Annotated in this window: 51 protein-coding genes, 1 pseudogene and 1 riboswitch (2 of these 53 only partly in view); of the genes and pseudogenes, 14 read left to right on the forward strand and 38 right to left on the reverse strand. The window is 38.7% G+C overall.

The features are described from left to right. A protein-coding gene (locus MKZ14_RS13565; RefSeq protein ID WP_339280107.1) for a S8 family serine peptidase crosses the window boundary here: on the forward strand, window positions 1-1,894 show its 3' portion. Its footprint begins 1,604 nt before the window's first position; the window shows 1,894 of its 3,498 coding nt (coding positions 1,605-3,498); its start codon lies off the left edge, out of view; the stop codon is at window positions 1,892-1,894. Window positions 1,895-1,991: 97 nt separating this feature from the next. Here MKZ14_RS13565 and MKZ14_RS13570 read toward each other — a convergent pair whose 3' ends face one another. Together MKZ14_RS13570 and MKZ14_RS13575 are read right to left on the reverse strand one after the other, a co-directional pair. Then, the gene (locus tag MKZ14_RS13570) at window positions 1,992-2,432 is read right to left on the reverse strand and encodes a GNAT family N-acetyltransferase (RefSeq protein WP_339280108.1); all 441 of its coding nucleotides are present in this window, start codon (window positions 2,430-2,432) and stop codon (window positions 1,992-1,994) included. 118 nt (window positions 2,433-2,550) lie between these two features. Continuing rightward, window positions 2,551-3,639: a glycosyltransferase family 4 protein gene (locus tag MKZ14_RS13575; RefSeq protein ID WP_339280109.1), complete on the reverse strand. Its 1,089-nt coding sequence runs from the start codon at window positions 3,637-3,639 to the stop codon at window positions 2,551-2,553. Between the two features lie 256 nt (window positions 3,640-3,895). Here MKZ14_RS13575 and MKZ14_RS13580 point away from each other — a divergent pair, with 256 nt between their 5' ends. The 3 genes from MKZ14_RS13580 to MKZ14_RS13590 are packed head-to-tail and all read left to right on the forward strand — an operon-like array spanning window position 3,896 to window position 6,405. After that, on the forward strand, window positions 3,896-4,495 hold the full coding sequence (locus MKZ14_RS13580) for a glycosyltransferase family A protein (RefSeq protein ID WP_016993848.1): 600 nt from the start codon (window positions 3,896-3,898) through the stop codon (window positions 4,493-4,495). 30 nt (window positions 4,496-4,525) lie between these two features. Continuing rightward, the gene (locus tag MKZ14_RS13585) at window positions 4,526-5,554 is read left to right on the forward strand and encodes a polysaccharide biosynthesis protein (RefSeq protein ID WP_339280111.1); all 1,029 of its coding nucleotides are present in this window, start codon (window positions 4,526-4,528) and stop codon (window positions 5,552-5,554) included. Further along, window positions 5,551-6,405, forward strand: coding sequence for a sugar nucleotide-binding protein (locus MKZ14_RS13590; RefSeq protein WP_339280112.1), 855 nt, complete (start codon window positions 5,551-5,553; stop codon window positions 6,403-6,405). The genes MKZ14_RS13585 and MKZ14_RS13590 overlap by 4 nt, the downstream gene beginning before the upstream one ends. Before the next feature lie 47 nt (window positions 6,406-6,452). Here MKZ14_RS13590 and MKZ14_RS13595 read toward each other — a convergent pair whose 3' ends face one another. Genes MKZ14_RS13595 through MKZ14_RS13605 form a run of 3 tightly spaced genes read right to left on the reverse strand, consistent with a single transcriptional unit; the run spans window position 6,453 to window position 9,914 of the window. After that, window positions 6,453-7,205: an alpha/beta hydrolase gene (locus tag MKZ14_RS13595; RefSeq protein ID WP_036076626.1), complete on the reverse strand. Its 753-nt coding sequence runs from the start codon at window positions 7,203-7,205 to the stop codon at window positions 6,453-6,455. A gap of 24 nt (window positions 7,206-7,229) precedes the next feature. Continuing rightward, entirely contained in the window at window positions 7,230-8,468 is a 1,239-nt protein-coding gene (locus MKZ14_RS13600; RefSeq protein ID WP_312125387.1) for a DNA polymerase IV, read from the reverse strand. Window positions 8,469-8,516: 48 nt separating this feature from the next. After that, entirely contained in the window at window positions 8,517-9,914 is a 1,398-nt protein-coding gene (locus MKZ14_RS13605) for a PLP-dependent aminotransferase family protein (RefSeq protein WP_339280113.1), read from the reverse strand. 128 nt (window positions 9,915-10,042) lie between these two features. Between MKZ14_RS13605 and MKZ14_RS13610 the strand changes: the two genes are divergently transcribed. Continuing rightward, window positions 10,043-11,206, forward strand: a complete 1,164-nt coding sequence (locus MKZ14_RS13610; RefSeq protein ID WP_004231267.1) for a PLP-dependent aminotransferase family protein — start codon at window positions 10,043-10,045, stop codon at window positions 11,204-11,206. Between the two features lie 42 nt (window positions 11,207-11,248). Here the strand turns inward: MKZ14_RS13610 and MKZ14_RS13615 are convergent. The 7 genes and pseudogenes from MKZ14_RS13615 to MKZ14_RS13645 all read right to left on the reverse strand — a co-directional run. After that, window positions 11,249-11,455, reverse strand: a pseudogene (locus MKZ14_RS13615) (cupin domain-containing protein); the annotation flags it as partial. Between the two features lie 181 nt (window positions 11,456-11,636). Further along, window positions 11,637-11,759, reverse strand: coding sequence for a hypothetical protein (locus MKZ14_RS13620; protein ID WP_004231260.1), 123 nt, complete (start codon window positions 11,757-11,759; stop codon window positions 11,637-11,639). A gap of 360 nt (window positions 11,760-12,119) precedes the next feature. Beyond that, on the reverse strand, window positions 12,120-13,115 hold the full coding sequence (gene bioB / locus MKZ14_RS13625; RefSeq protein WP_339280114.1) for a biotin synthase BioB: 996 nt from the start codon (window positions 13,113-13,115) through the stop codon (window positions 12,120-12,122). Further along, window positions 13,112-13,705, reverse strand: a complete 594-nt coding sequence (locus tag MKZ14_RS13630) for a biotin transporter BioY (RefSeq protein WP_339280115.1) — start codon at window positions 13,703-13,705, stop codon at window positions 13,112-13,114. The genes bioB and MKZ14_RS13630 overlap by 4 nt, the downstream gene beginning before the upstream one ends. Beyond that, complete coding sequence (bioA, locus tag MKZ14_RS13635) at window positions 13,698-15,074, reverse strand: adenosylmethionine--8-amino-7-oxononanoate transaminase (RefSeq protein WP_258859927.1); 1,377 nt, start codon at window positions 15,072-15,074, stop codon at window positions 13,698-13,700. Before bioA ends, MKZ14_RS13630 begins: the two co-directional genes overlap by 8 nt. Beyond that, a complete protein-coding gene (gene bioD, locus MKZ14_RS13640) occupies window positions 15,055-15,759 on the reverse strand; it encodes a dethiobiotin synthase (RefSeq protein WP_258859926.1) in 705 nt (234 codons plus the stop codon). The genes bioA and bioD overlap by 20 nt, the downstream gene beginning before the upstream one ends. Window positions 15,760-15,950: 191 nt before the next feature. Next, a complete protein-coding gene (locus tag MKZ14_RS13645) occupies window positions 15,951-16,133 on the reverse strand; it encodes a DUF4177 domain-containing protein (protein ID WP_339280116.1) in 183 nt (60 codons plus the stop codon). Window positions 16,134-16,272: 139 nt separating this feature from the next. Between MKZ14_RS13645 and MKZ14_RS13650 the strand changes: the two genes are divergently transcribed. Both MKZ14_RS13650 and MKZ14_RS13655 read left to right on the forward strand, forming a co-directional pair. Further along, the gene (locus MKZ14_RS13650; RefSeq protein ID WP_016993858.1) at window positions 16,273-16,737 is read left to right on the forward strand and encodes a hypothetical protein; all 465 of its coding nucleotides are present in this window, start codon (window positions 16,273-16,275) and stop codon (window positions 16,735-16,737) included. Between the two features lie 172 nt (window positions 16,738-16,909). Continuing rightward, window positions 16,910-17,611, forward strand: coding sequence for a response regulator transcription factor (locus MKZ14_RS13655; protein WP_016993859.1), 702 nt, complete (start codon window positions 16,910-16,912; stop codon window positions 17,609-17,611). A gap of 21 nt (window positions 17,612-17,632) precedes the next feature. Here MKZ14_RS13655 and MKZ14_RS13660 read toward each other — a convergent pair whose 3' ends face one another. The 4 genes from MKZ14_RS13660 to MKZ14_RS13675 form a co-directional block, all read right to left on the reverse strand. Next, a complete protein-coding gene (locus MKZ14_RS13660) occupies window positions 17,633-22,765 on the reverse strand; it encodes an ATP-binding protein (protein WP_339280117.1) in 5,133 nt (1,710 codons plus the stop codon). Window positions 22,766-22,787: 22 nt separating this feature from the next. After that, on the reverse strand, window positions 22,788-24,455 hold the full coding sequence (locus MKZ14_RS13665; RefSeq protein ID WP_339280118.1) for an HD domain-containing phosphohydrolase: 1,668 nt from the start codon (window positions 24,453-24,455) through the stop codon (window positions 22,788-22,790). A 685-nt stretch (window positions 24,456-25,140) separates the two neighbouring features. After that, window positions 25,141-26,184 (reverse strand): beta-carotene 15,15'-monooxygenase, encoded by a 1,044-nt coding sequence (locus MKZ14_RS13670; protein ID WP_339280119.1) that lies wholly within the window; start codon window positions 26,182-26,184, stop codon window positions 25,141-25,143. Between the two features lie 98 nt (window positions 26,185-26,282). Then, window positions 26,283-27,176 carry an AraC family transcriptional regulator gene (locus MKZ14_RS13675; RefSeq protein WP_339280120.1) on the reverse strand — a complete coding sequence of 298 codons (894 nt, stop codon included), beginning with the start codon at window positions 27,174-27,176 and terminating at the stop codon, window positions 26,283-26,285. A 106-nt stretch (window positions 27,177-27,282) separates the two neighbouring features. On the opposite strand from MKZ14_RS13675, the gene MKZ14_RS13680 reads away from it, so the two are divergent. Next, complete coding sequence (locus MKZ14_RS13680) at window positions 27,283-28,200, forward strand: DMT family transporter (protein ID WP_339280121.1); 918 nt, start codon at window positions 27,283-27,285, stop codon at window positions 28,198-28,200. Between the two features lie 159 nt (window positions 28,201-28,359). Continuing rightward, window positions 28,360-29,409, forward strand: a complete 1,050-nt coding sequence (locus tag MKZ14_RS13685; protein ID WP_339280122.1) for a Cj0069 family protein — start codon at window positions 28,360-28,362, stop codon at window positions 29,407-29,409. A 30-nt stretch (window positions 29,410-29,439) separates the two neighbouring features. Here the strand turns inward: MKZ14_RS13685 and MKZ14_RS13690 are convergent, their stop codons facing one another. The 4 genes from MKZ14_RS13690 to MKZ14_RS13705 all read right to left on the reverse strand — a co-directional run bounded on the left by MKZ14_RS13690 (window position 29,440) and on the right by MKZ14_RS13705 (window position 32,732). Then, entirely contained in the window at window positions 29,440-30,072 is a 633-nt protein-coding gene (locus tag MKZ14_RS13690) for a LysE family transporter (RefSeq protein WP_016993869.1), read from the reverse strand. A gap of 114 nt (window positions 30,073-30,186) precedes the next feature. After that, window positions 30,187-30,930, reverse strand: coding sequence for a hypothetical protein (locus MKZ14_RS13695; protein WP_016993870.1), 744 nt, complete (start codon window positions 30,928-30,930; stop codon window positions 30,187-30,189). A 90-nt stretch (window positions 30,931-31,020) separates the two neighbouring features. After that, entirely contained in the window at window positions 31,021-31,473 is a 453-nt protein-coding gene (locus tag MKZ14_RS13700) for a methyl-accepting chemotaxis protein (protein ID WP_339281018.1), read from the reverse strand. Then, window positions 31,392-32,732: a methyl-accepting chemotaxis protein gene (locus MKZ14_RS13705; protein ID WP_339280123.1), complete on the reverse strand. Its 1,341-nt coding sequence runs from the start codon at window positions 32,730-32,732 to the stop codon at window positions 31,392-31,394. Before MKZ14_RS13705 ends, MKZ14_RS13700 begins: the two co-directional genes overlap by 82 nt. A 202-nt stretch (window positions 32,733-32,934) precedes the next feature. Here MKZ14_RS13705 and MKZ14_RS13710 point away from each other — a divergent pair, with 202 nt between their 5' ends. The 3 genes from MKZ14_RS13710 to nspC all read left to right on the forward strand — a co-directional run bounded on the left by MKZ14_RS13710 (window position 32,935) and on the right by nspC (window position 35,901). Continuing rightward, a complete protein-coding gene (locus MKZ14_RS13710) occupies window positions 32,935-33,141 on the forward strand; it encodes a hypothetical protein (protein WP_016993871.1) in 207 nt (68 codons plus the stop codon). Window positions 33,142-33,535: 394 nt separating this feature from the next. Then, complete coding sequence (locus MKZ14_RS13715; RefSeq protein WP_036076596.1) at window positions 33,536-34,765, forward strand: saccharopine dehydrogenase family protein; 1,230 nt, start codon at window positions 33,536-33,538, stop codon at window positions 34,763-34,765. Continuing rightward, window positions 34,762-35,901 (forward strand): carboxynorspermidine decarboxylase, encoded by a 1,140-nt coding sequence (gene nspC, locus MKZ14_RS13720; protein ID WP_016993872.1) that lies wholly within the window; start codon window positions 34,762-34,764, stop codon window positions 35,899-35,901. The genes MKZ14_RS13715 and nspC overlap by 4 nt, the downstream gene beginning before the upstream one ends. 45 nt (window positions 35,902-35,946) lie before the next feature. Here nspC and MKZ14_RS13725 read toward each other — a convergent pair whose 3' ends face one another. The 6 genes from MKZ14_RS13725 to mce all read right to left on the reverse strand — a co-directional run bounded on the left by MKZ14_RS13725 (window position 35,947) and on the right by mce (window position 41,890). Then, complete coding sequence (locus tag MKZ14_RS13725; protein ID WP_339280124.1) at window positions 35,947-36,828, reverse strand: amidase; 882 nt, start codon at window positions 36,826-36,828, stop codon at window positions 35,947-35,949. A 43-nt stretch (window positions 36,829-36,871) separates the two neighbouring features. Then, window positions 36,872-36,963: riboswitch (cyclic di-GMP riboswitch) on the reverse strand. 137 nt (window positions 36,964-37,100) lie between these two features. Then, the gene (locus MKZ14_RS13730; RefSeq protein WP_016993874.1) at window positions 37,101-37,589 is read right to left on the reverse strand and encodes a CheW domain-containing protein; all 489 of its coding nucleotides are present in this window, start codon (window positions 37,587-37,589) and stop codon (window positions 37,101-37,103) included. A gap of 25 nt (window positions 37,590-37,614) precedes the next feature. Then, the gene (locus tag MKZ14_RS13735) at window positions 37,615-38,730 is read right to left on the reverse strand and encodes a M20/M25/M40 family metallo-hydrolase (protein ID WP_016993875.1); all 1,116 of its coding nucleotides are present in this window, start codon (window positions 38,728-38,730) and stop codon (window positions 37,615-37,617) included. Window positions 38,731-38,863: 133 nt separating this feature from the next. Next, window positions 38,864-39,817, reverse strand: coding sequence for a hypothetical protein (locus MKZ14_RS13740; RefSeq protein ID WP_333005218.1), 954 nt, complete (start codon window positions 39,815-39,817; stop codon window positions 38,864-38,866). A gap of 106 nt (window positions 39,818-39,923) precedes the next feature. Beyond that, window positions 39,924-41,471, reverse strand: a complete 1,548-nt coding sequence (locus tag MKZ14_RS13745) for an acyl-CoA carboxylase subunit beta (RefSeq protein WP_016993877.1) — start codon at window positions 41,469-41,471, stop codon at window positions 39,924-39,926. Window positions 41,472-41,476: 5 nt separating this feature from the next. Further along, window positions 41,477-41,890: a methylmalonyl-CoA epimerase gene (gene mce, locus MKZ14_RS13750; protein ID WP_004231207.1), complete on the reverse strand. Its 414-nt coding sequence runs from the start codon at window positions 41,888-41,890 to the stop codon at window positions 41,477-41,479. A gap of 125 nt (window positions 41,891-42,015) precedes the next feature. Between mce and prli42 the strand changes: the two genes are divergently transcribed. Continuing rightward, entirely contained in the window at window positions 42,016-42,111 is a 96-nt protein-coding gene (prli42, locus tag MKZ14_RS13755) for a stressosome-associated protein Prli42 (RefSeq protein ID WP_009370219.1), read from the forward strand. Between the two features lie 22 nt (window positions 42,112-42,133). Here the strand turns inward: prli42 and MKZ14_RS13760 are convergent, their stop codons facing one another. The 10 genes from MKZ14_RS13760 to MKZ14_RS13805 form a co-directional block, all read right to left on the reverse strand. Continuing rightward, window positions 42,134-43,144: an aromatic acid exporter family protein gene (locus tag MKZ14_RS13760; protein ID WP_333005223.1), complete on the reverse strand. Its 1,011-nt coding sequence runs from the start codon at window positions 43,142-43,144 to the stop codon at window positions 42,134-42,136. A 153-nt stretch (window positions 43,145-43,297) separates the two neighbouring features. Continuing rightward, complete coding sequence (locus tag MKZ14_RS13765) at window positions 43,298-43,738, reverse strand: BrxA/BrxB family bacilliredoxin (RefSeq protein WP_004231203.1); 441 nt, start codon at window positions 43,736-43,738, stop codon at window positions 43,298-43,300. A gap of 161 nt (window positions 43,739-43,899) precedes the next feature. Beyond that, the gene (gene meaB / locus MKZ14_RS13770) at window positions 43,900-44,997 is read right to left on the reverse strand and encodes a methylmalonyl Co-A mutase-associated GTPase MeaB (RefSeq protein WP_333005225.1); all 1,098 of its coding nucleotides are present in this window, start codon (window positions 44,995-44,997) and stop codon (window positions 43,900-43,902) included. Beyond that, window positions 44,997-47,150 (reverse strand): methylmalonyl-CoA mutase, encoded by a 2,154-nt coding sequence (scpA, locus tag MKZ14_RS13775; RefSeq protein WP_333005226.1) that lies wholly within the window; start codon window positions 47,148-47,150, stop codon window positions 44,997-44,999. Before scpA ends, meaB begins: the two co-directional genes overlap by 1 nt. Then, window positions 47,147-48,850 (reverse strand): methylmalonyl-CoA mutase family protein, encoded by a 1,704-nt coding sequence (locus tag MKZ14_RS13780; protein ID WP_333005227.1) that lies wholly within the window; start codon window positions 48,848-48,850, stop codon window positions 47,147-47,149. The genes scpA and MKZ14_RS13780 overlap by 4 nt, the downstream gene beginning before the upstream one ends. Window positions 48,851-48,971: 121 nt before the next feature. Then, window positions 48,972-50,315: a dihydrolipoamide acetyltransferase family protein gene (locus MKZ14_RS13785; protein WP_339280125.1), complete on the reverse strand. Its 1,344-nt coding sequence runs from the start codon at window positions 50,313-50,315 to the stop codon at window positions 48,972-48,974. Window positions 50,316-50,484: 169 nt separating this feature from the next. Next, window positions 50,485-51,468 carry an alpha-ketoacid dehydrogenase subunit beta gene (locus tag MKZ14_RS13790; RefSeq protein ID WP_016993882.1) on the reverse strand — a complete coding sequence of 328 codons (984 nt, stop codon included), beginning with the start codon at window positions 51,466-51,468 and terminating at the stop codon, window positions 50,485-50,487. Continuing rightward, on the reverse strand, window positions 51,468-52,484 hold the full coding sequence (locus MKZ14_RS13795) for a thiamine pyrophosphate-dependent dehydrogenase E1 component subunit alpha (protein WP_016993883.1): 1,017 nt from the start codon (window positions 52,482-52,484) through the stop codon (window positions 51,468-51,470). The genes MKZ14_RS13790 and MKZ14_RS13795 overlap by 1 nt, the downstream gene beginning before the upstream one ends. 86 nt (window positions 52,485-52,570) lie before the next feature. Further along, window positions 52,571-53,998: a dihydrolipoyl dehydrogenase gene (gene lpdA / locus MKZ14_RS13800; protein WP_339280126.1), complete on the reverse strand. Its 1,428-nt coding sequence runs from the start codon at window positions 53,996-53,998 to the stop codon at window positions 52,571-52,573. Between the two features lie 177 nt (window positions 53,999-54,175). Beyond that, complete coding sequence (locus tag MKZ14_RS13805) at window positions 54,176-55,270, reverse strand: Glu/Leu/Phe/Val dehydrogenase (RefSeq protein ID WP_036076580.1); 1,095 nt, start codon at window positions 55,268-55,270, stop codon at window positions 54,176-54,178. Between the two features lie 387 nt (window positions 55,271-55,657). On the opposite strand from MKZ14_RS13805, the gene MKZ14_RS13810 reads away from it, so the two are divergent. After that, window positions 55,658-55,894 (forward strand): DUF2627 domain-containing protein, encoded by a 237-nt coding sequence (locus tag MKZ14_RS13810; RefSeq protein WP_016993886.1) that lies wholly within the window; start codon window positions 55,658-55,660, stop codon window positions 55,892-55,894. A gap of 47 nt (window positions 55,895-55,941) precedes the next feature. On the opposite strand, the gene MKZ14_RS13815 is transcribed toward MKZ14_RS13810, so the two are convergent. Next, window positions 55,942-56,670 (reverse strand): glycerophosphodiester phosphodiesterase, encoded by a 729-nt coding sequence (locus MKZ14_RS13815; protein WP_036076577.1) that lies wholly within the window; start codon window positions 56,668-56,670, stop codon window positions 55,942-55,944. Continuing rightward, on the reverse strand, window positions 56,663-57,671 hold the 3' portion of the coding sequence (locus MKZ14_RS13820; protein ID WP_312124230.1) for a FapA family protein. The gene runs 563 nt beyond the window's last position; the window shows 1,009 of its 1,572 coding nt (coding positions 564-1,572); its start codon lies off the right edge, out of view — the gene reads right to left on this strand; it ends in the stop codon at window positions 56,663-56,665. Before MKZ14_RS13820 ends, MKZ14_RS13815 begins: the two co-directional genes overlap by 8 nt.

Raw genomic sequence — 57,671 nt, forward strand, 5'->3', positions numbered from 1 at the left:
AGCACAAACGACGAAGGACTTGCCAATTGATACAATAGACAAGTCTACGATGGAGCCTATTAAAAAGTTCCCATATAGTACAGCAGGTAAAAACTATACATTACTGTCAAAAGATCAACAACAAGATCAAGATTACTTCACGTTCTCTGTCAAAAAACCGACGACGTTACAATTTGATCTATCGGGAATTCCTGGTGTCACTGCCTCTATGGAGCTTTATCTAAAAGATGACTTTAATCCTGTGCCACCAGAAGAAATCGATCAAGCTGAAAATGATGAAGGTGAAGAAGAAGCCTATCCAATGCAGACCGCTTATGGTACAGCAAAAGGTGAACCGGTTCGTATGATTATCGACGCTGTTCCAGATCAAGAGTACGTTTTAAGTGTATCTAATGAAAGTAATAGCGAGTTTTCTATGGAGATGTTCTTTAGTGGCGGCATCGAAAAAGAAGAAACGATCAGTGAATCGATGATCCCTTACACATTAAAAGGTGAAGTAGTTTCCCTCCCACCTGATGAGGATGGTCTACCTGTAGATGAAGCCATGATCGAAGAAAATGTTCCAGAGAGCCCATTACCGCTTATAGAAAACAACATAAAAAAACGTAATGAAATTGACAGCCTGATGAGTATGTTATTGAATCCTACGGCTTCAGGCAATCTAGAAAATGTTGACCCTATCATTAAGCAAGCAATCCGCTTTGAAATAGGTGACGATCAAAAAGCTTATTTCCAAACAGATTATGATGAGGATTATTTCTTATTTAAAGCGAAGGAAGACGCCCTTTATAGCTTCAGCTTTTTGAAAGGCATGAACCAAATGCCGACAGGTACAGTGTTTGAATATGATGAAGAAACAAAAGAATTAATTCCCGTTTCTTCCTTAACTAATGACCTTGGTATACTGGCACTACTACTTGGTTCAGCTGGTAACGAAGACGATGCAAAGGTCATACCATTGAAAAAGGACAAAACATACGTGGTAGCCGTTGTCAATGCTGGAGAACGATCTGCTGAGCCTTATACATTGAAAACAAAGAAAATAGGCGATATTCCAGCAGAGTACAATCCAAACAATCATGAGGAAGCAAAAGCGCTAAAAATTCAACTAGGTACTACTTATAGAGACCACCTGATTTATCAAGATGATGTAGATTATTACTACTATAAGCAACAAGGCAATGATGAGGTCATGAGTCTGCTTCTTTCTTCAGTTCCTTTTACTAATGAACAATTGGCTCAGCTACCTAAAGAACTGCAAAAAGACTTGAAATTTGCAGGAGCTATTATCGAAGATACGAACGGCAATATGAAGATTGATGCCAAAGAAATGGAGACAGAAATTCCATTTGGCTTAGGTGATAATATTCTTGAAATGTTACTTGGAATGATGGGTACAAACGATGTAAATACATCGTTTAAGGCGAAGAAGGATCGAGGCTATTTTATTCTAGTCAACAGCATGGGGCTTGGCCAAGTATCGATTCAGCCTTATACATTAACATTGTTTGATCATAAGCATGTGGATGAAGATGCGGATTCAAAATTAGTAAATGGAGTACCTAGCAAGCCATCTGTTCTTGTGAAAAAGGATGAGAAATGGGTTGCAACGCAATATTTAAATGCAGGTATACCATTTGGTGATAAAGACTATTTTGAATGGAATAACGATCAGAAACGCGAAGTCTTCTTCTCACTCCAAACAGAAAAAGCGTTGGATGGTGTTATTCGAGTGTTAGATGCAAACGGAAAAACCGTCAAAACATTCGATCTTTACGGTGTTGGTGATGCCGAGGTTGGTACGGTGGAGCTGGATGCAGGCAAATACTATATTGAAGTAAGTGAGTTTGATGGCAAAGCTAGCACACAACCCTATACGCTTGAAATAAAATAGTTAGAATTAAAAATATCCCCTAGATCAAAACGATCTAGGGGATATTTATGATCTGAAAGAAGCATTTTCATCCAACGATGAGATTCACCACTTCGGCTTACATAAAATATTTAACATAATTACAATATTCATCTTGCTTCATTTGTAGCTTTTCATAAAGCTTACGTGCATTTACATTATCAGCCGCCGTTTGTAACGTGACATAGCGAGCATACTGTTGCTCACAATAATGAAATACCTTTTCCATCAATGCCTTGCCCACCCCTAGGCCTCTAGCATCTTCTGTTACATAAATATCATTTAAAATATAGGCACGCTGTAAAGCAATGGACGAAAATGTTGGATATAATTGTGTAAATCCAATCATCTTGTTATCCACCAGTGCGATAAAAATGACGGATTCTTTCAAGGCTAATCGTAATTGTAAAAATGCCTTGGCACTGCTTATATCTGACTCAATTCCATAAAATTGACGATATTCATCAAACAGTTTTGATAAATCCTCTAGTTCATTCATTGTTGCTTGTCGTATTTCCATTCTAGTCTCCCCTTGTGTCTACCCATGATTGTCTAACTTTATAAAACTAGTTTTTATTATATAGGAAATACTGGTATAAAGAAAAGAATACTCCTCTCCATCCAGAAAAGATTGATTTTTATTCACCTAAATAAGTGGCAATCTTCTTGACGATCTGCCTCCAATTTAATTCATTGCGGGCAAATGCTTGGAGCTGGACACAAGTATCTTCCAACAATGGTTCCTGTGCTGCAACTTGTTGCAATGTCCGACCCATTGCCTCCCAATCATGTGTAGGATGGATTGTTCCAAAACGCTGTTGTTGTGTAATATCAGCAGCACCATCCACATCTGTTGTCACGATATAGCAACCATTTTTAGCTGCCTCCGCAAAGACATGAGCATAGCATTCGACTAAAGACGTTAAGCAAAAAATTTTAGCCTTTCGATACTCCTCTTCTAGCTGGACCTTATCAAAAATAGGTCCTACCATCGTCACTTGAGCGGCAAACGGCTGACTATCTAGTAATAGTCTCAGCTCTTCTTGAAATGAGACTGACATCGGCCCTACTAAACGAAGCTCCCAATCTGGCAATTGTGCTGCTAGAAATGCCTTGACTGTCAAAATTGTTTGCTTCTCTGGTGCATCCAATCGCCCAACTGTTAGAATGCTATTTTTTTTCTCGTGAAACGGCACTGACTCTGTGGGAAAATGTTCATAAAAACCATTGGGTATATGTTTCACATCCAATTGTGAAAAGTCTTTGATTGCTGTTTGAATAGATATACATTCAGAGGTTAGGAGATCACAAAGCTGCAACAACTCTAAAAAATAGGGATAGGTTTTTAATCGATTTAACCAAAATCGATTAACATCTAATTTCATATAAATTTTGCCATTTGGATTAAAGTGCTTATAGGCTTTCAAAATAGCTAAATAGGATGGATAGGGTCCAATAGCAAAGGCAATGTCGATGTCCTTTGCATGCTGGGCTAAATAGGCATTCATATTCGCCACATAATCATCTGCAAATGGTACAGACTCAAATTTTACAGTGGGAAAGACTTGTTGAAGTAGAGCTTCATTCATTTCTGTCGTGACAATAGTGACCTCATAGCCTAAATGTTCCCCCAACAAAATAGGCACTAGACACAAATCTTTGAAAATATGGGCATCCGAAAGTTTGTAAGATTCTACGCTACAAATAAATGCTATCCTTTTTGTCATCGTATCCCTCTTTCTAAAAAAAGCGCTCTCGCTAGTTTATGACCTCTCTTGCTAAATGTGCTTATGTTAGTAAATTTTCTTCTTTCTTATGCCATATCTCTAGTAAACATAAAAATTCTATCTAAAAACACTCTCTTAAAAACATCCTAAAATAAGCAATTGCCTACAGTAGCACTACGTCTACGCATATTGTATTAAAGGATCTACTCAGTCACATGGAACAACTCTACTAATGAACATAGAATGGAGGGATCAGATGAAGATTAGTTTTTTATCACCTGCATTTAATAGCGAAGAATGGATCGTAACGATGCTTGATAGTATTCCAAAAGAATATGCCTATGAAATTATTGTGGTAGATGATGGTTCTACAGACAATACGCTAGCCATTTTACAGGATTATCAGAAAAACTGTGCAGCTTTAAAAATCATCGTTCATCCAACGAATTTAGGTGCGAGTGTTGCCTACAATCGCTGCATTGCAGAAGCAACAGGAGATTATATAGCCATCATCGATAGTGATGACCACTATTTACCTGCTATTCGCAATGTACTTGCACAAGTGGATGGCACATTTGATATTTACTATTACAACATGATTATTAAGAATGGCTTTGCTTTTATTAAAGATGAGTCCAACCGCTATTCCTTACCTGGGCAATTTAAGATTATCAGGAGAAGTTTAATTGGAGATGCGAAATTTACGATACGCAAAGATATTGCAGGAGATTGGGATTTTAATTGTGCCCTGATGGATAAAAATCCGACAAGTAAATATACTAACGAATTTGCTTATTGGTACAACTACCCTAGAGAAAACTCAGAATGTGACCTACATCAAAGAGGATTGAAATAATAGCATGCAGGAGGTGTAACGAACTATACAATGTTTACAGATAAAATATTATTGATTACTGGAGGCACGGGCTCTTTCGGGAACGCCGTATTAAAGCGATTCTTAAATACAGATATCAAGGAAATTCGGATTTTTTCAAGGGATGAAAAAAAGCAAGATGATATGCGAAAACACTATCAGCATACAAAAATTAAATTTTATATCGGGGATGTCCGCGATATTCAAAGCATTCACAATGCAATGTATAATGTTGACTATGTATTTCATGCCGCCGCTCTCAAGCAAGTTCCCTCCTGCGAATTTTTTCCCTTAGAAGCTGTGAAAACCAATATTTTAGGAACAGATCACGTACTAACAGCCGCCATTCAAGCTGGCGTCAAGAAAATCATTTGCCTGTCAACAGATAAGGCAGCGTACCCTGTCAATGCGATGGGTATATCCAAGGCAATGATGGAAAAAACGTTTATTGCAAAGTCACGAATGGTTGACCCTCACCATACCCTAATTTGTGGCACTCGATACGGTAATGTCATGGCTTCACGAGGCTCGGTTATCCCATTATTCATTGAACAAATAAAGGCTGGGAAACCTTTAACGATTACGGACCCTCATATGACACGTTTTATGATGAGCCTTGAGGAAGCGGTAGAATTGGTATTGTACGCATTCTCACATGCTCAAAACGGGGATATTATGGTGCAAAAATCACCTGCTGCCACAATAGCAAATTTAGCACAGGCTTTACTTGAGATCTTTCAAGCGAACAACGCCATGCAAATTATCGGAACACGGCACGGAGAAAAAATGTATGAAGTATTATGTACGAAGGAAGAGGCAGCAAAAGCTATTGATATGGGCCATTTCTATCGAATCCCCGTGGATAATCGGGATTTAAATTATGGAAAATACCTCGATGAGGGCTCTCCAAAAATTACATTAACGGATGAATATAACTCGAACAATACCCAACAATTAAGTGTGGCTGACATTAAAGTAAAGCTATTAACATTGCCTCTTATACAAGAAGAGCTCCTTCATTGGACAGGAGGAAAACCATGAAATTTTTAGTGCTCGGTGCTACAGGCATGGCTGGTCATACCATTGCCATTTATTTATGTGAACAAGGGCATGATGTAACAACATACTCTCGAACCCCTTTTCCCTATGGCAATAATAGAACAGGTGATGTGACAGACTCCCATTTTTTAAGGTCGCTACTACTAGACAATGAGGTAGATGTCGTCATTAATTGTATTGGTGTTTTAAACAATGCTTGTGAGGCTCATCCTGCCCAAAGTGTTTTACTGAATAGCTATTTACCGCATGCCATTGTATCTCTCCTTGAAAATCGTCACACAAAGCTTATTCATCTAAGTACCGACTGCGTATTTTCAGGCAAAAATGCTCCCTACTATGAAAATAGTGTACTAGACGGGGAAACCTTTTATGACCGCACAAAAGGTATAGGGGAAGTGAATAACGACAAGCACATAACATTTCGTAATTCCATAATTGGTCCTGATTTGAAAAAGGATGGCATCGGACTCTTCAATTGGTTTATGCAACAAAAAAGTCCCGTCTATGGCTATTCGGGTGCTATTTGGACGGGAGTGACAACACTTACTTTGGCTAAAGCCATTGAACGTGCTGCACAACAAGATTTAACAGGACTCTATCATCTCGTAAATACGACAAGTATTTCTAAACACGATCTATTGCATCTATTTAATAAACACTTCCTCAACAACAGCATTAAAATTCTTCCTCATCAGCTTGTTCATGTCAATAAAACATTAATAAATACAAGAAATGACTTCTCATTTAGTGTCCCTAGCTACGAGGAAATGATCATAGAAATGAAGGAATGGGTATTGCAGCATAAAGATTTATATCCTCACTATTTTCAATGATCCATACATCAGCTCCATTATGGATGACGATTCGTAATGGAGTTTCATTACCGAATAGCTGTCCCCTCTGGTAATTGACCATCCTTAATCCAATTCTCAACAAAGCGATTAAAAAATGCAGGCTGGGCTAATGATACGCCATGACCGATGTTCTTTAATAGCACGCCCTCACTATTTGGATGACTTCGCACAAGTGCTTTAGCGGACTTTTTCATGTTATTTTTCTCTTTGTCTCCCACTGTTATTAAAATCTTTCCTTGGGCTTTGTGAAAATCAGGGGGAATGGAAAACAACATATTTTCTCGCAAAATTTGAAGCAATGTATCTACTTTCATCGTGGCACTCTCTTGATAGTAACGCTCAAAATAATCTTCTTGGATATATAGAGCTTTTGCTTGAAGTTTCGCAAATGTTTTATTTTTTATAAGCGGAAATGACAGCCGAATAAACGGTTGAAGCATCCTTTCTACAGTAGGAGAGGGTATCACGAGCGCACTATTGATAATCGTAAAATCGATTAAACTAGGCTGTAGACTTAGCATTTGAATAGCGATTTGCGCTCCTAAAGAGAAACCAATTACTATAACAGGCTTTCCATTTGCTTTTTTCTCAATAAGCAGAAGAAGCTCTTTAGCACTTTGTTCAATGGAAAATGGATTGTGTGACATTAGCTCAGGTATAACACAGTGATAATGGGAAAAATGGTGAACTTGCTGATCCCACATCCACCCTCCAACGCCCCCTCCGTGAATAAACATCATGAAAGGATTGTTAGCATCCCCATACTCCTTGTATTGCATAGATACACCTACTTTCATTCTGTCTCATTCATGGTCATCTAAAAAATCTTTACTAAAGCTTGTTTGTGATTGATAGGAGGAACGTTTCCCTAAATCTACACCACGTTTGATAATCCCCTTGCCAAACCGTCCCTCAATTTCATCGACAAGCTTGAGAATCGGTTCATCTTTCGCATGCTCCTGAAAATCAAATATCGATAATTGCTGTGAATAATCTTTTCGATCCACCACATTGGAAACCGTTACACCAAGTAATCTTACAGGAGATTCATCCCAATGCTTATCAAATAAAGTACATGCAATGTCGTAAATGTCTTCATACCGATACAGGACATTGGACATTGTTTTTGAACGCGTATGATTATGCCAATCAGCATCACGAATTTGAATGCTCACAGTGGAACCTGCTAAGCGCTTGGCATCAAGTCGCTCCCCCACTTTCTTACATAGACCTTCGATTGTTTTATGAAGTGTACGAACATCTGTTACATCTTCTGGTAATGTTGTTGAATTCCCAACGCTTTTCGTATCAAAGATTGCCTCAGGATCGACCATGCGCTGATCCACCCCATTGGCTCTTGCTCGAAGCCGTACCCCATTCTTCCCTAAAATTTGCTTCATTTTAAATTCTTCTGTCTTAGCTAAATCACCGATTGTAAAAATGCCTTGTGCATTTAATTTTTTAGCTGTACTTGCGCCAATCCCATGCATGTTGACAACCTCACGATGCCATAACTGCTGTTCAATATCCCGTTTTCGTAGTACAGTAATCCCCATTGGTTTCTTCATATCAGAGGCTGTTTTTGCTAAAAATTTATTCGGTGCAATACCGATGGAACAAGGTAAATCCAGCTCTGTTAAAATGCGCGCTTGTATTTCCTGGGCAATACTTAAGGCATGTCGTTCCTTGCTTAGCTCAGTCACATCCAAGTAGCCCTCATCAATCGAAACAGGCTCTACTAATGGTGTATAGCTGCGAAGAATGGTGAACATCTCTTTAGATGCTTGACGATACTTTTGAAAATCTGGAGGTAATAACAATAGCTCAGGACATTTACGCTTCGCTTCATGAACAGTCATCGTTGTATAAATGCCTAGCGCCCTTGCTTCATATGAACATGTTACTAAAATGCCACGCCGCTCCTTTGGGTTTCCTGCAATCGCGAGAGGCTTCCCCTTTAAACTTGGATCATGTGCTTGCTCCACTGAAGCATAGAAACTGTTCATATCCACATGCAAAATAACGCGCCCTTTATGCGCCATGTTCATCACCTCGTTTCTTTCTTAGCCTTATTATACGCCCCATAACCTCTAATCAACAAATGCATAATCACCATTACTTTCGAGGAGGTCCTTTAAAATAATTAACGCTTGCTCAAGTTGAGATTCTGGCGCTGCAATGGCTAAACGAACGGCATTGACAGGCTTTGTATTCCCTACGGCAAAGCGTTCCGCTGCATAGACTTGTACACCAGCTTTCGAAGCTAACAATTCAAATTGAACACCCGTAAATTTGTCAGGCAATTGGAGCCACCTAAAAATACATTCCTCATCCCCTAATATGTGATAATCCCCTAAATACTGATCGACAAGCGCATTTTGCTGCTTGGCATATGCTCGGTGTTTTTCTAATATCGTTTGGGCAACACCTTCATGGATTAATCGTGCTGCAAGCTCCAGCATGATAGGAGAAACAGAAATGTTGATATTATAGAGTGTCTCCATTATTTTTTTACGTAGCGCAGGCGGTGTCACAAGGAAGGATAATCGTAAACCAGGTGATAGTGTTTTAGATAGGCTAGCAATGTAAATAACCTTATCAGGTGCATAAGAAGCAATCGGAGCAAGCGGTTGCTCCTTGAGAAAGCTATAGATAGCATCCTCGATTACAAGCAAATCCTTCTGTCTTGCCACGTCTGCAATCATTTTTCTTGTTTTTACTGACATCGTATGGGTCGTTGGGTTATGAAAATCAGGGATCACATAGATTCCTTTGATATGCTCATTTTTACAAGCATATAGTAATCCTTCTTTTGTCATTTCACCCTGACATTGTTGGATAGCCACAAGCTGGATACCAAGCATATTTGCAGCTGTTTTAATGCCTGCATAGGTAATTGGATCTGTACCAATGCGGTCGCCTGGCTGAAATAAAGCTGCAAGGGTTCCCACAATGGCATTTTGTCCGCCTGCTCCTAGAAGAATAGGCTGGTCTGTTTGAAAATTTACTAGTTCGAGTAGCTTCATCACGGCTTCGTTTTGCCATGCATTGCCCTCAGGTCGTCCATATTGAAATAGCATGCTAAAACTAGGTTCGTTTATCATTTTCTTCATAAAGCGTGTAATATCATCATTAACAAAATTATCTGGTAAAACAGAGCCCATTTCAATGATAGGTGTGGCATGGTTGGTTGGCAGTAACATTTTATTGCTAGCCGCATCTGTTGAAACGAATGTACCGCTGCCAATTGAGGCATAAATTAATCCTTTTTGGCCACAGAGCTTAAAGGCTCTTGTAATCGTACTCAAATTCACATCTAAAAAATCAGCTAATTCGCGCTGCGGTGGCAATTTTGTGCCTGGTACTAGCTTTCCATCCTTAATATCTTGTTCTAACTGATGTGCGATGGCTATATATAACGGAGCAGATATATTGCTAATATCCGGCTTCCAACTCATGGGATACTCGTCAAATGAATTAATAGGCATTCACTAGGCCCTTCTTTCTCTTAATTTGCATACAATAGTTTAATTGTCTTGCATACAATGATAATATTGTATGCACACGATGACAATGATATAATTTTTAAAAAATCAGAAAAAAAGGACCGATAATTATGCAATATTCTGAAAGAATCTTAAAAACACCATCCTCATTTATTCGAAATATTTTAAAAGTGACAGATGCAGAGGACGTTATTTCCTTTGCAGGTGGGCTTCCAAACCCTATCTCTTTCCCGATTGATGCATTGAGAGCATCGGTAGACCATGCTATTACAGTAAATGGCAGCAGGTTATTCCAATATTCATCCACACAGGGTTATGCACCATTGCGCGAATATATTGCCGCGAAATATCAACGTCTCCATGGACTTGATGTACATGCTGACGATGTCTTTATTACTACAGGTTCACAGCAAGCGCTTGAACTTATTGGTAAAGTACTTATTAATAAAGGCGATGGCATTATCATCGAAGAGCCGGGTTACCTAGGAGCCATCCAAGCCTTTACTTTAACAGAGCCAACTTTCCATGGTGTTACACTAGAAAATGATGGTCTTAACTTAGAAGAGTTAGAGCGTGCTCTACAACAACCAAATGTAAAATTCATTTATACGGTGCCGAACTTCCAAAACCCAACAGGACTCACATATTCGAAGGAAAAGCGTGAGCAAATTTGCGAAATAGTGGCAAAATACGATGTTGCTTTAATTGAGGATGATCCGTACGGGGAGCTACGTTTCCAAGGGGAGCCACTTCCATATATCGGTGCTGGTAAATTAGAAAATAGTATTTTACTAGGTTCTTTCTCTAAAACGGTCACACCAGGCATGCGTCTTGGCTTTATTATCACAAAAAACAAAGAGCTTTTACAGCATATTGAAACAGCGAAGCAAGCATCTGATCTTCATACGAATATTTTTTCACAATATGTTATCTACGATTACTTAGCAAGTAATGATTATACAGAACATGTAAAGAAAATTATTGCTTTATATAAAAATCAATCGGATGCGATGCTTGATGCGATGCAGGAGTTTTTCCCTGCCCATGTTGAATACACACGACCTGAGGGTGGCATGTTCATTTGGGCGACAATGAAGGACGGTACACCGGCCCTTGATGTATTCAATAAAGCGATGGAACAAAAGGTAGCCTTCGTGCCTGGCGATCCATTCTATACATCAAAAACGAATGTGAATACAATGCGCCTTAACTATACAAATGCAACACCTGAAGTCATCCGTGAGGGAATTAAACGGTTAGCTAGTATTTTATAAAACGAAAACGTATAAACGCTGTGAAAAGCGTTTATACGTTTTTTAATGTGGATAGTAAATAGTCATACTAAGTCGTGTTATTGTACTACCTGGATTGCTGTATGTGTGTGGATGGTCAGCCTTAAATCGTATAGCATCACCCTTTGTTAATCGATAATCCGGATCCTGTATATGGATGATTAATTCCCCATCAAAAACGGTTATATATTCCTCCGTTCCTTCTCTATGGGCCTCAGCGTCTAACGTTCCATTTGGTGTAATCAGTACATTTAGTTGGGCGTTATGTGGCTCCGTTTTTCAAAAGGTTCTACAGCAATATCGAAAGCCGTATAACATCATCATGGCACTATTATTACTGTACAGTGCTGTTTCCATTGTTGTACATTAAAAAAACAGCCCTCTGTCGGTAGAGGGCTGCTTTAGCAGCAACTTATTTTGTATACGTTAAAACGGCATTTTTCTTGAATTTTGCTAAAGCTTCTGTTGCCTCATTCTTGCTTGCATACTCAAAAATTCGAACGTCCTTTTTATCAAAAACTGTAATAACCCACATGTGAAAAGCTCCCTTCACTCATTATTTTTGTAATATAACAACCACTAAAATTTGTGATACGACTCATCAACTGTTTTATAACAATTCCTTACTTGATTCTTATTTTACGCTGATTTTTTCAAAAAGAAAGCTTTATGTGAAGGTCTTCACAAACTGTTCAATTTCAAAACGCTTTCATTGAACAATTTGTGAAAACCTTGATTTTATAGGTATATCAACAGCCAGTGATGTCAGGTCTATCCATCACTTTTCAATTTTTATCCACTACCTTTCACAGCCTATCCGTCTCTTTTCATCTACAGCAAAAAACCGTACAAAAGTACGGTTTTTGCTGTAGTAGTAGATTTCTATTTCATAAGATTAACAAAATACTTCTTCTTGCTTACGTGTTAATTCAATTTCGAAGCCCAAATCCTCAAGCATGCGATAATCATTATTCGCTTCTTGTCCAGCTGTTGTTAAATAATCCCCTACAAAAATGCTATTAGCTGCATAGAGACCAAGTGGCTGAAGTGAGCCTAAATTGATTTCACGACCACCCGAAATACGGATTTCCTTTGTCGGATTGATGTAGCGGAACAACGCTAAAACCTTTAAACAATAGCGTGGGTTTAAATCCTTTGTCCCTTCTAGCTTTGTGCCATCAATTGCATTTAAAAAGTTTACAGGAATAGAATCAGCGTCCAATTGATGGAGGGCGCGTGCAATATTGACGACATCCTCTTTTGTTTCCTTCATCCCAATAATGGCACCCGAGCAAGGTGAAATTCCATGCTTTTTCACAATCTCTACCGTATTGACACGATCCTCATATGTATGTGAGGTCGTGATGAAGGAATGATGACGTTCCGATGTATTTAAATTATGATTGTAGCGATCCACCCCCGCTTCCTTTAGTTGCTGTGCCTGTTCTTCTTTTAGTAAGCCAAGACAGGCACAAACCTTCAAGCCATACTTTTCTTTTATTTCAGCAACCGCCTCACTCACGACATTGACATCCTTACGTGTTGGCCCACGACCACTGGCTACAATACAATACGTCCCAATCTTATTGTCAAACGCTCGTTTTGCACCTGCTAAAATTTCCTCTTTTGTAATAAATGGGTATTTCTCAATAGGAGCCGTTGATTTAGAGGACTGGGAGCAATAGCCACAATCCTCGGGGCAATATCCGCTTTTGGCGTTCATAATCATATTCAATTTAACTTTTTTACCATAATAATGACGACGAATCGTAAAAGCACCATCCATAAGCTGTAATAGCTCATCATCCTCACTATTTAATATGGCAAGTGCCTCTTCATTGCTAATGATCTTTCCAGCAATAACTTCTTGTGCTAATTGGTAATAATTCATATTACATTCTCCCCCTCTACGTGTGAAAATTTCACATTTCTTGCTGACTGAAATACTTTATACAAGCGCTCAGCTAATAGCGCTGATGTAATAGCTAAGCAAAAATCAGCGACAATACTACTTAAAAAGCCGACAACAAACACATGTGACCAGCTTGACTTCATATCTAACCAGAAATTCAATGCTACATACAAATAAGGAACAGCCACAGCATAAATAATAACCAGCCCAATAATGGTTGCTGCGATAAAATGCTTTTTCGTTGGCGTCTCAATCCTTTCAATGATGAACCCAATCACATAGGCGGCTAGGGCAAAGCCAATCAAATAACCAAAAGTTGGCTGTAAGACATATGTGATACCACCACCCTGTGTAAAAACAGGTAAGCCTACTAAGCCCACACCGATATAGACAAGTTGACTATAAAAACCATTCCGACTACCCAATAAACAGCCTGCTAAAAATACAAAAACAATTTGTAATGTAAAGGGTACGACAGGCAATGGAATTTTAACAAAAGCGCCGATTGCTGTTAGAGCAGCAAACATGGCAATCATAACAAGCGCTAATGTTTGATGTCGCTTACCCAACCTTAGCCCCCCTGTCCTGGAAAAATTGTTCGATTGTCTCTTTCGTTGTATGAATCATAAATGACATTTCCTCTTCAGAAATAATATAAGGTGGCATAAAATACAGAACATTGCCGAGCGGCCTGATGAGTAAGCCTTTCGTTAAAGCCCGTTGATAAATTTGATAGCCGATACGCTCCTCACTGGCGAACGCTTCCTTTGTCCGCCGGCTTTTCACTAGTTCAATCGCCCCCACTAAACCAACTTGTCGGTATTCACCCACATAAGGCATATCACAAAAAGCCTCCATGGCTAACGCTCGCATGTATTGTCCCTTGTGCTGAATCATCTCCATCACTTGTTCCTCTTGAAACATTGTTAACACTTCCAGTGCCACACGACAGGCCAATGTATTGCCTGAATAGCTATGCGAATGTAAAAAAGCCTTCATTGTTCCGTAATCATCATAAAAAGCGTCATAGATTTGCTGCGTCGTTAAGACAACAGATAAAGGTAAGTAACCACCAGTTAGCCCCTTTGATAAACACATAAAATCTGGCATGATATCCGCCTGTTCACAGGCAAACAATGTACCTGTCCGACCGAACCCTACAGCAATTTCATCTGCTATGAAGTGCACATCATAGTGTGAGCACAATGCCCGTAAGCGCTGTAAATAGACAGGCGGGTACATTTTCATACCTGCTGCAGCCTGAATTAATGGTTCAATAATAACTGCCGTGATTTCCTCATGATGAGCTTGAAGTTGTTCCTCGACAAATTGACTACATGGTGCCTTACAGCTTGCTGGGTCTTCCTGAAATGGACAGCGGAAGCAATCTGGCCCTTTGGCACGCACCGTATCTAATAACAGAGGCTGGTAAACTTCATTGTAAAGCCCTACCCCTCCCACAGATAAAGCACCAATGGTTTCTCCGTGATAGGCATCCGTCAAGGCAAGAAAGCGCTTTTTTGTTGGTTTCCCTGTCTGCATATGGTATTGAAAGCTCATTTTCAATGCGACTTCAATAGCAGATGAGCCATTATCGGCAAAAAAGACTTTATGTAATCCCTGTGGTGCTAGCGCGGTTAATTTTTCAGCCAATTGTATAGCTGGTTCATGTGTAAAATTAGCAAAGATCGTATGCTCCAATGTAAATGCTTGCTCACTTAAAGCCTGGCTAATACGCGGATTGGCATGTCCAAATAAATTAACCCACCAAGATGATACAGCATCCAAATAACGCTGATCATGTTCGTCATAAAGCCACACACCTTGCCCCTTTTTTATGACGATTGGTGGAAATGCTTCATAGTCCTTCATTTGCGAGCATGGATGCCAAACATGACGTAAATCTCTTACCTGTAAATCAGTTAATGCTTGTTTCATAGTTAAATAGCCTTTCAAACAGTGTGGTGTGTGTGATGGCATAATCCATTAGCTGTGACAAATTTTGTAGCTGTGGAATAATTGCATAGGGCAAGGGATGGTACTGTAAAATCGTTTGTATATTATCTTGCTCCATACTGCTGCCCGTGTCCCCATTAAACACCATACCAAGAACGTCAACTTGACGAGAGCGCAATGCCTCTATTGTTAATAATGTGTGATTGATCGTCCCTAGGGATGTCCTTGTAACAAGCACTACTGGCAGCTTGCTACTCACGATGACATCAAGCAGCGTCATTCCATTGGGGGCAGTAAGCGGAACAAAAAGCCCACCCGCTCCCTCACATATCACAACATCATAGGATGCTTGTAATAATTGAATACGCAATAATAGCTCATTGGCATCAATTTGCTGCCCCTCCAGTTGCGCAGCAAAATGTGGCGATGCAGCTTCTCTAAATGAATAGCTATTAAGGTGCTCTTGTTGAAGCTTTTGTAAGGAATACTTTTCATACATGGCTGTATCATAATAATAGCCACGACCATTTTCGTATACCTCTCCTGTTTGCACAGGCTTGTATGGTGAAACTTTCAAGCCTTGTTTTTGTAAATGACACATCAACATGGTGGTGACAATTGTTTTCCCAACATCCGTATCTGTACCGACAACCCAAAAATGTTGCATTGTTAACCTCCCTCTTTTAAGTTAACCATTAACACTATTTAAGTTAACACATATATTTTTGTTTTGTAAATGCTATTTCTATATTTTTCTGAATACACTATTTTTGTTGATAAAAACAGCAAATTTTGTATTAAAATAAGAAAACGCTACACTCCCACCATTTAAGGCAAGAATCTAGCGTTCATTGATAGTTATGATAATAATCTCTCAAAAATGATTTCATAGTCTGTTGGTTTCCCCTGTCCTTTATAAGCAATCGGCAATACTTGCACTAAACGCCAACCTTGCTTAGCGTATTCTTCGATTGTTTTCCGATAGGTAGATTCCTGAAAAAAGCTACCTAATTGTGTTTGTACAAATTTATACGCATACATTGACTCACCCCCTGTACATCTTTACGTAACTGCTGAGTCAAGGTTTCAATAATTAGTAGGTTCTCGCTTTTGAATATTATGATTATTTTAAAGGATTTTAATCTTCACTCGTAGTATTAAACTACATGGGGGTGGTAGTATGTTTGGCATTTTTAAAGAACCAGCGAAGATCATCGATACATATGAACAAGTGCATTCAATTTTAAAATCATTACTTACCTATGAACTAAGAGAATTACCAAATCGTTATGAATTTTGGTATCGTGTGGCCATTCGTCAGGAGGAGTTTCGAACATTACAGGCAGAGCATCGTGCAAAAATTTCAATGACTTCTGCCGTAGGACGTTTTCATCAAACACAATATGAAGTGTTGTCACAGAAATTAGCAAAGTTTGAACGCCTATCCGATATTTATAAACTATTTTGTATTGAAGAAGAACGAGAGCTATTAAACCATCGTCTCTCTTTTCATCAAGAAACGATTGCTGCTATCTATGACCATGTTCAACATAAAGAGCTTTATATGTACAGTGATAGTGTTCAACAGCAATTTTGGGAGGCCATCCGTGATGATCTACTCCATGCTATCGCATACCTAGATTAATTTTTTAGAGACTTCATTTTCTCATCGGAAATAGAAGTCTCTATTTATTTTGTAAACTCGCATGATTATTTTGACTAGGGCTATGAGGGATTCTAAAATCATTCGACTTCTAAGTCTTCTAATTCCCAACCTAGACAAAAGTTGGTATATTTGAAATAGGAAGGTGATAGATATGTCGAACGAGAAAATTTTAATAGTGGAAGATGATATAGATATTATGGAGGTTTTATCACTCACACTAGCAAATGCTAACTATAGTGTATTAAAGGCATCATCTCTATCCAGTGGCTGGCACCTCGCTGTCACGCAACAGCCAGATTTAATCTTGTTAGATGTTAATCTACCAGATGGAACAGGCTTCGAGTTAGCCAAAAGAATCCGGGATGTGTCGGATGTCATTATCATTTTTGTGACCGTCAATCATCTAATTGAACAGAAGCTTGAGGGCTTTGAGGTGGGGGCAGATGATTATTTGACAAAGCCATTTATTCCAAAAGAATTATTGGCCCGTATCCAAGCAAATTTAAAACGGAGAAACCCATCAAAGAAAAGTAATATTGTACATATTGATAATTTGTCCATACATTTAGATGAGAAAAATGTTTATAAGGATGGACAGCTTTTAAATTTATTTACGAAGGAGAAGCTGCTCCTCTTTTTTCTAATTGAGCATGCGAATCAAGTGATTAGTGTTGATCAACTCATTGATCATGTTTGGGGCTATGACGGTGTCACTGATTTGAAAACTGTATCTGTCCATATTAGTACGCTTCGTCGTAAAATTGAAGATATTCCCTCAAAGCCGAAATGGATTCAAACAGTGAGAGGTTTTGGCTACCAATTCGTCTATAAAAAAGAGAGTGGTGAGAAGTAAGAAAACACTCACCACCCCTTCTTAATTTTTTACCAATACCTTAACTAGTGGTAATGTAAAGCTAAATATGCTTCCTTCATTTTCAAGACTTTCAACAAAAATCTCACCATTATGCTGGTGAACAATATGTTTACAGATCGCTAAGCCAATGCCGTGCGAATGTGCTTCATGGATGTTAGTTGCACGATAATAGCTATCAAAAATAAAGGGAAGTTCACTCTCAGCAATTCCAATGCCACTATCTGCTATCGAACAAATCAAGTGCTTGTCCTCTACATGGATGGACACTTGAATTCCACCATTTGATGTATATTTCATTGCATTGGTCATGATATTTTCAATCACTTGATTGATTCGCGTTTTATCAATCAGTAACTGGGCTTCTTCATGACCAAAAAAGTGCGCACTGTATGTTAATCCTGATTGTTTTACTTCATCCTCATAACGGGTTGCCATTTGTAAAAATTCCTTCGCCTTTACCTCTGTAAAAGAAAATTCTGCTCTACCAGCTTCTAGATTTGCTAAATCAAACAAATCTTGTATTAAGCTATTTAATGATAGTAGCCTTTCTTTGCTTCGTATTAAATATTTCTTTCTGGCTACTGGGTCAACTATCACGCCCTCTAGCATTAGTTCTATATACCCTAATGTAGAGGTTAGCGGTGAGCGTAATTCATGGGAAATACTATGCAAAAGTTTTTTACGTTCCAGTTCATTTTTTTCTAAACGTTCATTCATTTTTATCAAATGCCGATTCGTCTCATCTAGCTCCCTAGTACGCAACTGAACACGTTTTTCTAAATCTCCATATATTTTTGCATTTTCAAAAGAAACGGCAATTTGAGCAGCGATCACTTTCAATAGCTGAACATGAGATGGATGGAAGGCATTCGTCATTAAGGTATTTTCAAAATACAATATCGAAATAATTTCATTTTGATGGATAATTGGTAGGCAAAGAATAGATTTAGCCGTTGAATAGGAGAAAAAAGGATGCTGTGGTTTTTGTGCATTGTCGATAATCACATGCTCTTTACTATTATAAACATAGCGTATAATCGATTGCATATTCGCATTAAAATTCTCCATACTTTGTTGATCATACATCGTAAATGTTTTTTCCGCAGCTTCTGCCTTTGCTAACACCAATAATTCCTGCTGCTGTTTATGAATGAAATAGCCACTATTTGCCCCCACGTGCTTTAACAGGGAAAACAATATTTTATACAGTAATTCTTCCATACGGATGGCTGTTGCAAAAGATTGAGTCGTCTCAAAAACCGTCATCATATCAAACGAGAGTGATTCTCTGCTCTGATTTTCCAGTTTGCGATGCACTTGATAATCTCTTGCCCATCTTCTAGCAACTGTTTCTGCTCCCCAAGTTTCAATATTTTGAATACCATTCAGTATATAATGCCTTGCCGTTTTCTTTTGCTGTTTTGCGAGATAATAGTTTGCAGCTCGTTCATATGCTAGAGCTGTATCCTGGACAAAACCATTCATACTTGCTAATCGTATTGCTCGGTCATAATAGAGTTCTGCCTCATTGTCGTTGTTGTGTAAACGGTAATTCTCTGCCATTAATAAAGCATAGAGATGCTCATAGTTTTCTGGAGAATAAGCAGCCCATTTCTTAAATTTTTTGAGGCTTTGACGTATATCCGTTAAAAACAACCTCTGCTCTTGTACCTGACAATTTTGACTATGCAGAAAGTGAAATTGCCACATGGCTCGATAAAAATAATAGACCGTGGTGATTGGTAATGTATAAGTCTCCTTACTTAGCTTCTTTAATTCAACCAGAATCGCTTTCCCTTGTTTTTCATCAGCTAATAAAAAGGACATTTGTAAACGTACTGAATAATGCATGATTTTAATAGCAGGCTGATCCTGTATTGTGATAGGACAAGCCCAATGTACAGGATGGTGAGGATAGCGTAGGATATTCATCCATCTCCCCATTTCGGCTAAAAAGTCAATCGAAAGGGTACTTGCATGAATAGAAAATTCCTCTTGTTGTCGTCTAATTTCTTGTTGTAAATCCTCTAGGGCACCCCCCTGAATAAGTCGTATCGCGACAATAAAACATGAAGCTGAGGATACTAAATGATATAAGCCGAGCTCCTGGCTTTTTGCTTGAGCCTCGTTAATATATTGAATACTGGTTTCATAGGGTTCTGTCCAATGGCTGATAAACACGCCATACACATAATAAGTATGGCCCTTGATATATATGCTTTCTTGGTTATCTGCAACAATGATAGCAAGTTTGCCAAAGCGAGTGGCTTCTTTTATATTGGTAAAGCCTGCATTTAAAAGCAAAGCATAGTTAATCAATACCATGCCGCTTTTCGATGTAGTGCCATACTTCAACTGTAAACGCAGCCCTTTCATTAAAAGAATGCCTGTTAAGTTAGGATTTAATAGGAAAGCACTTGCCGTCATATTAATAATTAAATGAATCAAAATATCAATTTCTTTACTATTCGTTGGTGGATGCTGCAACAAGTCTTCGTCAGACATATGTCGCAATGCCCATTTCAACAATAGATACTCTTTTAGAAGCTGTGACTTTTTAGGATAAGCTGAAATTTTAAGATTCGCAACTTGAAAACCTGCCAAGCCTGCTTCTAGACCAATAATAGGGTTATCGGACTCAATGTATAATACCGTTTTCAAATTGTTAATCATCAGTTTTTCTAATTTTGTCTCTGCATGCTGCAAAGCCTCTGTTAAATGCCTTTCCGATTGTTCGTAGTGGCCGGTTAAATATTCACATTCACCTAAATTTGCATATAATTTAACCGACTGCTCTCTCCTAGTCTCCCAATGATCAGGCGTCAATAGTTCTTTACTAGTTGTAAAAAATTTTAGCGCATTATCAAAGAGCCCTATTCTTTTAGCCTCAATACCGAGTTGATAATTCCAGATAGCCAACTTTTGCTTTTCTTCCCCAGTCAATAAGTGACGACTGTAATTGAAATGCATGACGATTTCGCTTAATCGATCATGATCTGCAGCTATTTGAAAGTCATCTGTTAAAAGCTGGCCAATTTGATAATGAAATTTTGCACGCAATTGCCCTGATAATTCCTGATAAGCTACTTGTTGAATACGATCATGGACAAATCGAAATTTGGTAGAAAATGTATGCAAAATACCTTCATGCTCTAATGTGCTTGCCCATTTATAATGGGCATCTAATGGAATAATAAAGCCATTTTCAACAAGTGTTTCCAGGTGTTTTAATAACGCTTGAGCTGATAAGGACACCAGCTTTAAGACATCTGTAAATTCAAAGCGCTGACCAAAGCATGCAGCAATTCGTAAAATCTCATGGGCTTCTGTTGTTAAATTAGCCATTCTAGTTTCAATAAAGGCAAGTAGCTCGTTATTTAAACGCGATAAATTAAATTGCTTACGATTAAACTCCCATTCTTTTGTTGTTGCATTAAAATAAATCGTGTTATCTTGCTGGAGTGAACGAAACACTTCTTTCACAAATAACGGATTTCCTTTGGTCAAATTAAATAATTGCTTGGCAATGATCTGTATGGTATGTGGCTTTGCATGGAAAGACGCCTCTAACCATTGTTGAACATGTTGCTCCTGAAGCAAGGGTAAATGGATATGATGACCGTTCGAAAAACTAGGAGTTCTTTGCGGATTTTCTTCCTCAGCGCTGTCCTTATTCACTCGGAATGTACCAATCATCATAAAGTATCCTGCTCGGTGCTGCTCAAAAATTTGGGTCATAATTTCAATCGTACTTTGATTCGCCCAATGCAAATCATCTACAAACCATATAACTGGTTTCTTCTGCATAGCAAATGTTAATAAAATTTTTTGAATCGATATAAACGTATAGGAATGGAGCTGTTTTGTATTTTGGCGCACTTCTTTTTGAAAGTGTATTTCCTCCTTCACAAACCATTTGAGTTCAGGTAATAGATGGATAAGTTCATCTGTCACAACTAATTTAACCTCTTGAAATAATTTTTTCCATAAATGGACAGACCTTTCCCCTTCCATATAAATAAATTTCAATAAGCTCCTTAAAGGATGGATGACAATGGAATAATCATTTTCTAGTTGCAATTGCTCATACTTAGTCGTAATAAAATAGCCCTTTGCGGCCGCAATTTCACCCTTTAGTTCTTGAACTAACTTGGATTTTCCATACCCTGCTTGTCCTGATATAGTAACCATCTTTTTGTCACCTTTTGCAACCTGACGAAAAATAGAGGAAAGCTCTGCGAATTGCGATTCTCTCCCATACAGCTTAGTAGACAGTCCCATATTCAGATGCAAATCCTGTTCACCAAGCAGGAAATTTTCAAGCGGTTCGTTTACTAAAAGTTTCTGTTGGATATGTAGTAAATCCTCTCTCAAACCAATGGCACTTTGATAACGATCAGCTGGATTTTTAGCTAATAGCTTTTCAATAATTTCCCAAAGCAAAGAGTGATAGCGACTGTCTATACTCACCAATGCTTCTGGTTTTTTGGTGATGATTTCATAAATCAAATCGACGGCATCGTTTGCTTGAAAAGGCAATTGCCCCCCCAATATTTCGTAAAAAATGACGCCCAGTGCATATAAATCTGTCCGATAGTCTACCTCTAAATGAAGTCTGCCCGTTTGCTCAGGTGCATAATAGGGTAGCTGTTCTAGTCGTTCATAGGGATTTTCAATCACAACTGGAGATTCTACATCATATTTTGTACTAAATTCAGAGCTTAATAGTTTTATTTTTAAAGAATTAGGATTGATTAAGATTTGATTAGGATGTAGGTGTAGGTAAAGTAAACCACTTTGTTGCATTTTCATACATATATTGACAAGGTCAATCGCAATCTGTAGAAATTGATGCAAAGAAATCAAGTTATTACTGAATTGCTTTAAGGGGACTCCATTAAAATTTTCATAGATGATGGCATATTGATCATCTATATAATCAATAGCAATTGGCTTTAATAACCAAGGATTTTGCTCATTCGAAAACAAAGAAAATTCATATTGTAGTTTGGCTCTTGTCTCTGCTGAATTATGATGAACACTTTTTACCAGTACCAGATTGTTAAATTTCTTCATATACATTCTTTGTAGATGCCAATCTTGACTAGACTGTAAAAGAATACAATCATTCACACACAAACCCTCCTCTTCAATGCTAGTTGTTTATTATCTTTGTAACCGCTTTATATTTTTGCAACGCTACCTTTATATTTATTTGTTTAATTGATTGTCCAGCAAAGCTAAAAACGAGACTCTCTAACTTCTTTGGTGTAATATGATAGAGCTCCAATTTTCGGTTTGTACCAATTAATGGGTTATATTCCTCTTCAAATGAACAGATGACAGTCGCTTCACAATAGTCTGCGATTCGCAATAACTCCTCTTTGCTTGTTGTAGTGTCTATCATAATAGGACAGATTCCCTTTACATAAAAAACACCTTCTAGTAAAAGTAAAGGAATACTTGCTCGTAGATTTTGATCGACTAGAAAGATGGCAGAGCTTTTTGTTTTCGTATCTTTTCGTAAATGGAATATAGCCTTGTTTAATAACCCTCTTAACTTTACTCGTACATTTTCTAACATTACTTGTTCTTTGAGCACATCAAAGATTTGGTATACGGGGATATAAATTTTTGTGATGCATTCAGAAATGGTGTGTTGCTCAACTAGCTTATTATAATATTTCTCCATTAAATGCGCTTCGCCTTTTATTAAATACTCAGAAAATTTTCGGAACAACTGATCCGGTGTTTCTACATAATATGTAATAAGCTTCTCAATTTTTATTTGAAGATTTACTGGTAACGCAAAAATTGTATTCGAATCTAATCTTCTAACCGTAGGAAGAAGCGGGAACATAAGATTGACATGTTCTACTAAAGCATGCGTTCCATCTGACAAAAGGACAATGGACTTTTCTGGATAGATACCAATAAAATCAACAAATTTAGCCAAAAGCTTTTCGTCTAATAAATGCTTTTCTTTATAGATAGTAGCTATAGCTTCTGCAGCCCCTATTTCCTGTTTATAGGGGCGATTCATCGTGATAGCCGAGTAGATATCAATCAGCTGTAGTAATAATACTACCTTTGGAATCTCTTTTCCTGCTAATCCATCTGGATAACCAGAGCCATCGATCCGTTCATGATGTAATTTTGCCAAAAAGGCAATGGATTCAAGTCCAAGTTCCTTTAATAGGTCATAGCCAAGCTGTGTATGCTTCTGCATGATAGTAAATTCTTCCACAGTTAGTTTCTCCTCTTTCGATAAAATTTCATGTGGAATATTTAATTTACCAATATCATGAAATAAAAAGCCTAATGCATAGTGCTCTAAATGAGAAATACCTTCTTTTTTCGCAAATAATGTACCAAGTGTAAATACGTCAAGCGCATGCATATAAGTATATTCATCATATTTTTTTAGTGTCTGCAATAGCCTTCGATAGCTTAGATTCTCCATATACGTTTCAAATAAATCTCGCACAAATACGATATCAGCCATATTTTTTAAAGCATGACCATATCGTCTCTCCGTACTCAATGCTGCTAGTGCTTGCAGAAATTTAGGCATTTCATCCCATTCACTACTTACCAAAGAATTTTGTTGCGGTTGTACTGTAATAGACTGTATTTGATTAACCTCTTTGTCTATTGGCACTTCAATATATACATGTTGAACATTACGGTTTTTTAATAATGTAATAATACGTGCTGTTAATACACTTCCCTTTTTCATTAGCATACGATTTTCAACATATAGATCTTTCCCTAAAACAAAGCCTTCCTGTAAATCAGCAATCTTTCTTGGAACTACCTTCAAAATAAACACTCCTTCTATTTTAGTACATTAAAACTATAAAATCCGAAGGTTAAAATTAGGTTAAATAGTATTCATCACTTTTACTAATACAGGATAAAATAATCATATTATAACGAATCACTAGGTCCTTTGTTGTTAAAATGCAATCTCCAAGCTAAGTAAATTGAATATTTTATTAAACTATAAGGAATGGATTTCTCCCTTTCCTAACAGATGAGATGATAATCAGAAGTAAAGACTTTTTATCCAGAAAGCATTGCTAAAAATCAATCAATAAAAAAATAGTCAATGTTTTAATCACAAAACATTGACTATTTCATGTTGTTAAATAAAGTTGATGTCAACGGCAGAAAAAGCAACTTTGCAAGGTGAGAGGTTGATTTTCTTTTCCGCCAGCGTCCGATATGCCGCTTCACTCACGCCATTCGCTCCAAGACTCCTCTGTGACGCTGGCTCCATTACAATCAGCCATTCTGCACAAGTGTTATTTTTATAGAGAAGTAATGCGTGACAAACCTCCCCATAAAGAGTTGCGAACACTTTACTTTATTTGAAAACCAGGGCAATATTTTTATGGGGTGAAATGGAAGGCTACTTGACTCCCATATGAAAACAAGTAGCCTACAACGGAAATCCATTTCTACCTTTCAATTGACTATTTTGTTTTTTATCACTAAGAAAATAGTCAATGATGTTGGCTCATTACCATTCCTTGTACAAGCATTTGTCTAAATTCTTGAGCCTGGTCTGCTTTAATGGCTATGTGACTATAGCGCTTCTTGATTCCTAGCATAAACGTTACTTCCACAGGCTCTTTCATTTTCAAAATAAAATGCGGATAGGCCTCACCAAAATCACGTGCTATAAAGTCTATCGTATCTTTTGATAATTTTCCCTTTAGTTGCTCCTTGTCTTCGATGATTTCAGCAATATGATCAAAACGAATTTCAGTACGTTTCATTAATCCCAGAGATAAGTACAATGTATCATTTGTGACATAAACAGGATTTAGGCGAATAGCCTGCATATCCGCAAGAAAGAAGATTACTGAATAAATATTGAAAACAAGCAACACAACGGAAAGTATTATGGATTTTTCATGTAGCCACCAGTGAATACCGATCGTTTCAATTGCAATCCCATGAATAATCATGAGCTGAAAAGCGATATAGCTGGAATTTTTATGCAAAGTTAAGCCTTGTCGTTCTTGCCTTTTCCAACTCGCGAAACCATAATAAAGCACTAATAAATCGGCACAGATCATCTGAATAACTGGGTGCTTGGGTGCATGTTTTTCTACAGCCTTAGAAAATGAAAAGAGGTCTGGTAAAGAGCTTTCACGCACTTCTCCTAGGATTTTTGGCAGGTATCGTACAAGTGTTGCCACTAGTATAATTTCTAATAGAATAATAGACCCTTCAATCGCAAATCCAGCCCATGTTACTGCCACATATGGCTGAAGGTGCTCCATAGGAATGATCAAACGTGCAGCAATACAGCCTGCTGCGGCTAATAGGATGGCTTGCTTGAACGAAAATTTACCTTTATAAAGCATAAATAGCACAGGCACCACCACAATACAATCAATCAATGAACCCATAACAACACCATTTGTTTCGATAGGTAAAATAGATGTGCCAAATCCTGTGTTATAGAGTGTATAGTTACACGCTAATACCACTAATAATAAGACTAGCCATATATTTTGCTTACTTTTTAAGACCACCATTCACTCCGCCCCCTCTCTACTATTAATTTTACTTTATGCCAAATGGTTCATCTTGTATAGAATTTGCGTATAAAAGATGTTCCTATTTCCATTCACGTTCAATTATTTTTCACACTTAAAAACTTCTTACGATAAACATGTGGCGGGTAGCCAGTGTATTCTTTAAACTTTTCAATATAATAACTGACAGTACTAAAGCCTGTATCCACAGCTATTTCTGTTATCGATAGCTCATTACCTTTCAATAATTCTATGCTTTTGCGCAATCGATATTGGCATAAATAGGTAAACGGTGTCAAGCCCACTATTTTCTTAAAAAAACGACTACATTCAGCGCGACTTATATACACATGGCTAGCTAAATCTTCTAATGCTATTTTCTGCTGATAATGTGCGTGTAAAAAATCTAGCATAGCCTTTGCTCGTTCATGCTGCACAATAGTGGCAGAATCCATTATTTGTTCTGTCAATAAGGATTGGGTTAGCATGGATTCCCAAATAAATAGAAGCTCTCTCCGTACTTTTAGCTCAAAAAAAGCAGCTTGCTCTCGCATTAATTCCGCAATCGTTGCTACCTTCTGTGCTAACTCTCCTGTTAGTTTGACATAAGGTATTCGATTTCTTGTAATATACGGTTCTACATATTTTGAGAAAAAGATACTGCCCTCATGCCCCCCCATTAACTTTGGATCTACATTCACACAATAAACGGTCGCTTGTTCAATTTGATAAGGCTTTGCTTCATGTAAACCTGAGGCATTAATAAAGAGTCCCTCGCCTTGCTTCAATACAAAAACGTCCGTCCCCACTCGATACTGTGCACATCCATTTTTTATAAAAACAAATTGTATTTCTTTATGCCAATGGAGAGGTAGAAAATCCATGCTTTCTAATCGCATAATCGTTTCATACAAGGCAACTGGAAATTCCTTTGTTCCATGCAATGTTAACTCCTGTAAATCCTTGGCAACTTTAATATGTGTTAGTGGCATCTATAACACCTCAATATATTGATATTTTATTGGATTAAATCGATATTTATTTCCACTTAATCACTTTATAATCATCTTATATTGATAGTTTAGGAGATGTAAACAGATGAATCAAATTATCCAGAATAAACGTACACGGGGCTTTCTACTAGTTATTCTTGGAGCAAGTTTCTGGGGAATCGGAGGGACCGTTGCCCAACGACTATTTCAGCAAGACAATTTAGAGGTCGGCTGGCTTGTTTCTAGTCGTTTACTTTTAGCAGGTCTGCTACTAATAGCTATTTATAAAATGACCCATCGGCATGAATCCATTTTCGTCATGTGGCGCACAATGCAAAATGCTTTTAGACAAATTTTATTTAGCTTAATCGGCATGCTTGCTGTCCAATACACCTATATGATGTCAATCGCTATTGGTAACTCAGCTGTCGCCACATTATTGCAATATTTAGCACCACTGTTTATCATGGCTTATTACTTTCTAACGAGGCAAAGTCCATTGACAAAGCAGGATGGTATAGCTGTGTCACTTACACTTGTGGGGACCTTTTTATTATTAACAAACGGTTCTTTTTCAACATTGTCCGTTCCTTTTATGGCTGTGTTGTGGGGTATCTTATCTGGTCTCTCTGTTGCATTTTATACCATTTATGCCGTTCCACTTTTACAGCAATTCCATTCATTATTAGTTGTCGGCTGGTCGATGATCATCGGCGGTATAGTAATGAGTATAGCTCACCCACCATGGGCTATCGATCTATCAGATTGGACGTTTTCAACCACTGTCTATTTTCTCTTTATTGTTATTTTTGGGACAATGCTCGCTTTTTGGTTTTATATTGCTAGCTTGCACTATCTTTCACCAAAGGAGTCGAGCCTACTAGGTAGTCTTGAACCATTAATGGCTGTCATCACAAGTGTTTGGTGGTTAAAAATTGCTTTTGGCGGCTATCAGTTTATTGGTACATTGCTAATTCTACTTATGATTTTATATCTCACAGTATTTCAGAAAAAGCAGCCTTGAAAACAGAAAATTAAGAGATTTATGATTTTAATAGTCAATACCTCCTATTACCGAGATAGTAATATATGAATTTATACATAAAATTTACATATTTCATCTATCTTTTCTCCTTATTTGTCTACTATACTGAACATAACAACAGATATAAGGAGGTATTTTATGGATAAAAAAGTTATTTTTTTCGAGGTGGAAGGCGGCACAGATAAAGGGCCAGATGGCTATCGCCCAGATACAATGCCAATGGTGGAAGCGCTAAAGCAACGTGGACAGGATGCAGAGGTACTCTTCTTTGATATCACAAAAAAGCAGGAAATCTTTCACTACGTGAAGGAACATGGTGTTGCCTATGTATCTCGCATTAACCCAGGCAACTTACAGCATGAGGAAGAGTACTTTGCTATGCTACGAGAGCTATGCCAAGCTGGCGTTATAGGCATGCCACATCCAGACGCGATGATTAGCTATGGCTCAAAAGATGTATTATCAAAACTGACGACAACAAATTTAGTACCTGACGATACATTTGCCTACTACACAATCGAAGCATTTAAAACACAATTCCCTACTTCCTTAGCCTTAACAGAGCGTGTTTTGAAGCAAAATCGTGGTTCAACGGGAGAAGGTATTTGGCGTGTAGAATTGGTGGAACCGCTAGCAGAGGGTATCACTGAAGTGCCACTTGATGCACAAATCAAATGTACTGAAGCAAAAGATAATCATGTAGAATATTGGCAGCTTGGCGACTTTATGACATTTTGTGAGCAGTATATTACGGGAACGAATGGTATGTTAATCGATATGCGCTTTCTTCCAAGGATTACAGAAGGCGAAATCCGCTTATTCATGTTGCGCGATCATCCCGTACACGTCGTACATAAAAAACCAGCTGCTACCGAGGATGCCTTTAGCGCAACTCTATTCTCTGGCGCTCAATACCGCTATGACAAACCTGAAGACTGGCAAGAGCTGGTACAGAACTTTTTAAAGCAGCTCCCTCAAGTAACAAACCTACTAGGCAATTATGATTTACCGCTAATCTGGACGGCTGACTTTATGCTAGACACCAATGAAGTCGGAGAAGATTGCTATATTTTAGGTGAGATGAATTGTTCTTGTGTTGGCTTTACTTCAGAACTAGCATTAGCGCATGAAGTAGCAGAAGAAATTTTAGCCTGTATAAAAGAGCATACTGAGGCTATTGCGCAATAAAAAAAGTGCGATCTTTAGGGATCGCACTTTTCATATATAAATCTTAATTCCTTGTATAAATTCATAGATAAAATAACAAGCAAAACCAATTAATAAGAAGCCTGCGACAATTGTAAATGTCCGAATCATCTTCCGATTCATAGCTTTACGAGTAACCGAGACAATGGTGAGCAGACCGATATCGTGGAGTAAAATTCCACTTAATACACCAGCAGCAATAATTAAAAAGCTCGATGATTCCCCTTGTCCATATGATTTTGCTAGCACTACACCAAATACGTTGACCCAAAAAACAAGATTACCTGGGGAAACAGCCACTAGTAAGCCGTTAAAATAAGAGGCAAAAAACGATTTGGTTACTTTTTCTCCTGCCAATGTAATATCATGGTCAGCGTTCTTGATAGAATCATAGCCTAACAAGAATAAAAAGCCCGCTCCAATAATCCACATAGGTAGTTGAATCAAAGGCATAGCCAAGATGGAGGCTAGTCCCATATACAAAGCAAAAACCAATACAATATCAATGGTCATGCCACCAAGCCCAACTGCCCAGCCGTGCATAAAACCATTTTTGAGTCCTTGCTTTGTCATTTCTACTGTAATAGCTCCTACAGGCATGGCAATGGCAAGTCCTACCAATACATACGCTACATATAAACTCAAAAAAACACTTCTTTCATGTCATCGATAAGCTTCATACGTCCGTTTAGGGTTTCACTATAGCATAATTATACTTAAAAGGAAATAATTATTAATAGTTTAATGTCTTTTTACCTGTTAGAGCATTTGCTTTTTCCATTGCGCTAACAAATCTTTTGACTTCTCCAAATCCAATTTCAATGTGACTTGCTTAGCTGTACAACGTTTTTTAGCTTTCTCCCATGCTTCTTCCAAGGCAGGTAAATAGCTTAAATTTTTTGTCGCTGCTACTAGCTGGAAAAATATATTACCTTGTATATAGTGCCAACGAGGATTCATTCCATCTAGGAGAATTGCTTCTTCAATCAGTCTTAATGCCAAATAAGGGCTACCTTCGTGACGATTTAAAAACTGTGCAAATGCTCCCCAATACAATGCCTTATTAGGCTGCAATTTGATTGCCTCCGCATACTGCACTGATGCCTTGTCCTGTTCTTTTGCAAGGACATAATATTCCGCCATTGTATAATAGGCGTTAGCCTGCGCCTCTATAGGCCCTGCTAAAAGTTCATCGACCACTTTACCAAATTGCTCATCATCCTGACTACCTATATAAGCTGCAAGAACATCTCGTTCTGGATACGAGCCATCTGTACGTTCCACACTTTGCTTTACTTTGTCGTCAGTAGGCTGAGGCATATTTGCATACCCATTTGCCTCTAGCATTGCCACATGCTGCTGAATGACTTGATAAGCCTCTTCTTCGATCGCTGTATCATTGCCCAATATTTCTTTAGCTAGTTGATAACTTTCCTTTACTTGACCACTCAAAAATAGGTCATTGACTTGTTGTACTTGCTCGTTCATTTGTTTTACCACCATTAAAATCCTCACCTTCGCAAAAGAAAAATCTTATTGCTAGTTTACCATTTAAGAAGTATAAGCAAAAGCCAACATGTCCTAATCTTTTTATTATTCTTTTAATTTAAACGCTTTTACATGTTGTTCGAGTGTGTGTGCCATATGATTTGTTTCATTAGAGCCTTGTGCCACCTCATCAATGCTTGCAGTTGTTTGCTGTGCTGCGACGGTAATCATATTCATCGTTTCTTCTATATCACGAATAGATTCTGTTAATTGTTGAATCATTTGCACTATACGTGCAGATTTTTCGTTTTCAGCGGTCATAGCATTAGAAATGGTAATCATTTCTTCTACTGTTGTAGCTACTGCTGTCGAAATATTTCCTAAAGATTGTGCTGTTAGACGCACTGTCTCTGTTCCTTTTTCAATATATTGTGTATTATCATTCGTAGATGACATGACCTGCTGAACATGCTTCATTATATCCTGAATAAGCTGTTCAACTTGCAATACCTCTTGATTTGATTGTTCAGCAAGCTTCCGTACTTCCTCAGCAACAATAGCAAAGCCTTGCCTTGCTCCCCTGCTCTAGCCGCTTCAATGGAAGCATTTAGTGCTAGCAAATTTGTTTGTGATGCGATGTTCGCAATAGACGTAGTAATCGTTTGAATTTTTGTTGCAGATGTAACCAAGTTTTCTACTGTTTGTCGTACCTCACCTGATCCACTGTGAATTAATGCCATATCATTGCTTATATCTTTTGCTAGTCGCTCACCCTCTGTTGCTAATGCCATCGTTTGTCGAGCATTATCAGCACTGTTATTGGCATTACTTTGAATCAATTGAAGATCCTGTGCTAAAGAAGTAAGAACATCTGTCGCATTTTCAGCATGGTGCATCCCTGCCGTTACGGCACTTGTTACCTCTTCGATATTATTGGCGACACCTTGAATGGTATTGCTCATATCGTTCAAGGTGGAAGCGGTTTCATCCGCGTTGTTTGTTAGCGTATTAGAAGTGGAACGCATCGTCATAATCATATTTTGTAAATTGGCTGTCATTCGATTTAATGTGTTCGCTAAATCCGCTACTTCATCTTTACTGTTAATTTTTGTTTCAGGTACAGCTAAATTACCATTGGCAATTTCTTTCGCCTGCTGAATCAGCACACTAATCGGTCTTACTTTACGACGGATTAAAAAGCCTGTAATGATGGAAGCGATTAGCATAGGGAAAATACTAATTAAAATCCCATTTCGTACAACATCCCATGTTCGCTCCTTAACAATATTGGCATCAAAGTCAATGACACTAATGGCAATAATTTCTTTACTGGAATCATGGTCTTTAAAAATAGGGGCATAGCCAGATAAACGGTCCATCCCTGCAAAGGTATAGGGCTGTGAGTATGTCGGATGCTTATGTGTAAGCAACATGTCAATAGCTTCTTCGTCTAAATAAAATTGATCACCAGGTGCATAGCCTTTCTCAGCCAAATGATCATCAAGTGCTATTAATGTGCCATCCAATGATAGTATATATTGTGTTTGGAAAATATCTTTATGACCGGTTGTCCAGTTCAAATCGTTCCCGATGCTTTCCTGTACAGCCTTGTCGCCTTGAATGGCCTTGTCCAATTGTTGAGGATTGATCAAACCTGTCGTAATATTGGCACAGCCATAGGCCTCAACACCAGCAGCATCATAAAGTTTATTGTAAGCAGTTATGTATGTAGCGAACGAAGTAATCCCTAGCATCACCACTAAAATACCAGCGATAATCGTCCCAAGTTGAAAAGTTAATGAATTGCGTAATTTCACGATCCATCCTCTCCCCTTTCTTGTAATAATCTATGAATATTCCTTTTGTTTTTCATCATACTACAAAAAGATGTATTAAAAAAGCATCTTTAATTATTCTAGTAAGATAAAACATTGGATAAAAGTTCTGAATTGTGCGATAATTGAAGTTAATTATCTTGAATCTTGAGCATTACCAATTCATCTAATAGGAGGGCTTGCTATGAACAAACGCTTTCATCTTATATCGATTGTGACAGGAAACTTGTTAACAATAGGGGCCATTTTTATTTATGCCATGCAAAGTCAAGTGGATGTAGCCCTCAGTACGTATGCTCTTGTGATGGGTTTTTTTAGTACTTTGCTTGTGGTTTTCTTCTATATATGGGGGGAAGAAAAACAACAAGTATCCAATCGTTTTCTGAAATAATATGTCTCATTTGCCATTACAAAGATAAAGGTAGCAAGTTTATTGTGATTCCTTCCCTTTCTATATGCAAGGGATTTTTTTATGTAAAGGTCGGTAGAAATGATTTAGTAGCGTGGATCAAAAAGCAAATCGGAAGAGATACTAGAGTGTAGGAAGAATGGAGATTAAACCTTACAAATTATGTGGGTCTATACAACAGCTATTTCAAATATGGCTTCTTAGATTTATTCACGATTCCCTTCTTTTCCGAGGCATTCCCCTCCGTATACGTCTAATTGTTGTAGAAAAATAAAATTTTTTGTAGAAAATTTTAAAACAATGATTGAGTAGTATATCAATTTTCTGTATAATCAGCTTGTTTGACAATACTTTATATGAACTTGGGGGTAGACAATTGGGTAAAGCATTGATTATCGGAGCTGGCGGTGTTGCCAGTGTTGTGGTACACAAGTGTGTTCAAAATTCGGACGTATTTGAGGAAATTTGTATCGCAAGTAGAACTGTTTCAAAATGTGACGCTCTAAAAGAAAAACTAGACGGCGGAAAAACAAAAATTCATACTGCACAGGTAGACGCGGACAATACAGAAGAGGTGATTGAGCTTATTAAAGCTTTCGGCCCAGATGTAGTGATTAACGTAGCCCTACCTTATCAGGACTTAACGATTATGGATGCTTGCTTAGCGACAGGTGTGCACTATGTGGATACTGCAAACTACGAGCCACCTGAAACGGCAAAATTTGAATATAAATGGCAATGGGCTTATAAAGAGAAGTTTGAAAAAGCTGGCTTAACTGCATTACTTGGAAGCGGTTTTGACCCAGGTGTAACAGGCGTTTTCACAGCTCATGCACAAAAACATGAATTTGATGAAATCCACTATATCGATATCGTGGATGCCAATGCGGGAGATCATGGTTATCATTTCGCAACAAACTTCAACCCAGAAATTAACATTCGTGAAATTACAGCGAATGGTCGTTACTGGAAAGAAGGCGAGTGGATTGAAACAGCACCACTTGAGAAAAAAGAAGTGTATAACCTACCTGAAATCGGACCAAAAGATATTTACCTTCTATACCATGAAGAGCTTGAATCACTTGCAAAAAATATCAAAGGTTTAAAACAAATCCGCTTCTGGATGACGTTCTCTGAAAAATACTTAACACACTTAAAAGTATTAGAAAACGTAGGTATGACATCAATTGAGCCAATCGAATTTGAAGGACAAATGATTCAACCAATCCACTTCCTTAAAGCGGTATTACCAGACCCAGCTTCACTTGGACCACGTACAAAAGGTAAAACAAACATCGGTTGTATCATTCGCGGTCTAAAAGATGGCAAAGAAAAAACGTACTATGTGTACAATGTATGTGACCACGAAGAGTGCTACAACGAGGTTGGTTCACAAGCGATTTCATACACAACTGGCGTTCCAGCTATGATCGGTGCAATGCTTGTGATGAACGGTGAATGGCGTAAACCAGGTGTATGGAATGTGGAAGATTTCAATCCAGATCCATTCATGGATGCACTAAATAAATGGGGCCTACCATGGCAAGAAAGCCATAACCCAGAATTATTAGACCTTGATTTAGATGCAAAGGAAATAAGCCGATGAAACCAATTGATTTTTCAAAAGTTCCATCCCCTTCCTATGTAGTGGATGAGCGATTATTAACAAAGAATCTTGAGCTTTTAAAATCAATTCAAGAGCGTACAGGCTGCCGCATTTTATTAGCCCTTAAAGGCTTCTCAATGCATTCAACATTCCCTTTAGTCGGGGAATATTTAGCAGGCATTACAGCAAGCTCACTGCATGAGGCACGACTTGGCTATGAAAAAATGGGCAAGGAAGTGCATGTTTATGCTCCTGCTTATATTGAGCATGAAATGGACGAGCTTCTAGGCTATGTGGATCACATCGTCTTTAACTCATTTAACCAATGGGCACAGTACAAGGACAGAGTAAAATCTGCTGGTAAAACAATTGAATGTGGTATTCGTGTGAATCCTGAGTACTCTGAAATTGAAACAGCCCTTTATGATCCTTGCTACACAAACTCTCGCCTTGGTACAACATTGGCTAACTTTGATAAATCACAGCTTGACGGTATTGATGGCTTACACTTCCATGCGATGTGTGAACAAAATTCTGATACATTAGAGCGTATTATTGAAGTAGTTGAGGAAAAATTTGGTGATGTGTTACACCAAATGAAATGGTTAAACTTCGGTGGCGGTCACCATATTACGCGTGATGATTATGATGTAGAAAAACTTGTGAACATCATTAATTATATTCAAGAAAAGTATAACCTGCTTGTTTATCTTGAGCCTGGTGAAGCAGTAGCCCTTAATACAGGCTACTTAGTAGCAACCGTGCTTGATATTCAAGAAAATGGGATGGATCTTGCTATTTTAGATACATCAGCAACATGTCACATGCCTGATGTACTTGAAATGCCTTACCGTCCAATGATTATTGGTTCTGGACAAGCAAATGAATTAGCACACACATATCGCTTAGGCGGACTAACATGTCTAGCTGGTGATGTGATTGGTGATTATTCGTTTGAACAGCCATTAAAACCAGGTGATCGTCTTGTATTCACAGATATGGCTCATTATTCAATGGTGAAAAACCATATGTTTAACGGTGTCAACTTACCATCTATCGTTTCGTATAACGATGAAGAAGGCATTAAAGTGATCCGTGAGTTTAAATTTGAAGACTACAGTGGTCGTCTGTCTTAATAGCAATAGAAAAGCCCTTCCAGTTTTACACTGGAAGGACTTTTTTTATGGACGCATGGTCATCCAATTCTCCACATAATGAATGGCTACTCCATGAAAAGCATCGTTATTTGAAAAATGTTGCTGAACAAGTATAAGCTGTTCATTCATAAAGGCTTCTCCATTATCATAAAAAGTAATATTTTCCCCTTCCTCTGAAGCGCCTGTTTCTACACCAATTACGATTGATTTATTCACAGTGGAAGCATAAGCGATTTCATGTTCTACAATAGAGATAATATCTTTTGCAGCATCACGATAGGCCATGATCGTCACACTATCCACATGGTCAATGACCCAATCAGCTAATAACCCTTTTCCAAATTCGTTATTATACTGAACTTCATCAAACCAAAATGGCATGTCTACTTCTAAAGTAAGTTGTAACTGACTTGCTTTCTCACTTGCTTTCATTATTAGTGTTTGATAGGATTCTATCGTTTGTGCTTGATGTAAGCTCCATCCACTATTTAAATAAGGTTCTACATCAAGGTGCACTCCAGAAAATTGCTCAGATTCAGTTGAATTCTTATTATATATATGTAACCAATTAAACAATTCATCTTGGCTTCGGCTACCCTCAGCTGAAACCCAGCTTGCAGCACCATCCAATGCATAAATGCGAATACCTTTGTCAGAAGCGTTACTAATAAAATGCTTATAGTCATTGCTCGCTATGCCTTGATCGATTTGCAGATAAACTTTATTGACATCGTTATGTTCTAAAAATAATAATATTTTTTCTTGGTCATCCATGATGAGGGATGTATCCCACAGCCACGTAGCCTTTTCCTGTATAGACATTGCATCAACCTTTCCACTTGATAAAGCTAATGAACTAATCATGATGACGATTAGTGCGGTCCATACTTTTAATTGTCTCTTCATACGAACTAACTCCATTCTACTCGCCACGGCTCCTAGAACAGAACCTGGCAACCTGACAATCTTGCACTGAAATTATAGTGTTTAGACTCATGGCTTTGCGTCCCTCCCTTTCGGTGAAGTTTGCCTTTTTCAGTTTTTTCTTAATCATTATCATACGCGGTTAGCAATGGTTTGTCTGTAGGTATAATGCATAATTGTCACATGTATGATCAGGTAAAAACGACAAAATACAGGTTAAATTTACTATTCAAACATAAAAAAACGTAGAGTGTCTAAGACTCTACGTTTTCCTTTTCATTTTCAAGCATTTTGTGTAAATAATTGATAATCTCACGAATGCCGTCTAATGAATTGACAAGTATTTTAGGATCAACATACGTAATCATTCGGTTTTCAAGATTAGCTACCGCAGTAAAATAGCGTGTTTTACTATAATTGACTAGGCCCAATTGCTGAAGTACTGATTCATCGAAATCAAGAATTTCTCGTGCTTCTGTAACAAGTAATCCATAATTAACCACATCAGTATTCAACACAATGATACGTGCGGTTGATGGATTAGATGAGCGGTTATACAGTATGCGCTCAAAATCTAGAACAGGTACAAGCTCACCACGAATTCTTGTAAAGCCTAGAAGATAGTTAGGTAAATGAGGAATAGGTGTTACATGCTCTAATTTTTCAATTGAAATCGCTTGTTCCACAGGTACGGCGTATTCCTCTGTCCCACAAGCAAAAACGACTGCTTTGACACTTTCCATAGGGTTACACATCCTTACTCGACTGTTAATTTTTCGCCGATTCTTTGACGATTTCTACTAGTAAATCTGCTAATTTTTCAAGTTCTTCTACTGGTATCTTTTCATTCGTTGTATGAATATCCTCATAGCCAACAGATAAATTAACTGTAGGAATGCCAAAGCCTGCGATGACGTTTGCATCTGAGCCTCCACCAGAAATACCTAGTGTCGGAGTACGATCAATATTGCGTGCAGCAGCCATAGCTACCTGAACAACTTTATCAGATTCCGTTACACGGAAGCCTGGATACATCAGCTTCACTTCAACCTCTGCCCGTGCACCTAAAGAAGCAGCTACTTGTTCAAACGTATCTTGCATATGCTTTGTTTGCGCATCCAATTTAGCTTTGTCTATAGAACGTGCTTCTGCCAGGATTGTCACTTCGTCACAAACAATATTTGTTGCTTGTCCACCTTCAAAACGCCCAATATTCGCTGTCGTTTCTTCATCTAAACGGCCTAGTTTCATTTGAGCAATGCATTTTGATGCGACTGTTATGGCAGAAATCCCCTTTTCAGGAGCAACCCCCGCATGTGCCGTTTTTCCAATAATCTTTGTAAAAATTTTCGCCTGGAATGGTGCTGCTGTCACGATGCCACCAACTTTGCCATCGCTATCAACCGCAAAGCCATATTTTGCTTTAATGTTAGCTGGATCTAGCTCTTTAGCGCCAACAAGGCCACTTTCTTCACCAGCCGTAATAATAAATTCAATATCGCCATGTGCAATATTTTGCTCTTTCAAACGTTTGACCATCTCAAATAGAGCTGCTAATCCTGCTTTATCGTCGGCACCTAAAATCGTCGTACCATCAGATACGATATAGCCATCTTCACGCAAAGACGGTTTGATGCCTTTTCCCGGTACAACGGTATCCATATGAGATGTAAAATAGATTGGCTCCACATCCAATGTACCTTTTAATGTGGCAATAATATTACCTGCCCCATGTCCATTACGCGTATGTGCATCGTCTTGAATCACTGAAAATCCAAGTGCAGTTAACTTCTCTACAAGAATGGGTGCTATTAGTTGTTCATGTTTTGTTTCTGAATCAATTTGTACGAGCTCAAAAAACTCTTCTACTAAACGACTTGTCATGTTGTAAAACTCCCTTAGTTTACGTGTTTTTCCACGTTATAGTATACGTATTATTTTAGCACAACGTCAGAAGAGTTGAAATCATTGAACAATACGACCAAAATAAAAAGTCTGAGAACAACTCAGACTTTCCTTAGTGATTGAAAATAAGCTCTTTTTCTTTTTCTAATGATTGTAGGTAGTTGACTGCTTTCTTATGTTTATCCTGTAAGCGCCAAATCGTATTATGTACATCATCCTGAACACGTGAGACCTGTTCCCTTGCTGTTGAAATTTTAGAATGAACAGACCATGCTGAAAAAATATCATCAAAAAAGTAGTCTGCAAACTTAACAAAGCCATCTGTTTCAACATGCAACGATTTCGTAGACATTTCTTGAACATCCAATAATTCATTGTGAAAACGCTGTAACGCAATTTGAGCACTGTGTAAATAGTTTTCTGACTGATCGAGTGCATTATGCTTTAAGTGTGTTGCAATCAGCCCACCACCCAAAAACGTATCCCATGTGGAATACCCATTTGCCGAATGTAAGGAAGCAGCTGCTTGCCCAAGCCTTGTAAGGGCTACTTCTCCCGCTTCCTCCGCCTCTTTAATTTCAGTGATGAGCTGTTTTGTTAGCATTTCCTCAAGTGCTAAATGCTCTAGCCTCTCTGCTTGGGCAGCATCATGAATCTGTAAGTACGCCTTCTTTTGAAGATAAACCTGTTGAAGTGATTGCTGTAACGCTATTTCATCAATTTGGGCTAGCTGGTTCATCACCTGCACGCTGTCCTCTGCTAAATCTGTTTGCATTTTCTTAGCTTCATTCAGCTTTAATTCAAGTACTGCCGCCTTATCAATTTTTTCTGCCCTCAGTTCATCTTGTTGCCCTGTCCACGTACGAATCATATTCATAAATGAGAAACCATCCAATTTATCCAGTTTGGATCGAATTTGTTGGAGTGCTGTTGTATGGTTGTCTATTTCCTGTTGTGTATGTTTAATTTGTCCCTCAATTAACTGATTTTGTTCGTTTAATCTAGATGCTTTTCTAAGTTGTGCATGAATCTTTTCTTGCTCTGTTTGTAATTGCTGCCATTCCATTCATCTCAACTCCTCTTATCTATCAGTACGGATGACAAACAAAAATGTTTCACTTTTTGGCAATGAAAAACCTAGCAACTTTTGAGCTGCTAGGCTTGTACGACTATTATAGAGGAATATTACCGTGCTTTTTCTCTGGACGTGTTTCATGTTTGTTGGACAGCATATCAAGTCCTTGAATCAGCTTGATACGTGTATCTCGTGGATCAATTACGTCGTCTACCATACCGCGAGATGCTGCAACATATGGGTTAGCAAATTTTTCTTTATATTCTTCGATTTTTGCTGCACGAGTTGCTTCAGGGTCATCTGATTTTGCAATTTCACGGGCAAAAATGATGTTAGCTGCGCCAGCAGCACCCATAACAGCAATTTCAGCATTTGGCCATGCAAATACAAGGTCAGCACCAATTGATTTAGAGTTTAAGGCAACGTAAGCGCCTCCATATGCTTTACGTAAAATCACTGTAATTTTTGGAACAGTCGCTTCTGAATAAGCATACAGAATTTTTGCACCATGGCGAATAATACCACCATGTTCTTGTTTAACACCTGGGAAGAAGCCAGAAACGTCTTCAAATGTAATGATTGGGATATTGTATGCATCACAAGTACGAATGAAACGAGCTGCTTTATCAGAAGAATCGATATCTAAGCCACCAGCAAGAACTTTTGGTTGGTTACAAACAAGTCCAACTGATTCACCAGCAATACGTGCAAAACCAACTACTACGTTTTTAGCAAACTCTGCATGTACTTCCATGAACGAACCTTCATCCACTACTTGCTCAACAACTTTACGTACATCATATGGACGTGTTGTTTCAATCGGCACTGTATCCACGATTTCTGGACGGTAGTCATCCCCTTCAGGTCTAGCTTGACGAGGTGCCTTTTCTTTATTGTTTTGTGGTAAGTAGCTTAATAGTTTTTTAATTTCATCAATCGCTGCTTCTTCAGAAGGAGCACGGAAATGAGCATTCCCACTAACCGCATTATTTACTTTCGAACCACCTAAATCTTCAGCGGAAATTTTCTCTCCTGTTACCGTTTCGATTACTTTAGGTCCTGTAATGAACATTTGAGATGTTTTATCCACCATTAGAATAAAGTCAGTAATAGCTGGAGAATAAACAGCTCCACCAGCACAAGGTCCCATAATCACAGAGATTTGCGGGATCACACCAGAATAAATGGCATTTCGGTAGAAGATATGACCATAGCCATCTAATGAAAGAACACCCTCTTGAATACGTGCACCGCCTGAGTCATTGATGCCGATAAATGGTGTACCATTTTTAGCAGCTAGATCCATCACTGTTGCCATTTTTTTCGCATGCATTTCACCAAGCGCCCCACCAAACACTGTGAAATCTTGAGAGAATAAGTATACTGGACGTCCGTTAATTTTACCGAATCCAGTTACGACACCATCACCAGGTCCCTCCATTTTTTCCATGCCGAAGTCTACTGTACGGTGTGTAATAAATGGGTTGATTTCGAAAAATGTACCTTCGTCTAGCAACAAGTCGATACGCTCACGAGCAGTAAGTTTCCCCTTCTCATGCTGCTTATCGATGCGTTCATAGCCCCCACCAAGTTCAATTACCGTTTTACGGTCATACAAGTCATTGATTTTGTCGAACATATCCATACTAATCACTTATCCCCTTTTCCACTTTTATCACATAGTTCATATAACACCCCAAATGAGGATTTAGGATGCATAAACGCAACCTCTGCCCCTCCAGCACCTGGCCCTGGCTCTTCGGATAAGAGACGTACACCTTTTTCACGAAGCTCTGCCATTCGTTCACGAATTCCCGTCACACCAAACGCAACATGGTGAATTCCTTCTCCACGTTTTTCAATAAAACCATGGATGGCACTTTTATCACTCATTGGTTCTAATAGCTCAATTTTCACGTTCCCTGCATCGATAAATGCCACACGAACCTGTTGAGATTCTACTTCTTCCACTTTCATCAACTTTAAGCCTAAAGTTTCTGTATAATATGTAATGCGTTCATCAAGATCGCGCACTGCAATCCCAATATGATCTACTTTCTCCATGGTGACATCTCCTTCTGTTATGGTACATACTCTATTTTACAGACTTTTTTGTCAAAACTCTACTACTTGAGAAATTTTTCAGATTTGCTAAACTATTTATAAGAAAAGAAGGAGCGAACGAGCATATGAGTAATAAAAAATTTCAAAAAGTCGTTATTTATAGTATGATCGCCATTATGCTAATCTCATCTCTAGCATTCGGATTATCTATGATAATTTAAGGCAAAGCACGAGGCGTCCACACTACTGTGGGCGCTCTTTTTTAACCTTTAACCCTTTAAATGACTGCTTTATTTCTAAATACCTGTCCATTTCCTCTATAAACTGATAGAGGGCTGCCTGAGCGATAAATTGCTCATGGCTTTGTGGTAAAGGAAGCTGAGAAAAATCGCGCTTAACATGTTCGAGCTTTTCGCGGTAATGACTAGCCGTATTCCCCGAATGAACATGCTCACCTAGGTCTTGTAAAAAATCTGCCACAATTTCAGCCTCTTGTACTATAACAGGTAATGTCGTCACTTTTGGTAGCACTCTTTCGATAATTTCTAGCTGCTGCTCTCGCATATCGAAATATACATAGTAATCATTTTTACGTCTTGTAAAATGGTTTTGAACATCTTTAAACGCCAATGATTTTGCCTCTTCTAGTGCTTTGATAGCATCGATAATTTCTTGACCGTTCCACAACGTATCTCCTTGCCGTAAATAGCTGGCAATTTCTAAAAAAATCTTACTATATAGCTCCTCTATTTTGACTCTGTAGTAATTTAATTCCTTTTGAATGTCTGGCATATACATATTAATGGCAATCCCTGTTCCATAACCGATAGCCATCAACGCTAATTCATTATAAACAAGTGTCAATGAGTACCCTTCAGCAGCGTAAATATGCATAATAATCACGACACTGGAGATAAATCCATCCGCAACCTTTAAAGATACAATGGTAGGTATAAAGAATATAAGCATGCCTGCTAGTGTAAGTGGATGGTAAGCAAATAACTCAAAGCTTACAAAGGCAAAAAGCATTGCTACAATACTTGCAACTAATCGTGTATAGGCTGCATAAATGGATTTCTTTTTTGTTGGCTGCACACATAATATGGTTAGAATCCCAGCAGATGCATATGAGGCTAAATCAAAATACTGTGCAATGGCAATGGCGATGGCCGCACCAATTGCTGTTTTTAAAGTTCGATAGCCGATTGAAAACTTCTTCAGGCCGACTGCCTCCCATCCTTTAGTACTCTTCACGCATTCAGCTAATTATTTAGCCAATATTACAAAAATTTTAACAATAATGAAACTAGCTATACATGAGGATCAGTAGGAAGCCTACATAGATAGCATGATCTATTTAGGCTTTTCTACTTGATTGAAAATGATTTTTCTTATGCAAGAATGGACTTAAAGCTCGTCACAATATTCTTCAAAGTTTGCTTGTAAATTTGTTACAACTGACATTGGGTCATGCCCTTCAATTTCATAACGTCCAACTTCTGCGACAACTTGTCCGTCTTTTAATAGAACGAATGATGGTGATGAAGGTAAATGATCTTCTCCAAAATGGTAACGTGCTGCTGCAGTTGCTTCTTTATCTTGCCCTGCAAACACTGTTACTAAATGATCTGGACGTTTATCATAATGAACGCATTGTGCCGCTGCTGGACGAGCGATTCCACCCGCACAACCACATACTGAGTTCACCATTACTAATGTTGTACCTGGACGAGCAAACGCCTCTTCCACGGCTTCTGGTGTTGTTAGTTGTTCATAACCAGCTGCCTCAATTTCAGCACGTGCTGTTTTTAAAATTTCCTGCATAAATAAATCGTAATCCATATTCATATAGCGATAGCTCCTTTCAAGTTTGCGCCAATTTAGTTCTATTTCATATAGTAGGTTTTTGACGCTTATCCATCTCTTATCATAGCAGTTTGCAAGCAATTTGTGCACCTACTTGCTCAACACATTTCAGTTGAAATTACTACGATTTCAATATGACTCGTTTACTTGTCTTCCTGCTCCTCGCTAAATAAACGATCAACACCTTGTGTAACTGTCAACTGTCCACTTAAAATTTGACGTTCAAGCTGTTGTACTTGTGCTTTACGTTGCGGGTTTCCATAAAATAGATCAATTAAATGATCGGTAATCATCGATTGGAACCACTCTTTTGTTTGTTGTTGGCGTCGGGTAGCCCAATAGTGATTTGCTTCTACGATTTGCTTGAATTCCCCAATTGTTTCCCAAACCTTATCAAGTCCTCGTTTTTCTAGTGAACTAACAGGCATGGCAGTTGACATCCAACCAGGTGTAGCTGGCTGTAAAAAGTGCAAAATTTGTTTATACTCTGCAACCGTTTTTTTAGCCAGACGAACATTATCACCATCCGCCTTATGCACGACAATTGCATCTGCTAATTCCATGATGCCTTTTTTCATGCCCTGCAATTCATCCCCCGCTCCTGTTAAAACAAGAAGCAGGAAGAAGTCAACCATGCCACGGACATAGGTTTCACTTTGTCCGACACCAACTGTTTCAATTAAAATCACATCATAGCCTGCTGCCTCACAAACTAACATGGTTTCCCGTGTTTTTTTGTGAACACCCCCTAGGGTACCTGCCGATGGCGATGGACGCACAAATGCACTAGGCTTCTTAACGAGCTCCTCCATACGCGTTTTATCGCCAAGTATACTTCCTCCTGATAGAGAAGAACTTGGATCAATGGCAAGAACAGCAACTCGTTTCCCCATGTCACACAGCATTGTACCGAAAGCCTCAATGAATGAGCTTTTTCCTGCCCCAGGCACACCTGTTATGCCAATTCGGATACTATTTCCTGTATGTGGAAGAAGCTCCTGCAATAGTTCTTGTGCCTGTACTTTATGGGTAGCGTTTGAACTTTCAATGAGGGTAATGGCTTTTGATAAATGTGTGCGAGAGCCCGCACATACTTGTTGTGCAAGCTCTCCTACATTTAGAGTGTCTGCCTTTTTCTTTCGGAACTTTTTGGGTGTACCATATTGCATCCCGTCGTGAGTCGCCTCTACTCCGTCCATGACAAATAGCGCACTTTCTTCCATTCCTTTATTTTTGTCCATTATTCAGACACTTCCTCATAGCCTAAACGTTTGTAGATTTCTTCAATAATTTTTTGTGCGGATACAGGAATCACTGTACCTGGTCCGAAAATAGCTACTGCACCGGCATTATAAAGGAAATCATAATCTTGTGCTGGTATAACACCACCCACAATAATGATAATATCTTCACGACCTAGTTTTTCAAGCTCAGCTATCAATTCAGGCACCAATGTTTTATGTCCTGCAGCTAGTGAAGATACGCCAATGACATGAACATCATTTTCAACAGCCATTTGAGCTGCCTCAGCAGGCGTCATAAATAGTGGTGAAATATCTACGTCAAAGCCTAAATCAGCATAACCAGTTGCGACAACCTTCGCGCCGCGGTCATGTCCATCTTGTCCCATTTTAGCAACTAAAATACGTGGACGACGACCTTCATTTTCAAGGAATTCTTCTGTCATTTGTTTCACTTCCGCAATTTGCTCCTCATCAGAGAAGTTAGCAGAGTAAACACCAGAGATCGAACGAATGACCGCTTTATGACGACCAGAAACAGCTTCAATTGCATCAGATATTTCACCTAAAGAAGCACGAGCGCGCGCTGCATCCACTGCCACCGCTAGCAGGTTTTCTTGTCCATCTTGAGCAGCCTTTGTTAAGCGAGCTAAATGCTTTTGAACTTCCGCTTCATCACGAGCTGCCTTCATCGCTTCTAAACGTTCAATTTGTTTTTGACGAACAATTGTATTATCGATATCTAAAATATCGATCGGCTCTTCTTTTGCTAAGCGATACTTATTCACGCCAACAATCGTTTCTGTTTTAGAATCAATTTTTGCTTGTCGTTTTGCTGCGGCTTCCTCAACCTTCATTTTTGGAAGGCCCGTTTCAATCGCTTTAGCCATACCACCAAGCGCTTCTATCTCTTCGATTAACGCCCAAGCAGATTTCGTAATTTCTTCTGTTAATTTCTCTACGTAGTACGAACCACCCCATGGATCAATGACTTTTGTCATCGCTGTTTCTTCTTGTAAAAATAACTGTGTATTACGCGCGATACGTGCAGAGAAATCAGTTGGAAGGGCAATTGCTTCATCCAGTGCATTTGTATGAAGGGATTGCGTATGTCCCATAGAAGAAGCATTTGCTTCGATTAATGTACGTGCAACATTGTTAAATGGATCTTGCTCAGTTAATGACCAGCCAGATGTTTGGGAATGCGTACGCAGCGCTAATGTCTTCGGATTTTTCGGATTAAACGTAGACATCATTTGTGCCCAAATACGACGTGCTGCACGCATTTTAGCAACTTCCATGTAATAGTTCATACCAATTGCCCAGAAGAACGATAGGCGAGGCGCAAATGCATCAATATCAATACCTGCTTTTAATCCTGTTCGTACATACTCCAAGCCATCTGCTAATGTATAGGCAAGCTCAATGTCATTTGTTGCGCCTGCTTCTTGAATATGGTAACCAGAAATTGAAATAGAGTTAAATTTCGGCATATACTTCGCTGTATATTCAAAAATATCTGCGATGATTTTCATTGACATAGCTGGTGGGTAAATGTATGTATTACGCACCATGTATTCTTTTAAAATATCATTTTGAATGGTACCTGCTAATTGATCTGGCGTTACCCCTTGTTCCTCTGCTGCCACAATATAGAATGCAAGAACGGGTAATACCGCACCATTCATTGTCATTGAAACAGACATTTGGTCTAACGGGATTTGATCGAAAAGGATTTTCATATCCTCAACTGAGTCAATCGCAACCCCTGCTTTTCCTACATCCCCTGTTACACGTGGATGATCAGAGTCATAGCCTCGATGTGTTGCTAAATCAAACGCGACAGAAAGACCTTTTTGGCCCATTGCTAAATTTCGTTTGTAAAAGGCATTGGATTCTTCAGCAGTCGAGAAACCTGCGTATTGGCGAACCGTCCATGGACGTGCTACATACATAGTAGGGTATGGTCCACGTGTATTGGGTGCAATCCCTGCTACATCATTTAGATGTTTAGCCTCTTTAATATCTTCTTTTGTGTAAATATCTTTAATTTCAATTCCCTCATTAGTCATGAACTTATCTTCAGACGCTTGAGGTGCTTCAGCTGTTAACACCTTTTCTATTTCTACTGCATTAAAATTTGGCTTGCTCATCGTTGGACCTCCTTCATGCTCGCAAACACGGACAGTAATTTTTCAATGATGTTTTGTCCGGCGAAAATAAAGCCGTTTAAGCCATTTGCTAACCAAGCTTCTTCTTCGTCTTTAAATTTGCCCGCCACATCTATAAGCACATTCGCTGGTTTTTCAGCTAAAATAGCTGATACAAATGCTTTTGTATCATCATCATTGCCTGCAATCACTACATACTTAGCCTCTGTCGCCTTCAGCCAAGCTACTGCCTCTTCTACAGTTGTCACTGGCTCACTTTTTTCTGGTTCAAGACCCACTGTGTTTAAGAAGCCCGCTACAAAATCTGCGCGTGGTTTAGAGCTTTTTAATGATCCTAATGCTAAAATACCTGTTTTTACATCTCCTGCTGTCATGTCTGCACGTAAATCCTCAAATGGAGCAGCGATACGCTTAATATCAGCAAATAATGGATTTGTATCCTGTTCAAGAATATCAGCTGGATTGGCATAAATATTCGTTCCAATTAATGATTGCTTACGTGTTTGGGCAGCTTTGATGCGTTTTTGATAGGATGCTTCCACTTCTTCTGCAAGCTTGCCAGAGGCTGTATATTCATCGATACCGCCAGCTGCCTGGATGTCTAAAAATAGTGCCCATGCTTCTTTCACAAAATCTGCTGTTAACGACTCGATAAAGTAAGAGCCCCCTGCTGGATCTTTTACTTTTAAGACATTTGTTTCTTCTCTTAAAATTAATGACACATTACGGGCGATACGAACGGATTGATCCGTAGGCTTCGTTAGCACGTCATGTGGATGAACTGTAAAGAGATCAGCACCACCGATTAAACCAGAAAGCGCTTCATTTGAAGAACGTAATAAGTTCACATACACATCTAATTTAGAAAAACTTCTTAATGATGTTTCAGCAACAGTAGGGATTTTGATATGATCTGTTACGCCATAAGCGGATGAGAACGCTTTCCAAAGTACTTTAAAAGCACGTAGTTTTGCAATCTCCGTAAAGAATTGTGTATCAATGGCAAAAGATACAAAAAATTTCTTCGAAAACGCTTCAAAGCTTTCTTCTTGTTCTGCAAATTTGGCTGCTAATGCAAGTGCATAGGCTAATTCTTGGACAGCGTTAGCACCTTCATTATGATAAACCGTTGTGTCTGCACTGACTGAGCGCACGTTCGGAAATGCAGTCAAAGTGATAGGGTCTTTTGAAATAATGTAACCTTTAATGGCTTCTTGTTGATCTACTGGAATGTTGTCGAATACTGCTAATAACGGGTCTTTTGAATTTTCAATAGTAATTTTAAACGAATATTCTGAGAAATATGATGCTAATTTGACCAATACTTCTTCTGTCCAAGCAAAGCTCACTCGGCTATCAATCGTAATAACTTCATTGCCTCGAGCCAAGCTATCCTCAAGTTGTGCAAAAAAAGCTTCGCTTGAATCAGCGTGAATTTGTTGTGCCACCTGAAATACTTGATCATTTTGTAGGGAACGGATTGTGGCAACTTGTAAATCAAGCTCTTCTCCAAGCTTAGCTACTAAACTTTCTTGCGTGTAAAGCGGCTGTAGTGTAACACCTTCAATTGTTTTTGTGAATAGTGACTCAAATGGTTTCCCTTTTAAAGCTTTGATTGCTGCATCTTGCCAGTCTGAATAGGCTGGTATTTCAAATTCAATATTTTTCATGTTGTTTGACATGCGGACGCTTAATCAGCTTCCCCCCTTAGTAGTTTCTATTTGTTATTCTACATGACAAATTGCGACTCGAAAAGCATAAAAAAAATCGGAAACCCTTATACAGCAGGTTTCCGACGAGTCATCAGTAGACTGACGTTGAAGATTTATTGGTATTTTCGAGTATTTCTTTTACTCTATTTAGGAATTTACCACAGACAAGTCCATCAAGTACACGATGATCTAATGATAAACATAAATTCACAATATCACGTGCAGCAAACATTCCACCTGGTAAAACAACAGGTTTTTTTACAATACTTTCCACTTGTAGAATCGCTGCTTGTGGGTAATTGATAATGCCCATTGATTGAACAGAACCAAATGCACCTGTATTATTCACTGTAAATGTACCACCAGTAATGTCATCCATTGCTAATTTCCCTGTACGAACTTTGATAGCCAGTTCATGAATTTCTTTAGCAATTCCTTTAATGGATTTTTCATCTGCGTGTTTTATAACAGGTACAAATAAGGCATCATCCGTTGCTACTGCAATCGAAATATTGATGTCATGTTTTTGAATGATTTTATCTCCCGCCCACATCGAATTCAGCATTGGGAATTCCTTTAAAGCTTGAGCAACCGCTTTTACAAAGAAGGCGAAATATGTAAGATTAAAGCCTTCTTTTTGCTTAAATTCATTCTTTAAGCTATCACGATAAGTCACTAAATCTGTTACATCCACTTCCATCATCATCCAAGCATGTGGCGCTTCATGTACACTTTTCACCATATTATTCGCAATGGCACGACGGATCTTCGTCACTGGAATTTCGATATCTCCTGGATGAATAGGTTGTACAGGTGCAGCTGCTTTTTCCACTTGTTGCTGTGGTGCTGGAGCTGCTGTAGGTGCTGATGTTGTTTGAGCGGTTGGAGCTGCTTGTGCTACATCATTTGCCGTTGGGATATTACCTGTTTCAATGAGCTTTAACAGGTCTTTTCGTGTAATACGACCACCCTCGCCAGTACCTGTTACAAGGTCTAAAGCTATATCATGCTCCTGCGCAAGTCGAAGAACAGCTGGTGAGTAACGTACTTTACCTGTACGTGCCTCTTTTGGTGCAGCTACAGGGGCTTTTACTTGCTGTGGTGCCTCCTGTTTCTTTTGAACACCTGCATTTAAAATAGCCGTACTTACCGCTGATTTTTTTTCAGGTGGCGGTGCTGGTAATTCACCTTCTCCCGCTATTTCAATCGAGCAAACGACTGCTCCAACTGGTAATGTCTGACCTTCTTGCGCAAGTAGCTCGGTGATAACCCCTTCAAATGATGAGGGGATTTCAGCATTTACTTTATCTGTAACAACCTCTGCTAATGGATCATACTTTTTAACTGTATCTCCAGGCTTTACAAGCCATTTTTCAATTGTACCTTCTGTTACACTTTCGCCGAGCTGTGGCATTGTAATATTTTGAACCGACATCCTTTATTCCTCCCATCAATTAAGCCTAGGCGTCATTGTACCTGATGCAGCGCTAAAAACATTAAACGTAGATAGGCATTTAGACAGATTTTGACTTTCAATTGTGCAAAGTCAAAATCTGTTGTTCCGTCTGAGGCTTTTATTTTTCATTCAGCCTTGTTGTGATCTATTAGAACGCAGCAAGTTCTCGCATAGCACGTTCCACTTTATCAGGATTAATCATAAAATATTTCTCCATCGTTGGTGCATATGGCATGGCTGGCACATCAGGTCCCGCTAGACGTTGAATTGGTGCATCAAGCTCAAATAAACAATGTTCTGCAATAATAGCAGCAACCTCACTCATGATACTACCTTCTTTATTATCCTCTGTAACAAGCAATACTTTACCTGTCTTACTTGCAGCCTCAATAATCGCTTCTTTATCCAGAGGGTAAACTGTACGCAAGTCAAGGATATGAGCGGAAATACCATCCGCAGCTAGGCGTTCTGCCGCTTGTAGAGCAAAGTGGACTGCTAAACCATAGGTAATGACTGTCACGTCATCTCCTTCACGTTTTACATCTGCTTTACCAATTGGCAATGTGTAATCATCTAGTGGTACTTCCCCTTTAATTAAACGATAGGCACGTTTATGTTCGAAAAATAATACCGGATCTTCATCACGAATAGCAGCTTTCAATAAACCTTTTGCATCATACGGTGTTGATGGAATGACAATTTTCAAACCAGGCGTACCAGCAAAAAGTGCTTCAACGGATTGTGAATGATAAAGTGCCCCGTGAATACCGCCGCCAAAAGGTGCGCGGATGACCATTGGACAAGTCCAGTCATTATTAGAACGGTAACGAATTTTTGCTGCCTCAGAGACGATTTGATTGACAGCTGGCATTATAAAATCAGCAAATTGCATTTCAGCAATCGGACGCATACCGTACATCGCTGCACCGATACCTACACCAGCTATCGCACTTTCTGCAAGAGGTGTATCGAGCACGCGGTATTCACCGAATTGATCGTATAGTCCAGTAGTGGCTTTGAATACACCGCCCTTACGACCAACGTCCTCTCCTAAAATGAAAACTCGTTCGTCACGTTCCATCTCTTCTTTCATTGCTAATGTAATCGCATCAATATAAGACATTACTGCCATTACATGTCACCTCCGTCCACTGGTGCATAAACATATTTAAGTGCATGCTCTGGTTGTGCATATGGAGCCGCTTCAGCATAATCAGTTGCTTCATTTACTTCTGCCATGACACGCTCTTCGATTTCAGTACGTATCGCATCTGTCATTACGCCAGCATCCATTAAATATTTTTCAAATAATACAATTGGATCCTTTGCTTTACCTTCTGCAATGTCTTCAGCCGTACGGTATTGACGGTCATCATCATCTGATGAATGGGCTGTTAAACGATAGGTTACCGTTTCGATTAAACTTGGACCTTCCCCATTACGTGCACGATCTGCGGCCTCTTTCACCACTTTATACACTTGTAACGGATTTTTTCCATCCACTGTTACCCCTGGCATTCCGTAGCCAATCCCACGATCAGATACTTTTGCACAGCCTAGTTGACGCTCTACTGGCACAGAAATCGCATATTGATTGTTTTCTACCATAATAATGACTGGTAGCTTATGCACACCTGCAAAGTTCGCTCCTTCATGGAAGTCTCCTTGGTTGGATGAACCTTCACCAAGCGTAACGAAAGAAACAAAATCTTCTTTTTGTAGACGTCCTGCAAGTGCAACACCCACTGCGTGTGGAACTTGAGTCGTAACAGGAGATGAACCTGTTAAAATACGGTTTTTCTTTTGGCCAAAGTGACCTGGCATTTGACGACCGCCAGAGTTTGGATCTTCTGCTTTAGCAAATGCAGATAACATCAGTTCTCTTGGTGTCATTCCAAAATGTAAAACAACACCCATATCGCGATAATATGGTGCAATATAATCCTTATTTTTATCAAGTGCAAAGGCTGCTCCAACCTGTGCTGCCTCCTGACCTTGACAGGAAATTACAAACGGAATTTTACCAGAACGGTTTAACAACCACATACGCTCATCTAATCTTCTGGCCATTAACATTGTTTCGAACATAGCAAGTACATCTTCATTTGACAAACCTAAATCTTCATGTTTGATTTGAACATCTTGCATACGAACACCCCTTTCGTATTATAGAGAAATAACTATCTTATCCTATATCCCCACTTTTGGATATGTTAGTTATGAAATTCAGAAAATTAAAAATGGATAGCGCGATCATCCACTGCGAGAGCAGATTCCACTAACACCTCATTTAAGGATGGATGTGGATGAATGGCCTGACTAATTTCCCATGGTGTTGCATCTAACACTTTTGCTAAGGATGCTTCACCAATTAAATCTGTTACATGAGGCCCTACCATATGAATACCCAAAATATCATCTGTTTCTTCATCAGCAATAATTTTGACAAAGCCTTCTGCATCTCCATTTACTAATGCTTTACCAATGGCCTTAAACGGGAATTTACCAATCTTTAATGAAAAGCCTTGTTCTTTAGCAGCACTTTCTGTTAATCCAATGCTAGCAACCTCTGGATAGGAATAAACACATTTCGGTACTTTTAGTGCATCCAATGTCTCTGTTTTCCCTGTTGCTATATGCTCAATAGCTGAAAGCCCTTCATGAGAAGCGACATGTGCCAATTGTAAGCCGCCAATCACATCTCCTATGGCATACATATGAGACTCTTTCGTTTGATAGGAATCATTCACTTTAATAAAGCCGTTTTCCACTTCGATCTCTGTATTTTCTAAACCAATACCTTGCGTATTCGCCTCACGCCCTACACAAAGTAATAGTTTATCAGCCTCAAAAATTTCTTCTTTTTCATTCACTTTTGCAGAAATGAAAACGTTATCATTTTCGATTTTGAATGTATTTGTATCTAAGCGAGCATTCGTAACAATACGAACTCCTCGTTTTTCAAGCTGTTTCGTCACTTCTTTAACGATATCCGCATCTTCTGCTGGTAAAATAGATGGACCATATTCTACAACTGTTACATATACACCAAAATCGCAAAGCATGGATGCCCACTCAATTCCGATAACACCGCCACCAACGATTAACAGTGACTTTGGTAAACTTTCTAACTGTAATGCGTGGTCTGAATTCAGCACATATTGCCCATCTATCGTTAACCCTGCCATACCACGAGGCTTTGAGCCCGTTGCAATGACAACATTCGTAGGCACAAGCATTTCATTTTCATCGCCATTGGACATTTCTACAGATATTGTACCTGGCATAGGTGAGAAAATAGATGGACCCAAAATTCGCCCTGTACCATGATAAACATCTATTTTTCCTTTTTTCATCAGTGTATTCACACCCTGACTTAATTGCTCAACGATTGCTTGTTTCCTAGCTTGAACTTTGTCAAATTGTAATGTCACACCTTCGATATCGACACCATATTCGCTAGCTGTTTTATTAGCCATACGATATACTTCGGCACTTCGTAGTAAGGCTTTACTTGGAATACAGCCTTTATGCAAGCAAGTACCACCTAAACGCTCACGCTCTACAATGGCTGTTTTCAAGCCTAGCTGAGCAGCGCGGATGGCTGCAACATAACCACCTGTACCTCCACCTAAAATGACAACATCATAATTTTGAGCCATGTTTATTCCCCCCCTATTGAGAAAAGTGCTAAAGGATTCTATTAAACAATAACCAAGTGATTTTTTAACAGTCAGTGCTTTAGAAACTTTAGCTTTACTTCATGAAAGCCCTAATTTCTTGTTGAAAATTAGAAGAAGTCGACAATGCGACTTCTCTTCATGTATCAACCGTGTAAATTAGCGACCGTGTAAAATATTTTTTTCATTTTTTAAGAATTGGCTGCGAGATTTTGCTACGCGAGCGATACGTTCCTCTGCTAAGCGGTTCGCTGCCACATATGTTGGAATGCCATCTCGTTTTGAAATAGCAAAGATTTTTTCAATACTATCATAAATGCCATCTACGCGTTTCATTGCACGTTCACGATTATAGCCATATAATTCATCCGCAACGTTAATAACGCCACCAGCATTGATTACATAATCTGGTGCATAAACGATACCTAATTCATGTAGGTAGTCACCATGACGTGAATCTTTTAATTGGTTATTTGCAGATCCAGCAATCACTTTCGCTTTTAATTGTGGAATCGTTTCATCATTTAAAATTGCACCTAATGCACATGGTGAGAAAATATCAACTTCTTGCGCATAGATTTCATCTGGTGCCACTGCAATCGCGTCAAAGTCATTAACAACTCGATCAATTGCTGCCTGATTGATATCTGTTACAACAAGTTTTGCCCCTTCATTATGTAAATACTCGCAAAGCTTGTAGGCTACATTTCCTAGACCTTGTACAGAAATTTTTAATCCTTCTAGTGAGTCTGAACCGAATGCTTCTTTTGCAGCTGCCTTCATACCACGATAAACACCATAAGCCGTTACTGGAGATGGATTACCTGAAGAACCGAATGCAGGAGAAATTCCTGTTACATAATTTGTTTCCTCGTGGATTAAATCCATATCCGATACCGTAGTACCTACGTCTTCAGCTGTAATATAGCGGCCATTTAATCCTTGGATGAAACGACCTAACGCACGAAACATTTCTTCATTTTTATCTTTAAATGGGTCACCAATAATGACCGTTTTTCCACCGCCAAGGTTTAAACCAGCTGCAGCATTTTTGTAAGTCATTCCTCGTGCTAAACGTAATGCATCTTCAATTGCATTTTCTTCTGACGCATACGTCCACATACGTGCTCCACCTAGTGCTGGTCCAAGTGTTGTATCATGGATAGCGATAACCGCTTTTAACCCTGATGCTTCATCTTGGCAAAATACCAATTGTTCGTAATCATACTTTTCCATATACTTGAAGATTTCCATGAAACTCGCCCCTTTGCTTTGGAAAGTGCATCCCCAAATGCCCATCCAATCAAGTTTTATCTAACAATCTAATCTTCGTAGCGTCCTCACTCAGCAAATTCTGAGCTCCTATTATTCAGTAGGTGTTTAGACCCTAATACTTAAAGAAGAAATTGTTTAGTAATGGATAATATTGCTCCACTTATTTTTACAATACTGACAAATTCACAATTTCGCAACTATTATTACATATTCTTATTTAAGTAAGAATTTTCTAAACATTCAGTTACAATTGCTACTTTCTGTCCTGCTACGTTTTTAGCTAAAAATATTATATTGGTTTATACCCTTCCTTGACATTCTACCATCCACAGGTAAAATTAATCATAGGAATAAGGAGGGGTATACATGGCCCGTTTAGCTGCATTTATTGTAATGCTTATTCCAGGTCTTATGGCTGCAGGTGGCATTAAATTTATGCGTGATACATTATTTGGTAAGCTCATTTCACCATTCCCATTTTTATGGCTGCAATTTATCGTTGGGGTCATTTTCTTCGTAATAGGCTTTGGGTTTTTCGCTGGATTTTTACTACATCGCGATCGAAAAAACGGAAAAGTAGCACCACGCTTCCAAAAAAAATAAAAAGAGCTATCCAAATAAGTCAGGAAAGACTTACTGGATAGCTCTTTTTATACCCGTTGCTGAGATCTAAGGACTTTATCAGGATAATCCGTAATCCAACCAATGACAGAAGGGTGCGGATTGGTTAAAAATGATTCTGTACCATCAATAGCATAAAAACGACATGCTTTTTCACTTGTAACACAGGCCTCCAAGTATCTTGGTTTGTAGTACCTTTTATGCATATGCACACTATCAGCCGCTTTATAATCAGCTAGAAGATCCCATTTTATTTTTTTCGTCGCAATAAGGGCCGTTTCAAATTCTGGTCTATGCTTTTTTACGATCTCTAAAAGCTCATAGTGAAAGGATGAAAAATGACTACCTTTTGGCAGAGCTAACCCACGAAGGAAATGAATTAGCCCACTCTTATTGTCCAAGATCGTTGATTTTAATTCAATATTCAACGGCATCTGCTGTGTATTTGCCCATGCTAAAACTGCCTCAAACGCTGGCATCTTATATGACGAAAATAAACGTCTCCAAGGCTTACCAAGTTTAAAGCGCAGAAGCTCCTCGATCGTACAATCGCTTACCAATTTATTGGTGCCTACTAACCTCGATAATTGTGGATCATGATACACTACAGGTAAACCATCTTTTGAGAATTGAATATCTAATTCAATTCCATCAGCACCTAGCTCTAATGCCTTTTCAAAAGCTTTAAAGGTATTCTCTAATGCATAAGCAGAAGCACCACGATGTGCAAAAACAGGAATAAAAGCTGCCTTAGACATTTAACTCACCAAATTCTAGGATGAATTTACCATTCGTCATTTTGCTTAATAAAGATGATTTTCTGCCAATTTGAATATACGTTCCAGGATGGGCCTCTTTTGTCACAATAATCTCTTCTTTCCCTACATGACGCATTTCATCCATTAATAATTTGATTTCACGATCTAATGTAAGCGCTTCGCCCTTTAATTTAGTTAAGGCTTGCTTTGTCACTTCAAAGGACGCTGCTTGTTCTTTGGACATTTGATTGAGAAAAGGCAATAAATTTTTCATGCTACTCTCGTGTGCTGAAATCTCTGTTTGCAATTGTCTTAGCTGTGCTGCTTTTTCCTGCATCACGGTGTTATTCTCTTGCTTATTAATACTTTCTATTATCAAATCTGTTCGTCGCTCTAATCGGTTCCCAGAAATGGCCGTAACAATCGTATTTTTGGCTACTGCACGTCCCCCAATAATTTTACCTTTTCGTTCATCCACATAAATCGAATGAGCAGAAAGCTGTGATCCTAGTGCGTAAAAACCAATATGAATACTATTAGCTGCAAATAAATTTGCTTCATTCACATGTTTAACAAATATATTGCCACCTGCTTCTACCACTGTTGAACCAAGTCCAAAGATGCCACCACGAATATAGACATCACCCTCAATGGATTTAATAAGCTTGGCACCGCTTACACCCTCAGCTCCCTCAATGGAAATATCGCCAGTTGCAATAACCGTATAGCCACTTGTTACTGTACCTTTAATACTAAGTGAACCATTAAATTCAAGGTTACCTGTTTCCACTCCAACATCCCCATTTATAGGAAGGTGTCTGTTTACACCAATCATGCCTTTGACATCATCTAAAACACCAGCAATTTTCGAGCGAATGACGATTTTTCCGTCTTCTTCCACTTCATAGGCCGATTTTGTATCGTATTTGATTGGATAATCTCGACCAGGTACAGCAGCAACTTCTTGACCTAGCACATTTTTCCCCGGTTTACCTAATGTC

The organism is Lysinibacillus sp. FSL P2-0066 (genome assembly GCF_037969495.1).
In the GTDB taxonomy this organism is placed as follows: domain Bacteria; phylum Bacillota; class Bacilli; order Bacillales_A; family Planococcaceae; genus Lysinibacillus; species Lysinibacillus boronitolerans.

Coding starts and splice junctions, on each gene's coding strand:
- MKZ14_RS13570 (WP_339280108.1), bottom strand. CDS start 2,432: ATGGAAATACGACAAGCAACAATGAATGAACTAGAGGATTTATCAAAA.
- MKZ14_RS13575 (WP_339280109.1), bottom strand. CDS start 3,639: ATGACAAAAAGGATAGCATTTATTTGTAGCGTAGAATCTTACAAACTT.
- MKZ14_RS13580 (WP_016993848.1), top strand. CDS start 3,896: ATGAAGATTAGTTTTTTATCACCTGCATTTAATAGCGAAGAATGGATC.
- MKZ14_RS13585 (WP_339280111.1), top strand. CDS start 4,526: ATGTTTACAGATAAAATATTATTGATTACTGGAGGCACGGGCTCTTTC.
- MKZ14_RS13590 (WP_339280112.1), top strand. CDS start 5,551: ATGAAATTTTTAGTGCTCGGTGCTACAGGCATGGCTGGTCATACCATT.
- MKZ14_RS13595 (WP_036076626.1), bottom strand. CDS start 7,205: ATGCAATACAAGGAGTATGGGGATGCTAACAATCCTTTCATGATGTTT.
- MKZ14_RS13600 (WP_312125387.1), bottom strand. CDS start 8,468: ATGGCGCATAAAGGGCGCGTTATTTTGCATGTGGATATGAACAGTTTC.
- MKZ14_RS13605 (WP_339280113.1), bottom strand. CDS start 9,914: ATGCCTATTAATTCATTTGACGAGTATCCCATGAGTTGGAAGCCGGAT.
- MKZ14_RS13610 (WP_004231267.1), top strand. CDS start 10,043: ATGCAATATTCTGAAAGAATCTTAAAAACACCATCCTCATTTATTCGA.
- MKZ14_RS13620 (WP_004231260.1), bottom strand. CDS start 11,759: ATGTGGGTTATTACAGTTTTTGATAAAAAGGACGTTCGAATTTTTGAG.
- bioB (WP_339280114.1), bottom strand. CDS start 13,115: ATGAATTATTACCAATTAGCACAAGAAGTTATTGCTGGAAAGATCATT.
- bioA (WP_258859927.1), bottom strand. CDS start 15,074: ATGAAACAAGCATTAACTGATTTACAGGTAAGAGATTTACGTCATGTT.
- bioD (WP_258859926.1), bottom strand. CDS start 15,759: ATGCAACATTTTTGGGTTGTCGGTACAGATACGGATGTTGGGAAAACA.
- MKZ14_RS13645 (WP_339280116.1), bottom strand. CDS start 16,133: ATGTATGCGTATAAATTTGTACAAACACAATTAGGTAGCTTTTTTCAG.
- MKZ14_RS13650 (WP_016993858.1), top strand. CDS start 16,273: ATGTTTGGCATTTTTAAAGAACCAGCGAAGATCATCGATACATATGAA.
- MKZ14_RS13655 (WP_016993859.1), top strand. CDS start 16,910: ATGTCGAACGAGAAAATTTTAATAGTGGAAGATGATATAGATATTATG.
- MKZ14_RS13670 (WP_339280119.1), bottom strand. CDS start 26,184: ATGGTGGTCTTAAAAAGTAAGCAAAATATATGGCTAGTCTTATTATTA.
- MKZ14_RS13675 (WP_339280120.1), bottom strand. CDS start 27,176: ATGCCACTAACACATATTAAAGTTGCCAAGGATTTACAGGAGTTAACA.
- MKZ14_RS13680 (WP_339280121.1), top strand. CDS start 27,283: ATGAATCAAATTATCCAGAATAAACGTACACGGGGCTTTCTACTAGTT.
- MKZ14_RS13685 (WP_339280122.1), top strand. CDS start 28,360: ATGGATAAAAAAGTTATTTTTTTCGAGGTGGAAGGCGGCACAGATAAA.
- MKZ14_RS13695 (WP_016993870.1), bottom strand. CDS start 30,930: ATGGTGGTAAAACAAATGAACGAGCAAGTACAACAAGTCAATGACCTA.
- MKZ14_RS13710 (WP_016993871.1), top strand. CDS start 32,935: ATGAACAAACGCTTTCATCTTATATCGATTGTGACAGGAAACTTGTTA.
- nspC (WP_016993872.1), top strand. CDS start 34,762: ATGAAACCAATTGATTTTTCAAAAGTTCCATCCCCTTCCTATGTAGTG.
- MKZ14_RS13725 (WP_339280124.1), bottom strand. CDS start 36,828: ATGAAGAGACAATTAAAAGTATGGACCGCACTAATCGTCATCATGATT.
- MKZ14_RS13730 (WP_016993874.1), bottom strand. CDS start 37,589: ATGGAAAGTGTCAAAGCAGTCGTTTTTGCTTGTGGGACAGAGGAATAC.
- MKZ14_RS13735 (WP_016993875.1), bottom strand. CDS start 38,730: ATGACAAGTCGTTTAGTAGAAGAGTTTTTTGAGCTCGTACAAATTGAT.
- MKZ14_RS13740 (WP_333005218.1), bottom strand. CDS start 39,817: ATGGAATGGCAGCAATTACAAACAGAGCAAGAAAAGATTCATGCACAA.
- MKZ14_RS13745 (WP_016993877.1), bottom strand. CDS start 41,471: ATGGATATGTTCGACAAAATCAATGACTTGTATGACCGTAAAACGGTA.
- mce (WP_004231207.1), bottom strand. CDS start 41,890: ATGGAGAAAGTAGATCATATTGGGATTGCAGTGCGCGATCTTGATGAA.
- prli42 (WP_009370219.1), top strand. CDS start 42,016: ATGAGTAATAAAAAATTTCAAAAAGTCGTTATTTATAGTATGATCGCC.
- MKZ14_RS13765 (WP_004231203.1), bottom strand. CDS start 43,738: ATGAATATGGATTACGATTTATTTATGCAGGAAATTTTAAAAACAGCA.
- meaB (WP_333005225.1), bottom strand. CDS start 44,997: ATGGACAAAAATAAAGGAATGGAAGAAAGTGCGCTATTTGTCATGGAC.
- scpA (WP_333005226.1), bottom strand. CDS start 47,150: ATGAGCAAGCCAAATTTTAATGCAGTAGAAATAGAAAAGGTGTTAACA.
- MKZ14_RS13780 (WP_333005227.1), bottom strand. CDS start 48,850: ATGTCAAACAACATGAAAAATATTGAATTTGAAATACCAGCCTATTCA.
- MKZ14_RS13785 (WP_339280125.1), bottom strand. CDS start 50,315: ATGTCGGTTCAAAATATTACAATGCCACAGCTCGGCGAAAGTGTAACA.
- MKZ14_RS13790 (WP_016993882.1), bottom strand. CDS start 51,468: ATGGCAGTAATGTCTTATATTGATGCGATTACATTAGCAATGAAAGAA.
- MKZ14_RS13795 (WP_016993883.1), bottom strand. CDS start 52,484: ATGCAAGATGTTCAAATCAAACATGAAGATTTAGGTTTGTCAAATGAA.
- lpdA (WP_339280126.1), bottom strand. CDS start 53,998: ATGGCTCAAAATTATGATGTTGTCATTTTAGGTGGAGGTACAGGTGGT.
- MKZ14_RS13805 (WP_036076580.1), bottom strand. CDS start 55,270: ATGGAAATCTTCAAGTATATGGAAAAGTATGATTACGAACAATTGGTA.
- MKZ14_RS13810 (WP_016993886.1), top strand. CDS start 55,658: ATGGCCCGTTTAGCTGCATTTATTGTAATGCTTATTCCAGGTCTTATG.
- MKZ14_RS13815 (WP_036076577.1), bottom strand. CDS start 56,670: ATGTCTAAGGCAGCTTTTATTCCTGTTTTTGCACATCGTGGTGCTTCT.